The organism is Streptomyces chrestomyceticus JCM 4735 (assembly GCF_003865135.1).
Classification (GTDB): domain Bacteria; phylum Actinomycetota; class Actinomycetes; order Streptomycetales; family Streptomycetaceae; genus Streptomyces; species Streptomyces chrestomyceticus.
Genome location: NZ_BHZC01000001.1, coordinates 1,552,600 through 1,610,270, shown reverse-complemented (window position 1 = coordinate 1,610,270; position 57,671 = coordinate 1,552,600). Strand labels below are relative to the sequence as shown.

The following is a 57,671-nucleotide window of genomic DNA, read 5'->3' as shown; positions in this document are numbered from 1 at the left end:
GCGCGACTGGTCCGTCGGCGCGGGCGACGCGGTGCTGATGCACGCGCCGCACGCCTTCGACGCCTCGCTGTTCGAGGTGTGGGTGCCGCTGGTGTCCGGGGCGCGCGTGGTGGTGGACGGGCAGGGCGTGGTGGACGGGCCGCGGATCCGTGCGGCCGTGGCGGCGGGGGTCACGGCGGTCCATCTGACGGCGGGGTCGTTCCGGGTGGTGGCCGAGGAGTCGCCGGAGTGCTTCGCCGGGCTGCGCGAGGTGCTGACCGGCGGTGACGTGGTGCCGCCCGCCGCCGTGACGCGGGTGCGCGACGCCTGCCCCGAGGTGGCCGTACGGCATCTGTACGGGCCGACCGAGGCCGCCCTGTGCGCCACCTGGCACCGGCTGCGGCCCGGCGACCCGGTGCCGTCCGTACTGCCGGTGGGCCGCCCGCTGGACAACCGCCAGGTGTACGTGCTGGACGCGTTCCTCCAGCCCGTACCGCCGGGTGTGACGGGCGAACTGTGCATCGCCGGGACGGGCCTGGCGCGCGGCTACCTCTCCCGCCCCGGCCTGACGGCGGAACGCTTCACCGCCAGCCCCTTCGTCCCCGGCGAGCGGATGTACCGCACCGGCGACATGGTGCGCTGGACCGACGACGGGGAACTGGTCTTCGTCGGGCGGGCGGACGCGCAGGTCAAGGTGCGCGGCTTCCGTATCGAGCCCGGTGAGATCGAAGCGGCGCTGGCGGCCCACCCGGCCGTGGGCGAGGCGGTGGTGGTGGCCCGCGAGGACCGGCCGGGGGAACGCCGGCTGGTGGCGTACGTCGTGGCGCAGCCCGCGTCCGACGGCGGCCCGAGGGACGGGCAGCCGCCGCGCGACGAGCAGCCGTTCCGCGACGAGCCCGGCGGTGAGCGGGCCGCAGCGGGCGTGGGCAGCGCCCCGGAAGCCCTGCTCACCGGGGAGTCCGGCGGCAGCGCGGCGGCGGGCCGGGACACCGGCGCGCTGCTCGCGGCGCTGCGCGAGTTCGTGGGCGGGCGGCTGCCGGAGTACATGGTGCCGTCGGCGTTCGTCCCGCTGGACGGGCTCCCGCTGACGGTGAACGGCAAGGTCGACCACCAGGCGCTGCCCGCCCCCGACTTCACCGGCAGCGGCTCGGCGCGGGAGCCGCGCGGTGCCGCCGAGGAGACCCTGTGCGCGCTGTTCGCGCAGGTGCTCGGCCGGGACCGGGTGGGGCCCGAGGACAGCTTCTTCGAGCTGGGCGGCGACTCGATCATGGCGGTGCAGCTCGCCTCGCGGGCGCGCCGCGCCGGACTGGTGCTGACCACCCGTCAGGTCTTCGACGAGCGCACCCCGGAGCGGCTGGCGCAGGTGGCCCCCGCCCCGCCCGCCGGGCAGCCGGACACGGACACGGAGACCGGCGAGGTGCCCTGGCCGCCGCTGAGCCCCGCGCGCGGCGGGAACTTCGCGCGCTGGGCGGTACTGGCGGCCCCGGACGGCCTGCGGACGGACACCCTGCGGGCCGCTGTCGCCGCCCTTTTGGACACCCACGCCGTTCTGCGCGCACGGACCGCCGCCGGGGACGCCGGGCCGCGCCTGGTGGTGCCCGGCCGCGGCACGGTGGACGCGGCGCCCCTGGTCACCCGGGAGACCGTGGCCGCGGCGGACCTCGGTCCCGCCGCCGAACGGGCGGCCCGCGAAGCGGTGGCGCGCCTCGACCCGTCGGCCGGGGCGAACCTCCGGGCGGTGTGGCTGGACGCGGGCGCCGCGCAGCCCGGCCGCCTGGTCCTCGCGGTCCACCACACGGTGGCGGACGCGGCGTCCTGGCGCATCCTGGTCCCGGACTTCGTGGCCGCGTGCGAGGCCGCGGCCGCGGGCCGCACACCGGCGCTCGGCCCGGTAGGTACGTCCTTCAGGCACTGGGCGACCGTGTCGGCCGCGCAGGTGACGCGGGAACTCCGGGACGCGGAACCCGCCGGAACGGCGCGCCGCATGGTCTGGACCGTGCCGCCGCAGCAGACGGCGGCACTGGTGGACCGGGCACCCGCCGTGTTCCACTGTACCGCCGACGAGGTGCTGCTGACCGCGCTGGCCGCGGCCGTCGCCCACGGGCGCGAGGACGCCCGTACCGGTGTCCTGCTGGACATCGAGCGGGACGGCCGCCGCGACGGTCCGGACGGGCTCGACCTGTCCCGTACGGTGGGCCGGTTCACCCGCGTACACCCCGTAGAGCTCGACCTGTCCGCCACCGCCCTGAACGAGGTCCTGCTGGGCGGCCCGGCGGCCGGGACGCTGCTCAAGTCGGTGAAGGAACAGGTGCGTTCGGGGCCCGACAGCGACGACGGGTCCGGCCTGCCAGGTCACCGCACCTCAGAGGCGGCTGCCGCTCCCCGCATCGCCTTCGGCTGCTCGGGACGCCCGGAGCGAGGCGGCGCACAGGTCACGGCCGGGGCCGTCGCGACCGGCCGCGACGAGCCGTCCCCGTACGACCTGGAGGCGGACGCGGCGATCGGTACGTCCGTCGCCGGCCCCACCCTGACCCTCACGCTCACCTGGCGGCACCGGGACGGGCACGGCCGGACCGACGCGGCGGCGCAGCGGCTCGGCCGCCGCTGGGTGGAGATGCTGGGCGGCCTGGCCGCCCACGCCGCCCGGCCGGGAGCGGGCGGCCACACGCCCTCCGACTTCCCGCTGCTCGCCCTCACCCAGGAAGGCGTCGCGGAGCTGGAGGCCGCCGTGCCGCGCCCGGCGGACATCTGGCCGCTGTCGTCCCTCCAGGAAGGGCTGCTGTTCCAGTCCTCCTTCGAGGAGGAGGGCCCGGACGTCTACGAGACCCAGTGGATGCTGGAGCTGTCCGGACCGCTGGACGCCGCCCGCCTGCGTGCCTCCTGGGAGGCGCTGCTGGACCGGCACGCCGCGCTCCGCGCGAGCTTCCACCGGCGCGCGTCGGGCGAGGCCGTCCAGGTCGTGTCCCGTGAGGTGCGCCTGCCCTGGCGGGAGATCGACCTGTCCGGCCTGTCGGAGGCCGACGCGCTGTCCGGCATCGAGGAACTGGCCACACGGGAGCAGGAACGCCGCTTCGACACGGCGGTGGCGCCCCTGCTGCGGCTGCTGCTGATCCGCCTCGGCCCGGACCGGCACCGGCTGGTCGTCATCAGCCACCACATCCTGATGGACGGCTGGTCCATGCCGGTCCTGCTGGCCGAACTGGCCGAGGTCTACGCGGCGGGCGGCGACGCGTCGGCCCTGGCCCCGGCCGCGTCCTACGGCGACTACCTCGCCTGGCGCGCCCGCCAGGACCGGGACGCCGCACGGGCCGCCTGGGCCGCCGAGTTCACCGGCACCGACGAGCCGACGCTCGTCGCGCCGGGCGCGGCCGACCGGGGCCCGGTGGACGCCGGACACGTGATCACCGACATCCCCGAGCGGACCACCCGCGGCCTCGCCGCGCTGGCGCGCCGCCACGGCCTGACGGTGAACACGGTGATGCAGGGCGCCTGGGCCCTCGTGCTGGCCCGGCTGGCGGGCCGTACCGACGTGGTGTTCGGCGCCACCGTCGCGGGCCGGCCGCCGGAGCTGCCCGGCATGGAGTCCATGGTCGGCCTGCTGATCAACACCGTGCCGGTACGGGTACGCCTGGACGCCGCGCAGCCGGTGCTCGGGCTGCTGCGCGACCTCCAGGAGCGCCAGTCCGCGCTGGTGGCCCACCAGCACCTGGGCCTGCCGGAGATCCAGCGGCTGGCCGGCCCTGGCGCCGTCTTCGACACGCTCGTCGTGCACGAGAACTACCCCCGCGCGATCGCCGCGCCCGGCTCCCCGGACGCGCTCTCCTTCGCCGTCCTGGGCACCCGCGAGGCCACCCACTACCCGCTGACCCTGGGCGTCATCCCGGGCGAGCGGCTGCGCGTGCACGTGGCGCACCGCCGCGGCCAGGTGGCGGCGGACATCGCCGGGAAGCTGGTCGGGCGGCTGGTGCGGGTCTTCGAACAGCTCATGGCGGACTGCTCGGTGCCGGTGGGCCGGGTCGGTGTCCTGGACGCGGACGAGCACGCGCTGGTCGTGGCGGACTGGAACCGTACGGACGCGCCGGTGACGGTGGCGACGATGCCCGAGCTGTTCCGCGCCCAGGCCGCGCGCACACCCGGTGCCGTCGCGGTGCAGGACGGCCACGAGGCGCTCACCTACGCCGAACTGGAGCACCAGGCCGGACAACTGGCCCGGCACCTGACCGCGCACGGCGTGGGGCCCGAGTGCCGGGTGGCGGTCGTCGTCGAGCGGTCGGTGGCGATGGCGGTCGCCGTGCTGGCCGTGGCGATGGCGGGCGGGGTGTACGTACCGGTGGACCCCGAATACCCGGCCGAACGCATCGCGTTCGTGCTGCGGGACGCCGAACCGGCCGTCGTGGTGTGCACGACGCGCACCCGGGCCGCGGTCCCGGACGGTGCGTACGGCGGCACGGTCGTCCTGGACGACCCCACGGTGGCCGCGGCGGTGGCGCGCCGGGCGGGCGGCTCGCTGTCCGACGCCGAGCGGTCCGCGCCGCTGCACGCCGACCACGCGGCGTACGTGATCTACACCTCCGGATCGACCGGTGTGCCCAAGGGAGTCCTGGTCCCGCACCGGGGCCTGGCCAACCTCGTCGCCGACCGCGTCGGGCGCTACCGCATCGGCCCGGACAGCCGCGTCGTGCAGCGCGTCTCGCCCAGCTTCGACGTGTCCATGGGGGACATCTGGCCGGTGCTGTGCGTGGGCGGACGGCTCGTGCTGGCGCCGGCCGGGCAGGAGTCCTTCGGCGAGGATCTGGCCGACCTGCTGCGCGAACGCAAAGCCACCCATGTGGCGCTGCCCGCCGCGTTCCTGCCCCAGCTTCCGTCCGACGGCCTGTCCCGGCTGCGAGTCCTGATCGCCGGCGGCGAGCCGATGACCGACGAGGTGCGCCGCCGCTGGTCCGCCGGGCGGGAGCTGTTCAACGAGTACGGCGTCACCGAGGCGACCGTCACCTCCACCGTGACCGCGCCGCTGGACGCCGGCAGCGCGCCCGCGATCGGCCGCCCGATCACCAACACCCGTACGTACGTCCTGGACGCCTTCCTCCAGCCGGTGCCGCCGGGCGTGGTCGGCGAGCTGTACGTGGCCGGGGTGAACCTGGCGCGCGGCTACCTGGGGCGCGCGGGGCTGAGCGCCGCGCGGTTCGTGGCGGACCCGTTCGCGCCGGGCGGGAGGATGTACCGGACCGGGGACCTGGTCCGCTGGACCGGTGACGGCGAACTGGTCTTCGCCGGGCGGGCGGACGCCCAGGTCAAGGTGCGCGGCTTCCGTGTCGAACTCGGCGAGGTGGAGGCCGCGCTGGCCGCGCACCCCGCGGTGGCGGACGCGGTCGCGGTGGTCCGCGAGGACCGCCCCGGCGAGCGCCGGCTGGTCGGCTACGCGGTCCCCGCCGGTCCCGGCCTGGACGAACGGTCCGTCCGTACGCACGTCGCCGGGACACTCCCGGACTACATGGTGCCCTCGGCCGTGGTGGCCCTCGACGAGCTGCCGAGGACCCCGAACGGGAAGCTGGACCGCGCGGCGCTGCCCGCTCCCGACTTCGCCGGGCAGGTCACCGGCCGGGAACCGCGTACCCCCGCCGAGACGGTGCTGTGCGCCCTGTTCGCCGAACTCCTGGGCCTGGACCGGGCCGGCGCCGAGGACAGCTTCTTCGAGCTGGGCGGCGACTCGATCACCTCGCTCCAGCTCGTGGCGCGGGCCCGCCGGGCCGGACTGCTGCTGACGTCCCGCCAGGTCTTCGACGAGCAGACCCCGGAACGCCTGGCCGAGGTGGCGGAGCCGGTGACGTCCGGACCGCGCGCCGACACCGCGGGCGCGGGCACCGGCGAGGTGCCGTGGACCCCGGTGATGCGGCTGCTCGGGGAGCGGATCACCGGCGGCCGGTTCGCGCAGTGGACGACCGTGGGCGCCCCGGCCGGGCTGGGCCGGGACGTGCTGGCCGCCGGGCTGGCCGCCGTACTGGACACCCACGCCATGCTGCGGGCCCGGGTGGTGCCGCGGCCCGGCGGGCCCGTACTGGCCGTCGGCGGCCGGGGCTCGGTGGACGCCGACGCGCTGGTCACCCGGGTGGACGTGGCCGGGGCACCGGACTCCGGCCTCGACGGCCTCGCCGAACGGGCCGCCGGAGAAGCGGTCGGACGGCTCGACCCGGCCGCGGGCGTCCTGGTCCAGGCGGTCTGGCTGGACGCGGGACCGCACCGCACCGGCCGGCTGGTGCTGGCCGTGCACCACCTCGCGGTGGACGGTGTGTCCTGGCGCATCCTGCTCCCGGACCTGCAGGCCGCCTGCGAAGCGGTCGCGGCCGGGCGCGCGCCGGAACTCGACCGCGTCGGTACGGCGTTCCGGCAGTGGGCCGGACTGCTGGCCGCGCAGGCGACCCAGCCGTGGCGGGTGGCCGAACTGCCGCACTGGGCCGCCGTACTCGACGGACCCGACCCGGTGCTCGGCGCCCGCGCCCTCGACCCGGCCACGGACACCCAGGCGACCGTGCGCCACCGCACGTGGCAGGTGCCCCGGGAGCAGGCGGCGGTCCTCGCCACCCGGACGCCCGCGGTCTTCCACTGCGGCGTGCACGAGGTGCTGCTCGCGGCGCTGGCCGCGGCGGTCGCGTGCGCCCGGCCGGACACCGAAGAGGCGGCCGGAATCCTGGTGGACATCGAGGGGCACGGCCGGGAACCGGTCGCGGGGGCGGACCTGTCCCGGACGGTGGGCTGGTTCACCAGCGTGCACCCCGTACGGCTCGACCTGACCGGCGTGGACCCGCACCAGGTCATGGCGGGCGGGCCCGCGGCCGGAGCGCTGCTCAAGGCGGTCAAGGAACAGACCCGCGCGGTGCCCGGCGACGGCCTCGGCCACGGGCTGCTGCGACACCTGAACCCGGAGACCGCCCCCGTACTGGCCGCCCTCCCGGCCCCGCAGATCGGCTTCAACTACCTCGGCCGGTTCCCGGCGGGCGCCCCCGCGGGCACCGTCCGGCCGTGGGAAGCGGCGGGCAGCACCGCACTGGGCGGCTCCGACGACCCGGACATGCCGGCGCCGCACGCCCTGGAGGCGGGCGCGGTCATCCGCGACACGCCCGAAGGGCCCGCACTGACCCTCACCGTCGGCGGACCGGCCGGCGTCCTCGACGACGCGGCCGTCGCCCGCCTGGGCGGCCTCTGGAAGGACCTGCTCGGCGGCCTGGCCGCCCACACGGCCGCGCCCGAGGCGGGCGGCCACACACCCTCCGACTTCCCGCTCCTGGACCTCGGCCAGGACGAGGTCGAGGAGTTCGAAGCGATCGCGGCACGGCTCGAAGGGGGACTGTCGCTGTGAAGACCTCAACACCCGCCACGGGACCGGCATCCGGCAAGGGCTCGGCACTCGCCGAGGTGTGGCCGCTGTCCCCGTTGCAGGAAGGGATGCTCTTCCACGCCGGGTTCGGCGACCAGGGGCCGGACGTCTACGTCATCCAGCGCACCCTGACCATCGACGGCCCGCTGGACGCGGACCGCTGGCACGCGTCCTGGCAGGCACTGCTCGGCCGGCACGCGGCGCTCCGCGCCAGCTTCCACCGCCGCAAGTCGGGGGAGGCGGTCCAGCTCGTCAGCCGGGAAGCCGTACTGCCCTGGCGCGAGACCGACCTGTCCGGCCTGCCCGAGGCCGATGCGCTCGCCGAGGTCGAACGGCTGGCCGCCGGCGAGTGCGCGGAACGCTTCGACCTCGGGCGGGCACCGCTGCTGCGGGTGCTGCTCGTACGCCTCGGCGCCGAGCGGCACTGCATGGTCCTGACGGCCCATCACATCCTGCTCGACGGCTGGTCGATGCCCATCCTCTTCGACGAGGCGACCACGGCGTACGCGGCGGGCGGCGACGCCTCGGTGCTGCGGCGCACCGCCTCCTACCGCGACTACCTGGCGTGGCTGGGACGGCAGGACAAGGAGGCCGCGCGGGCCGCGTGGCGCGCCGAACTGGCCGGGGACGGCGAGCCGACGCTCGTCGCCCCCGCCGACCCGGCCCGCACCCCGAGCTGCCCGACCAGGCCAAGGCCGACCTGCCCGCGCCCCTCACCCGCGCCCTCACCGACATGGCCCGCCGCCACGGCCTGACCGTCAACACCGTCGTGCAGGGCGCCTGGGCGCTGCTCCTGGCCCGGCTGTCCGGGCGCGACGACGTGGTCTACGGCACGACCGTGGCGGGCCGCCCGCCAGAACTCCCCGGCGTCGAGTCGATGGTCGGCCTCTTCATCAACACGGTGCCGGTGCGGGTGCGCCTGGACGCGGGGCGGCCCGTGGTGGAGATGCTCAAGGACGTACAGTCCCGCCAGTCCGCGCTGCTCCCGCACCAGCACCTGGGCCTGGCCGACATCCAGAAGCACGCCGGTCCGGAAGCGGGCTTCGACACGCTGGTGGTGTACGAGAACTACCCGCGCCCGGCCGCCGAATCGGCCCCCGGCGCGCTCACCTTCACCACGCTCGGCCTGCGCCAGGCCACCCACTACCCGCTGACCCTCGGCATCCTCCCCGGCGACCGGCTGGAGGTGGAGGTCTCCTACCGGACCGACCTGGTCACCGCCGAACTGGCCCGCGCGCTGGCCGGGCGGCTGGTGCGGGTGCTGGAGCAGGTGGTGGCGGACCCGTCGGTCCCGGTGGGCCGGGTCGGCGTCCTGGACGCCGCTGAGCGGCGCCGGGTCGTGACGGAGTGGAACGCCACGGCGGCGGAGACGCCGGGCGCCACCGTGCCGGAGCTGTTCGCGGCGCGGGTGGCGGCCGCGCCGGATGCCGTGGCCGTGACGGACGGGCGTCAAAGTGTTCAATTCGGTGAGTTGGACACCGCGTCGGACCGCCTCGCCGCGTACCTGCGCGGCCTGGGGGGCGGCCGTGGCGACCGGGTCGCGGTGGTGCTGGAGCGGTCGGCCGGGCTGCTCACGACGCTGCTGGCGGTGTGGAAGGCGGGCGCCGCGTACGTGCCGGTGGACGCCGGATACCCGGCGGAGCGGGTCGCGTTCCTGCTGGCCGACTCGGGGCCCGCGCTCGTGCTGTGCGCCGAGGCCACCCGCGCGGCGGTCCCGGCGGACCTGGCCGGGCAGACGGTCGTGCTGGACGACCCGAAGGTGCGGACGGCGGTGGCGGAAGCACCCGCCGGGGATCCCCGGCCGACCCTGCACCCGCAGGACTTGGCGTACGTGATGTACACCTCCGGCTCCACCGGCGTGCCCAAGGGCGTCGGCGTGCCGCACGGCAGTGTGGCGGCGCTGGCCGGGGACCGCGGCTGGGCGCTGGGTCCTGGCGACGCGGTGCTGATGCACGCCCCGCACGCCTTCGACGCCTCCCTGTTCGAGATCTGGGTGCCGCTGGTCTCCGGCGCGCGGGTGGCCGTGGCGGCGGCCGGTGCGGTGGACGCGCAGCGGGTGCGGGAGGCGGTGGCGGCGGGCGTCACGGCGGTGCACCTGACCGCCGGGTCCTTCCGGGTGGCCGCGCAGGAGGACCCGGAGTGCTTCGCCGGGCTGCGTGAGGTGCTGACCGGCGGCGACGTGGTCCCGGCGGCGTCGGTCGCGCGGGTGCGCGCGGCCTGCCCCGAGGTGACCGTACGGCATCTGTACGGGCCCACCGAGACCACGCTGAGCGCCACCTGGCACCGGCTCCGGCCGGGCGGGCCCGACCCGGACGTGCTGCCGATCGGGCGCCCGCTGGCCAACCGGCAGGCGTACGTGCTCGACGCGTTCCTCCAGCCCGTACCGCCCGGCGTGGCCGGCGAGCTGTACCTGGCCGGTACGGGCCTGGCCCGGGGGTACCTCGACCGCCCCGGCGCGACCGCCGAACGCTTCCCGGCCGACCCCTTCGGGCGCGGCGGGAGGATGTACCGCACGGGCGACCTCGCGCGCTGGACGCCGGACGGCGAACTGCTCTTCGCCGGACGCGCCGACGCGCAGGTCAAGGTGCGCGGCTACCGGATCGAACCGGGCGAGATCGAGGCCGTGCTCGCGGCCGCGCCCGGGGTGGCGCAGGCCGCCGTCGTCGCCCGCGAGGACCGGCCGGGCGAACGCCGGCTGGTCGGTTACGTGGTGGCGGCCGGGGACGGCACGGACGGCCCCGCGCCGGACGGCCAGGTCCTGCGCGAGCACCTCGCCCGCGCCCTGCCGGAGTACATGGTGCCCGCCGCCGTCCTCGTCCTGGACGCCCTGCCGGTCACGGCCAACGGCAAGGTGGACCAGAAGGCCCTGCCCGCCCCCGGCTTCTCCGCGAAGGCGGCCGGACGCGCACCGCGCACGGCGGCGGAGGACATCCTGTGCGGGCTCTTCGCCGAACTGCTCGGCCTGGAGCGGGTCGGCGCGGAGGACAGCTTCTTCCAACTGGGCGGCGACTCGATCATGTCGATGCAGCTCGCCACCCGGGCCCGCCGCGAAGGAGTGGTCTTCAGCGCCCAGGACGTCTTCGAACAGGAGACGCCGGGGGCGCTGGCCGCCGTCGCCCGGCTCGCCGACGAGGTGCGCGCCGCCCCGGACGCGGGCGTGGGCGAGGTGGCCTGGACCCCGGCCATGGCAGCGCTCGGGGAGTACGCGCTGAGCAGCGACTTCGCGCAGTGGATGGTCGTCACCACCCCCGCTGGCCTGCGGCCGGACGTGCTCACCGGCGGGCTGGCCGCCGTGCTGGACACCCACGACATGCTGCGGGCCCGTGTGGTGCGCGCGGAGGGCGGACCACGCCTGGTGGTGCCGGGTCGCGGCACGGTCGACGCCGCCACCCTGCTCACCCGTGTCGACGCCACGGACGCGCCGGCCGGCTCCCTGGACGACAGGGCCGACCTCGCGGCCAGGGAGGCGACCGGGCGGCTGGACACCGAGGGCGGCGTGCTGGTGCAGGCCGTCTGGCTGGACGCCGGGCCCGCGGAGCCCGGACGGCTGGCGCTCGTGGTGCACCACTTGGTGATGGACGGCGTGTCCTGGCGCATCCTGCTCCCGGACCTGCGGGCCGCCTGCGAAGCGGTGGCGGACGGGCGCGCACCGGAACTCGACCCCGTCCCCGCCTCTTTCCGGCAGTGGGCGGGCGCCCTCGCCGCCCAGGCCACGGCCGACGGCCGAATATCGGAACTGCCGGAATGGGCAGCCCTGTTCAAGGACGTGGCGCCCCCGCTGGGCGGCCGGCCGCTCGACCCGGCCGAGGACACCTTGGCCGCCATGACCTGGCGCACCTGGACGCTGCCGGGACCGACGGCGGCCACCCTCGTCGGCACGGCACCCGGCGTGTTCCACTGCGGCGTCCACGAAGTGCTGCTCGCGACGCTGGCGGGCGCGGTCGCGCACGGCCGGCCGGAGGCCGCGCTCGTCGTGGACATCGAAGGACACGGACGCGAACCGGCCGACGGCGCGGACCTGTCCCGGACGGTGGGCTGGTTCACCGGCGTCCACCCGGTCCGCCTGGACGTGTCGGGCATCGACCTCGACGAGGCGCCGCGCGGCGGACCGGCCGCCGGTGACCTGCTCAAACGCGTCAAGGAGCAGGCGCGGGCGGTGCCCGGCGACGGCCTCGGCCACGCCCTGCTGCGCCACCTGAACCCGCTCACCGCACCGGAGTTGGACACCCTGCCGGACGCCCACATCGGGTTCAATTACCTGGGCAGGTTCGCGGGTGCGGGCCGGGCCGGAGCGCCGGGGGACGCCTGGCAGCCGGCCGGCATCTCGGTGGTCGGCAGCTCGGCCGATCCCCGCACACCCGCCCCGCACGCCCTGGAGGCGGGGGCGTACGTCCAGGACACCCCGGACGGACCGGAACTGACCCTCAGGCTCGGCGGTCCCGCCGGTCTGTGGCCGGAGGCGGAAGCCGAGCGGCTGGGCCGGCGCTGGCTGGACCTGCTGGACGGTCTGGCGGCGCACACCGCCGATCCGGCCGCGGGCGGGCACACCGCCTCCGACTTCCCCCTGCTGGACCTCGGCCAGGACGAGGTCGAGGAGTTCGAAGCCGGTTTCGCGGACGGCGCCCCGTAACCCGCCCCGCGAGCCGCCGGCCGCACCCGTTGCCCGATGAACGCACGTCGTTTTGAGGAGTAAGCGATGACCCGATCTCTTGTCGAGGACGTGTGGCCGCTCTCGCCGTTGCAGGAAGGGCTGCTGTTCCACGCCGCCTTCGACGAGGAGGGCCCGGACGTCTACCAGGGCCAGCGGACGCTGGCCCTGGACGGCCCGCTGGACGCGGACCGGCTGCGCGCCTCCTGGGAAGCGCTGGTCGCCCGGCACCCGGTGCTGCGGGCGGGCTTCCGGCGGCGCAGGTCGGGCGACGCGGTGCAGGTCGTCGCGCGCGAGGTGACGCTGCCGTGGCGGGAGGCCGACGTGTCGGGCCTGGACGGGGCGGCGGCCGCCGCCGAGGCCGGACGGCTGGCCGCCGAAGAGCGGACCGAGCGGTTCGACCCGGCGGTGCCGCCCCTGCTGCGCCTGCTGCTGATCCGCCTGGGCGCCGGCCGGCACCGGCTGGTCATCACCTCCCACCACGTCCTGATGGACGGCTGGTCGATGCCGGTCCTGCTCAACGAACTGACCACGGTGTACGCGGCGGACGGGGACGCGAGCGGGCTGCCCAGGGCGGCCCGCTACCGCGACTACCTGGCCTGGCTGAACCGTCAGGACAAGGACGCCGCCCGGCAGGCGTGGCGGGCCGAACTGGCCGGCAACGACGAGCCGACCCTGGTGGCTCCGGCCGACCCGGCCCGGCTGCCGGTGGTCCCGGAGAGCCTGATCAGCGAGATCCCCGAGGACCTGACGCGCGGCCTGGTGGGGCTGGCCCGCGCCCACGGGCTGACGGTCAACACCGTGGTGCAGGGCGCCTGGGCGCTGCTCCTGGCGCGGCTCGCCGGGCGTGACGACGTGGTGTTCGGCGCCACGGTGGCCGGCCGCCCCGACGCGCTGCCCGGCGTCGAGTCGATGGTGGGCCTGTTCATCAACACGCTGCCGGTCCGGGTCCGGCTGGACGGCGGAGAGCCGCTGCACCGGCTTCTGGCGGGCATCCAGGAGCGGCAGACCGCGCTCATGTCCCACCAGCACCTGGGGCTGGGGGAGATCCAGAAGCTGGCCGGTCCCGGCGCGGTCTTCGACACCCTGGTGGTGTTCGAGAACTATCCGGCGACGCCCGCCGGGGCGACCGGTCCGGACGCCTTCACCCTGCGCTTCCTCGAAGGGCGGGAGACCTCCCACTACCCCTTCACGCTGGTCGTCGTGCCGGGCGAACGGATGCTCTGCAAGCTCGACTTCCGCCCCGACCTGTTCGACCGCCGTACCGCCGAGGCCGTGTTCGCCCGGCTGGTGCGGGTGCTGGAGCAGGTGGTGGCGGACCCGTCCGCGCCGGTGGGCCGGATCGGCGTCCTGGGGGCGGACGAGCGGCACCTGGTCGTGGACGGCTGGAACGCGACGGCGGCGGAGGTGCCGGGCCCGTCGGTGCCGGAGCTGTTCGCCCGGCGCGTGGCGGCGGCGCCGGACGCCGTGGCCGTCCGGGACGAGCGGCGGTCGCTGACGTACGGCGGGCTGGACGCCGAAGCGGGGCGGCTGGCCGCGTACTTGAACGGTGCGGGCGTACGGCGCGGCGACCGGGTCGCGGTGGTGCTGGAACGGTCCGCCGACCTGGTGGTGGCGCTGCTGGCGGTCTGGAAGGCCGGAGCGGCGTACGTGCCGGTGGACGCCGGGTACCCGGCGGAACGCATCGCGTTCATGCTGGCCGACGCGCGGCCGGCGGCCGTGCTGTGCGCGGAGGCGACGCGCTCGGCGGTCCCGGTCGACGCGGACGGCCGTCTGGTGGTGCTGGACGCGCCGGAGACCGCCGGACACGACGGCCCCGACCCCCGCACCCCGCTCACCGCGCACGACACGGCGTACGTGATGTACACCTCAGGCTCGACCGGGGTGCCGAAAGGCGTCTCCGTGCCGCACGGTAGCGTGGCGGCCCTGACGGGCAGCCGCGGCTGGGCGCTCGGCCCGGACGACGCGGTGCTGATGCACGCCCCGCACGCCTTCGACGTTTCGCTTTTCGAGATCTGGGCGCCGTTGGTCGCCGGCGGCCGCGTCGAGGTGGCACGGCCGGGCGCGGTGGACGCGGAGCGCATCCGCGAGGCCGTCTCGGACGGCGTGACGGCGGTGCACGTCACGGCCGGGCTGTTCCGGGTGGTCGCGGAGGACGCCCCGGAGTGCTTCGCCGGGCTGCGTGAGGTGCTGACCGGCGGCGACGTGGTCCCGGCGGCGTCGGTCGCGCGGGTGCGCGCGGCCTGCCCCGAGGTGACCGTACGGCACCTGTACGGGCCCACCGAGGTCACGCTGTGCGCCACCTGGCACGTCCTGCGGCCCGGCGCCGACGCGGGTGCGGAACTGCCGGTGGGCCGCCCGCTGGACAACCGGCAGGTGTACGTACTGGACGCGTTCCTCCAGCCCGTACCGCCGGAGGTCGTCGGCGAGCTGTACGTCGCGGGCACCGGCCTGGCCCAGGGTTACTGGCAGCGCGCGGGGCTCAGCGCCGAACGCTTCGTGGCGTGCCCGTTCGCCACCGGCGGGAGGATGTACCGCACCGGCGACCTGGTGCGCTGGACGGCCGAGGGCGAGCTGGTCTTCGTCGGGCGGGCGGACGCGCAGGTCAAGGTGCGCGGGTTCCGCGTCGAACTGGGCGAGGTGGAGGCGGCGCTGGCCGCGCACCCGGCCGTCGGCCAGGCCGTGGTCGTGGCCCGTACGGACGGCCCCGGCGAGCGGCGCCTGGTGGGCTATGTGGTGCCCGACGGGCAGGAGACGGACGCGGACCAGATCCGCGAGCACGTCGCCAAGGTGCTGCCGGACTACATGGTCCCGGCGGCCGTGCTGGTGCTGCCGTCGCTGCCGGTGACGGTCAACGGCAAGGTGGACCGGGTGGCGCTGCCCGCCCCCGACTTCGCCGGGCGGGTGTCCGGGCGGGCCCCGAGCACCCCCGCCGAGGAGCTGCTGTGCGGGCTGTTCGCCGAGGTGCTCGGCCTGGAGCGGGTGGGGGCCGACGACGGCTTCTTCGCGCTGGGCGGTGACTCGATCGGCTCGATGCAACTGGTGTCGCGGGCCCGGCGCGCCGGACTGGTTCTGACGCCGCGTCAGGTCTTCGACCTCAAGACGCCCGGGCGGCTGGCGGCGGTGGCGGCCCCGGCCGACGCCGCGGCCCGCACCGGCTCCGACCCGGACGACGGCGAGATCCCGTGGACGCCCGTGATGCGGGCGCTGGGGGAGCGCGCCGCCCGTCCCGGCTTCGCCCAGTGGATGGTCATGGGCGCGCCCGCCGGACTGGGACTCGACGTGCTGACCGCCGGACTCGCCGCCGTACTGGACACCCACGCCGTACTACGGGCCCGTGCCGAGACCGGCGAGCGGCCCACGCTGCACGTGCCCGGCCGCGGCGCCGTGGATGCCGCCGCGCTGGTCACCCGTACCGACGCCACGGAAGTACCGGACGAGGCCCTGGACGGCATCGCCGAGGGCGCGGCCCGAGAGGCCGCCGCCCGGCTGGACCCGGCCGCGGGCGCGATGGTCCGGGCGGTGTGGGTGGACGCCGGTCCGCACCGGACCGGACGGCTGGCCCTGGTCGCCCACCACCTGGTCGTGGACGGGGTGTCCTGGCGCATCCTCGCCCCCGACCTGCAAGCGGCCTGCGAAGCGGCGGCCTCGGGAGAGGTGCCCGAACTGGACCCCGTCGTCACGTCCTTCCGCCGGTGGGCCGACCTCCTCGCCGCCCAGGCGACCGACGTGGCCCGCACCGCCGAACTCGCCGGCTGGACCGCCCTGCTCGACACCACGGCCCCCCAGCTCGGCACCCGTACGCCCGACCCGGACACCGACACCGCGGCCACCCTGCGCCGCCGCTCCTGGACGCTGACCGGCGCGACGGCCGCGGCCGTGCTGAACCGCGCCCCGGCGGCGTTCCACTGCGGCGCGCACGACGTCCTGCTGGCCTCGCTGGCCGGCGCGGTCGCCCACCGGCGGCCCGGGACCGGCGCCGCGCTCCTGGTGGACGTGGAAGGGCACGGCCGGGAACCGCTCGACGGCACCGATCTGACCCGTACGGTGGGCTGGTTCACCAGCGTCCATCCGGTCCGCCTGGACCTCTCCGGCCTCGACCTGGCCCAGGCCCTGGCGGGCGGGCCCGCGGCCGGGACGCTGCTCAAGACCGTCAAGGAACAGGCACGCGCGGTGCCAGGCGACGGGCTCGGGTACGAGCTGCTGCGCCACCTCAACCCGGAGACCGGCCCCGCCCTGGCCGCCCTCCCGGCCCCGCAGATCGGCTTCAACTACCTCGGCCGCTTCACCGCGGGCGCGGACGGCGGCGCCGTCGGCCCGTGGCAGACGGCCGGCGCCACCGCGATCGGCGGTACGGCCGCGCCGGACCTGCCCGTCCAGCACGCCCTGGAGGCCAGCGCCGTCGTCCGCGACACCCCGGACGGCCCGGCACTGGACCTCGCGCTGAGCTGGCCCGCCGCCCTCCTCGACGAGACCGCGGTGGACGGACTCGGCCAGGCATGGCTGGACCTCCTCGGCGGCCTGGCCGCCCACACCGGGAGCCCCGGCGCGGGCGGGCACACCCCCGGCGACTTCCCGCTCCTGGACCTCACCCAGGAGAGCGTGGCGGCGCTGGAGGCCGTCGTGCCGTCCCTGACGGACATCTGGCCGCTGTCGCCCCTCCAGGAAGGGCTGCTGTTCCACGCCGCCTTCGACGAGGAAGGCCCGGACGTCTACGAGACCCAGCGGCTGCTGGAACTGACCGGCCCCCTGGACGCCGTCCGGCTGCGCGCCTCCTGGCAGACGCTGCTGGACCGGCACGACGCGCTGCGCGCGAGCTTCCACCAGCGGGAGTCCGGCGACACCGTGCAGGTCGTCGCCGGGGACGTCGAACTGCCCTGGGGCGAGGCGGACGTGTCGGCGCTGCCGGAATCCGAGCGGCAGGCCGCACTGGACCGGCTCGCCGCCGACGAGCGGGCCCGGCGCTTCGACCTCGCGGTGGCCCCGCTGCTGCGGCTGCTCCTCGTCCGCCTGGCGGAGAACCGGCACTTCCTGGTCGTCACCAGCCACCACATCCTGCTGGACGGCTGGTCGATGCCGATCGTCCTCGACGAACTGGGCGCGGCCTACGCCGCGGGCGGCGACGGTACGGGCCTGAAGCGGACCGCCTCCTACCGCGACTACCTGGCCTGGCTGGACGCGCAGGACAAGGACGCCGCGCGGACCGCCTGGCAGGCCGAACTCGCCGGTGCCGAGGAATCCACCCTGGTGGCCCGCTCCGACCAGGGCCGGGCCCCGGCGGAGCCCGAGACCGGCGCCGCCGAACTCTCCGAGGACGGCACCCGCGCCCTGACTCGGTTGGCCCGGCAGCACGGCCTGACCGTCAACACCGTGGTGCAGGGCGCCTGGGCGATGGTGCTGGCGCGTCTGGCCGGGCGGACCGACGTGGTGTTCGGCGGCACCGTCTCCGGCCGCCCGCCGGAGCTGCCCGACGTCGAGTCGATGGTCGGCCTGTTCATCAACACCCAGCCCGTACGGGTACGGCTGGACGGCGCCGAACCGGTCCTGCGGATGCTCACCGGCCTCCAGGAGCGCCAGTCCGCGCTCATGGCCCACCAGCACCTCGGCCTGCCGGAGGTGCAGGGCCTGGCCGGTCCCGGCGCGGTCTTCGACACCATGCTGATGTTCGAGAACTACCCGCGGACCACCGCCACCCTCTCCGCCTCCATGCGCGCGGGCGGCGAGGTGACGATCTCCCAGGCGAACCTGGTGGCGGGCACCCACTACCCGCTGGCCGTGGGCGTCGTCCCCGGCGACCGGCTGCGGATCTACGTGACGTACCGCCCGGACCTCTTCGACCGGCGCGAGGCCCGGCAACTGGGCGAACGCGTCGTCCGCGTACTGGAACAGGTCGTGGCGGACCCGCAGGCGCCCGTCGGCCGGATCGGCGTCCTGGGCGCACCGGAGCACCACCGCGCCGTGACGGAGTGGAACCCGGCCGCTGCCGGGGAGCCGGCCGCCGCCACGGTGCCGGAACTGTTCGCCCGTCAGGTGACGCGCTCCCGCTCGGCGGTGGCCGTGTCGGACGGGGGACGAACTGTTCAATATGGCGAGTTGGACAGCGAGTCGGACCGTCTCGCCGCGTACCTGGGCGGCCTCGGCGTGGGCCGTGGCGACCGGGTCGCGGTGCTGATGGAACGCTCGGCCCACCTGGTGGCAGTGCTGCTGGGCATCTGGAAGGTCGGCGCGGCGTACGTGCCGGTCGACGCCGGGTACCCGGCGGAGCGGGTCGCGTTCATGCTGGCCGACTCGGGCCCGTCGGTCGTGCTGTGCACCGAGGCCACGCGGTCGGCGGTGCCGGGCGACGCGGCCGGACAGGTGGTCGTGCTGGACACGCCGGAGGTACGGGCGGCCGTGGCGGCGTGCCCGGCCGGGAGCCCGCAACCGCCCCTTTCTGCCGACGACTTGGCGTACGTGATGTACACCTCCGGCTCCACCGGCGTGCCGAAGGGCGTCGGCGTGCCGCACGGCAGTGTGGCGGGACTGGCGGCGGACCCCGGCTGGGCGCTCGGCCCGGACGACGCGGTGCTGCTGCACGCCCCGCACGTCTTCGACGCCTCGCTGTACGAGATCTGGGCGCCGCTGGCCACCGGCGGCCGGGTGGTGGTGGCCGCCCCCGGTACGGTCGACGCCCGGCGGGTCCGTGAGGCGGTGGCGGCGGGCGTGACGGCCGTGCACCTCACGGCGGGCCTGTTCCGCGTGGTCGCCGAGGAGTCCCCGGACTGCTTCGCGGGCCTGCGCGAGGTACTGACCGGCGGCGACGTGGTCCCGGCCGGGTCCGTCGCCCGCGTACGGGAAGCGTGCCCCGGCGTCGTGGTCCGGCACATGTACGGGCCGACCGAGACCACCCTGTGCGCCACCTGGCGTCCGCTGCGGCCGGGCGAGCCGGTGACGGACGACGTGCTGCCCATCGGCCGCCCGCTGGACGGCCGCCGGGCGTACGTGCTCGACGCTTTTCTGCGGCCCGTGCCGCCGGGTGTGGACGGCGAGCTGTACCTGGCCGGCGCGGGACTGGCGCGCGGCTACCTCGACCGCCCCGGCGCGACCGCCGAGCGGTTCGTCGCCTGCCCGTTCCCGCCCGCCACGGGGGTCCCCCGGCCGAAGGCCGGGGGCGGATGTACCGCACGGGCGACCTGGCGCACTGGACGCACGACGGTGAACTGGTCTTCGCCGGACGGACGGACACCCAGGTCAAGGTGCGCGGCTACCGGGTGGAACCGGGCGAGGTGGAAGCCGCGCTGGCCGGGCACCCGGCGGTCGCCCAGGCCGTGGTGGTGGCCCGCGAGGACCGGCCCGGCGAGCGGCGCCTGATCGGGTACGTCGTGCCGGACGGGACGGCCGTGGACGCCGAGGCGGTCCGCGAGCACGTGGCCGGGCTGCTGCCCGAATACCTCGTCCCGGCCGCCGTGGTGGTCCTCGCCACCCTCCCGGTGACCGCGAACGGCAAGGTCGACCGGGCCGCGCTGCCCGCACCCGACTTCGCGGCGCGCGCCTCGCGGCGGGCGCCGCGCACCGGCACCGAGGAGACCCTGTGCGCGCTGTTCGCCGAGGTGCTGGGCCTGGACCAGGTCGGCGTCGAGGACAGCTTCTTCGAGCTGGGCGGCGACTCGATCATGTCGCTGCAACTGGTGTCGCGGGCCCGGCGCGCCGGGGTGGTCGTCACGCCCTGGCAGGTGTTCGAGGAGAAGACCCCGGAACGGCTGGCCGAGGTGGCCGAGACGGCCGGGGACGACACCGCGGCCGCACCGGAACCGGCGGACAGCGGGGCGGGCGAGGTCGCCTGGACCCCGGTCGTACGGGCCCTCGGCGTACCGGCGGCGACGCGCGGCGAGTTCGCGCAGTGGGCCGTCGTGGGTGCCCCCGCCGGGCTCGGCCAGGACGTGCTGACTGCCGGACTGGCGGCCGTCCTGGACACCCACGCCATGCTGCGGGCCCGGGTGACCGACGGCCCCGAACCGGCGCTGCACCTCGCCCCGCGCGGCACGGTGGACGCCGCCGCGCTGGTCAGCCGGGTCGACGCCACGGACGTACCGGACGACGGCCTCGACGCGGCGGCGGACCGGGCCGCGCGGGAGGCGGTACGGCGCCTGGCGCCCGCCGAGGGCGTCCTGGTGCAGGCGGTGTGGCTGGACGCCGGTCCCGCGCGGACCGGCCGGCTGGTGCTCGCCGTCCACCACCTGGCCGTCGACGGCGTCTCCTGGCGCATCCTCGTCCCGGACCTGCAAGCCGCCTGCGAGGCCGTCGCGGCGGACCGCGAGCCGGACCTCGACCCGGTCGGCACGACCTTCGCCCAGTGGTCGGCCCTGCTCACCGAACAGGCCGCCGACCCCGCACGCACCGCCGAACTGGAGCACTGGACCGCCCTCCTGGACGGCCCCGACCCGCTGGTGGGCGAGCGCGCGCTCGACCCGGAGCGGGACACCGCGGCCACCGTCCGCCGCCTCACCTGGACCGTGCCCGCCACCGAGGCCGCCGTCCTCGCGGCCCGGACACCGGCCGCCTTCCACTGCGGCGTCCACGACGTGCTGCTGGCCACGCTCGCCGCCGCCGTGACCCGGCGGCAGCGGGAGCGCGGCCAGGACACCGGCGCCGGAGTCCTGGTGGACGTCGAAGGGCACGGGCGCGAGCCGGTCGCGGGCGCCGACCTCTCCCGTACGGTCGGCTGGTTCACCAGCACGCACCCGTTGCGGTTGCGCCTGGCCGACCTCGACCTGGCCCAGGCCCTGGCGGGCGGGCCCGCGGCCGGGGCGCTGCTCAAGACCGTCAAGGAACAGGCGCGTGCCGTGCCCGGCGACGGGCTCGGGTACGAGCTGCTGCGCCACCTCAACCCGGAGACCGGCCCCGCCCTGGCCGCCCTCCCGGCCCCGCAGATCGCGTTCAACTACCTCGGCCGGTTCACCGCCGGGGCCGCGCCGGAGACGGCCGCGCCCTGGCAGATGGCCGGGGAGGCGGCGCTCGGCGGCTCGGTGGACGCGACCATGCCCGCCCGGCACGCCCTGGAGGCGGGCGCGGTGGTCCAGGACGGCCCTGACGGGCCCGCCCTGACCCTGACCCTGAGCTGGCCCGGCGGACTCCTGGACGATGACGCCGTACGGCGGCTCGGCCAGGACTGGCTCACGGCGCTCGGCGGTCTGGCCGCGCACACCGACGGGCCCGGCGCGGGCGGGCACACCCCCTCCGACTTCTCCCTCCTGGAGCTGACCCAGGAGACCGTGGAGGAGCTGGAGGCCGCCGTGCCGTCCCTGGCCGACATCTGGCCGCTGTCGCCCCTCCAGGAAGGACTGCTGTTCCACGCCGCGTTCGACGAGGACGGCCCCGACATCTACGAGGGCCAGCGGATGATGGAGCTGGCCGGCCCGCTCGACGTCGCCCGGCTGCGGGCCACGTGGGAGACGCTGCTGGTCCGCCACCCGTCCCTGCGGGCCAGCTTCCACCCGCGCGCGTCGGGCGAGACCGTGCAGGTCATCGCCCGGGACGTGCCGCTGCCGTGGCGCGAGGCCGACCTGTCGGACGTGCCCGCCGACGCCGTACCGGCCGCCCTCCAGGAACTGGCCGACGGCGACCGCGAGCACCGGCTGGACCTGACGGTCGCGCCGCTGCTGCGGCTGCTGCTGGTCCGGCTCGGCGAGCGGCGGCACATGCTGGTGCTGACCAGCCACCACATCGTCAAGGACGGCTGGTCGCTGCCGGTGCTCATCAACGAGATGGCCGCGGTGTACGCGGCGGGCGGCCACGACCGCACGCTGCCGCCGGCCACCTCCTACCGCGAGTACCTGACCTGGCTGGACCGCCAGGACAAGGCGGCCGCGCGCGCCGCGTGGCGGGCGGAACTGGCCGGGGTGGACGAGCCGACCAGCGTGGTCCCGGCCGAACTGGTCCGGGCGCCCGCCGTACCGGAACGCATCCGCTTCGAGCTGAGCGACGACCTCACCCGGCGGCTGACGGAGCTGACCCGCGGCCTCGGCCTGACCACGAACACCGTGCTGCAGGGCATGTGGGCCCTGCTGCTGGCCCGGCTGACCGGCCGCGACGACGTGGTCTTCGGAACCACCGTGGCCGGCCGCCCGCCGGAGCTGCCGGGCGTCGAGTCGATGATCGGCCTGTTCATCAACACGCTGCCGGTCCGCGTGCATCTGGACGGCGGCCAGCCGGTCGTCGACATGCTCACCGACCTCCAGCGCCGCCGTACCGCGCTGATGGCCCACCAGCACGTCGGGCTGCCCGAGATCCAGCACCTCGCCGGGCCCGGCGCGACCTTCGACACGCTCGTGGTCTACGAGAACTACCCACAGCCGCCCGAGCAGCCCGCCGACCCGGACTCCCTCGCGGTACGCCCGGCCGGCATCCCCGAGGACCGGGGCCACTACCCCCTCACCTGGATCGTGGCCCCGGGGGAGCGCGCACAGGGCGACTTCATCTACCGCCCGGACGTCTTCCCGCGCGCCCGCGCCGAGCGGATGCAGGCCGCGCTGGTCCGTGCCCTGGAACAGGTGGTCGCGGACCCGACGACGCCCGTGGGCCGCGTGCGGCTGCTGGGCGAGGACGAACGCGAGCTGGTCGAGACGCGGTGGAACCGGACCGCGGCGCCGGTCCCGGCCACCACCCTGCCGGACCTGTTCGCCCGGCAGGCCGCCGAGTCCCCGGACGCGACGGCCCTGGTGACGGACGACCGCACACTGACCTACGGCGAACTGGCGCAGGAGGCAGGCCGCCTGGCCCGCTACCTGACCGGGCTCGGCGTCGGGCCGGAGCAGCGGGTCGCGGTGGCCGTGCAGCGGTCGGCGGCCATGGTGACCGCCGTACTGGCCGTGACGGCGGCGGGCGGCGCGTTCGTACCGGTGGACCCGGCGCACCCGGCGGAGCGCGTGGCGTACGTCCTCGCCGACGCCGGACCGCCGGTGGTGCTGTGCACCACGCGGACCCGGCACGTCGTACCGGACGCGTACACCGGACACGTCGTGGTCCTGGACGACCCGGCGGTGGCGGCCGAGGTCGCCGCGCTGCCCGGCGGCCCCCTGACCGACGCCGAGCGGACCGCGCCGCTGCGCCCGGCCCACGCGGCGTACGTCACCTACACGTCCGGCTCCACCGGACGGCCCAAGGGCGTCGTCGTCCCGCACACGGGCGTGGGAAACCTCGCCCGCGCCCAGATCGAACGGTTCGCGGTGACACCGGAGTCCCGGGTCCTGCAGATGGCGTCGCTGAGCTTCGACGCCGCGGTCTCCGAACTGTGCATGGCCCTGCTGTCCGGCGCGGCCTCGGTCGTCCCCGGCGCGGAGGGGCTGCCGCCCCACGTGGCGCTGGGCGCCGCGCTGCGCCGCTGGGACATCACCCACGCCACGGTCCCGCCGAGCGTGCTGGCGGTGGCCGAGGAGCTGCCCTCGACGCTGGAGACGCTGACCGTGGCGGGCGAGGCGTGCCCGCCGGGCCTGCCCGCCCGCTGGGCCGGGACGCGGCGCATGGTCAACGCGTACGGGCCGACCGAGACGACGGTGTGCGCGGCGATGAGCGCCCCGCTGACACCGGACGCCGACGTGGTGCCGATCGGCCGGCCGATCACCAACTCCGGTACGTACGTGCTGGACGCCTTCCTCCAGCCGGTCCCGCCGGACGTCGCCGGTGAGCTGTACGTCACCGGCGTCAACCTCGCCCGCGGCTACCTCGACCGGCCCGGCCTGACCGGCGAGCGCTTCGTGGCCTGCCCGTTCGCGCCCGGCGAGCAGATGTACCGCACCGGCGACGTCGCGCGCTGGACGCCGGACGGCGACCTGGTCTTCGTCGGCCGCGCCGACGCCCAGGTCAAGGTGCGCGGCCACCGCGTCGAGCCGGGGGAGATCGAGGCCGCGCTGGCCACCCACCCGGCCGTGGCCCAGGCCGTCGTGGTGGCCCGCGAGGACCGGCCCGGCGAACGCCGCCTGGTCGGCTACGTCGTCGCGGACACGGCCACCGGCGACCGCGACGCACGGCTCGAACAGGAACACGTCGGCGAGTGGCAGGACCTGTACGACACGCTGCACGCCAACCCGGAGTCCGACGTCCTCGGCGAGAACTTCGCCGGGTGGAACAGCAGTTACGACGGGCAGCCCATCCCGCTGGAGCAGATGCGCGAATGGCGGGCCCGCACCGTCGAACGCATCCGGGCCCTGCGCCCCCGCCGGGTGCTGGAGCTCGGCGTCGGCACCGGCCTGCTCCTGTCGCAGCTCGCGCCCGACTGCGAGGCGTACTGGGGCACCGACTTCTCCGCCTCGGCGATCGAGGAGCTGCGCCGGCACGTGACCGCCGACAAGGAGCTGGCCGGACGGGTCGAACTGCGCACCCAGGCCGCGCACGAGGACGACGGCCTGCCCGCCGGGTACTTCGACACGATCGTGCTCAACTCGGTCGCCCAGTACTTCCCCAACGCCGGATACCTCCAGGAGGTCGTCGAGCGGGCCCTGCGGCTGCTGGCACCGGGCGGCGCGCTGTTCGTCGGCGACGTACGCAACGTCCGTCTCCTGCGGGCACTGGCCACCGCCGTGCACGCGGGCCGCGCGGAGCACGACGGCGACCCGGCAGCGCTGCGGCGGGCCGTGGAGCGCAGCGTCGTCCTGGAGAAGGAACTCCTGGTCGACCCGGAGTTCTTCACCGCGCTGCGGGACCGGCTGCCGGACGCCGTCGGGGTGGACATCCGCCTCAAGCGCGGCCACCACCACAACGAACTGACCCGCTACCGCTACGACGTGACGCTGCACAAGCGGGGAGCCGCCGTGCTCTCCCTCGACGGCGCGCCCGAACGGGACTGGGCCGGGCACAACGGCGGCCTCACCGCGCTGCGGCGCCACCTGGACGCCGAACGCCCGGACCGGCTGCGCGTCACCGGTGTGCCCAACACCCGGGTCGCGCACGAGGCCGCGCTCGCCCGTACCGTCCAGGAGGGCGGGGACCCCGCACAGCCGGGAGCCGGTGTCGCTACGGGGCACCAGCGCCCGAGCGCCGACACCCCCGACGTCGAGGCGTTCCACGAGCTGGGGGAGAGCCTGGGCTACTGGGTGGGCGCCACCTGGTCCACCGGCACGCCGGAGACCCTGGATCTCGCGTTCGTCCGCTCCGAACTGGTCGACGGCAGCGCGCCGGTGGACACCTACGTCCCCGCCGCGGGCCCGGCGGACCCGGCGGCCCCGCTGACGGCGTGGACCAACGCGCCCGCCGCGGGCCGCGACACCGGAGCGCTGCTGGCCGCCCTGCGCGAACACGTCGCCGAGCGGCTGCCCGAGTACATGGTCCCCGCGGCCCTGGTGCCGCTGGACCGGCTGCCGCTCACCCCGAACGGCAAGACCGACCGCGCGGCGCTGCCCGCGCCGGACTTCGCCGGGCAGGTCTCCGGGCGCGCGCCGCGCACCCCGGTGGAGGAGACCCTGTGCACCCTGTTCGCCGAGGTCCTCGGGCTCGAACGGGTGGGCATCGACGACAACTTCTTCCACGTGGGCGGCGACTCCGTCATGTCGATGCAGCTTGCCTCCCGGGCCCGCCGCGCCGGACTGACCCTGACGCCACGTCAGGTATTCGAGCAGCCGACCCCCGAACGCCTCGCCGAGACCGTGGAGTCGGAACGGGCGGCGGACCGCGCACGGGCGGCCGGCAACGTCGGCACCGGTGAGATCGCCCCGACCCCCGCCGTACGGGAACTCGGCGCGCACGCCTTTGCCAGGGGCCTCGCCGAGTGGATCGTCGTCACCGCACCGGCCGGCCTGCGGACGCACACCCTGACCGCCGGCCTCGCCGCCGTACTGGACACGCACGACATGCTGCGGGCCCGGGTACGGCCGGACGACGACGAGCAGCCGGTGCTGGTGGCCGGTGAACGCGGCACGGTGGACGCCGACTCGGCCGTCATCCGTATCGACGGCACCCGCATCCCCGACGACGAGCTGGACGCCGTCGCCGACCGGGCGGGCCGCGAGGCGGCGGAACAACTGGACCCCGCCACCGGCCCCGCGCTCCGCGCCGTATGGCTCGACGCCGGAACCGGGCGGACCGGCCGGCTGGCCCTCGCGGCCCACCACCTCGTCGTGGACGAGCCGTCCTGGCGCGTCCTGCTCACCGACCTCGCGGCGGCCTGCGCCGCCGTGGCGGCCGACGCCGTACCGGAACTCGCGCCCGTCGGCACGTCCTTCCGGCGGTGGGCCGCGGAGCTGGACGCGCCACCGGCCGAGGAGAGCGGGACCCGCACCGGGGAACGGCTCGCCGCCGCCCCCGTACAGCACCGGACGTGGACCGTACCGCGCGACACCGCGGCCACCCTGCTGCACCGGACCCTGCCCCTCTACCACTGCGAGCCCGAAGAGGTGCTGCTCGCGGCCCTGGCGGGCGCGATCGCCCGCCAGGGGGACGGCGAACCCGTCCTGGTGGCCGTCGAGGCGGACGGCAGGCGCTCGGCTCCGGACGCGGACGACGGGGAACTGGCGCGTACGGTCGGCAGGTTCACCCGCACCCGTCCCGTCCTGCTGGACCTGTCCGGCGCGGATTTGGACGGGGCTTGGGCAGGCGGACCGGCGGCCGGTACGTTGTTGAAGGCCGTCAAGGAACACCTGCGTGCCGACCCCGGGGCCGGCGCGGTCCCGGCCGCCCTGCCGGAACCCCGCCTCTCCTTCACCCACCGGGACCGGACCCGCACCGGGCCCGCCGACACGCCCTGGCAGCCGGCCGGCCCCGCGGCCGCCGGCGGCACCACCCGGCCGGGCCCGGCCGCCCCGTACGACCTGGAGGCGAGCACCGTCCTCCGGGGCACCCCGGACGCACCGGAACTGACCCTCACGCTCGGCCGGACCGCGCACACCGCGGACGCGACGGCCGAGCGCGTCGGCCGGGCCTGGCTGGACCTGCTGGCCGCCCTGGCCGCGCACACCACCGATCCCGCGGCGGGCGGTCACACCCCCTCCGACTTCGGCCTCCTCGATCTCGCCCAGCGGCAGATCGACGAGCTGGAAGCCGGATTCACCGACGACAAGCGCTAGCGACCGACAACGAGGCGTTGTGAGGAGAAAGCGATGACCCGATCCATGGTCGAGGACGTGTGGCCGCTGTCACCACTGCAGGAGGGGCTGCTCTTCCACGCCACCTTTGACGAGGAGGGGCCGGACGTCTACACGGTGCAGTCCGCACACGCCGTCGACGGACCCTTGGAAGCGGGCCGGCTGCGCGCGGCATGGGAGACCCTGGTCGCCCGGCACGCGGCCCTGCGCGCCTGCTTCCGCCGGGTCAGCGGGGCCCGCATGGTGCAGGTCATCGCCCGCGAGGTGGAACTGCCCTGGCAGGAGGCCGACCTGTCCGGCCTCGCCCCGGACGACGCCGAGGCCGAGGCCGGGCGGCTGGCCGACGCCGAACGCGCCCGCCGCTTCGACCTGGCCACCGCGCCCCTGCTGCGGATCCTGCTGATCCGCCTCGGCCCGGACCGGCACCGCATGGTCGTCACCAGCCACCACATCCTGATGGACGGCTGGTCGATGCCGATCGTCCTGACGGAGCTGTCCGCGGCGTACGCGGCGGGCGGCGACGGCACCGCCCTCCCGCCGACCGCCTCCTACCGCGACTACCTGGCCTGGCTCAACCGGCAGGACAAGGACGCCGCCCGCGAGGCGTGGCGCGCCGAACTGGCCGGTGCCGACGAGCCCACCCTGGTGGTCCCGGCGGACCGGACCCGCGCCAGTGTGGTGCCCGAGGACGTCCTGATCGACATCCCCGAGGGCCCCTCCAGGGAGCTGACCGACCTGGCCCGCCGCTACGGACTGACCCTCAACACCCTGTTCCAGGGCGCCTGGGCCCTGGTGCTGGCCCGGCTGGCGGGCCGTACCGACGTGGTCTTCGGCGCCACCGTCGCGGGCCGCCCGCACGACCTGCCGCACGTCGAGTCGATGGTCGGCCTGTTCATCAACACCCTGCCCGTACGGGTACGGCTCGACGGCGGACAGCCCGCGATCGACATGCTCAGCGCGCTCCAGGAACGCCAGTCGGCGCTCCTCCCGCACCAGCACCTGGGCCTGTCCGAGGTGCAGCAGCTCGCCGGGCCCGGAGCGTCCTTCGACACCCTCGTGGTCTACGAGAGTTTCCCGCGCCCGCCCGCCGGACCGGACGACCCGCAGGCCCTGACCCTGGAACCGGCCGGGCTGTCCCGCAACGCGGCGCACTACCCGATCACCCTCGGCGTGTTCCCCGGCGACCGCATCAGCCTGCGGCTGTCCTCCCGCCCCGACCTGTTCGGCGAGGAGGCGACCCGGCTGATCGGACAGCGGGTGGTGCGGGTGCTCACCCAACTGGCCGCCGACCCCACGATGCCGGTGGGCCGCGTCGGCGTCCTGGAGGACCAGGAGCGCGACCTGGTGCTGGCGGGCTGGAACGCCACCGCCGCCAGGGCCCCCGGCACCTCGGTGCCGGAACTGATCGCCGGGCAGGCCGCGCAGGTGCCGGGCGCCGTCGCGGTGAGCGACCCGCGCCGCTCCCTGTCCTACGCCGAACTGGCCCGGGAGTCGGACCGGCTCGCGGCGTACCTCGCGGACCGCGGCGTGGCGCGCGGCGACCGGGTCGCGGTGCTGATGGAACGCTCCGCCGACCTGCTCGTGACGCTGCTCGCGGTGTGGAAGACGGGCGCCGGGTACGTCCCGGTGGACCCCGGGTACCCGGCGGAACGCGTCGCGTTCCTGCTGGCCGACTCCGGCCCGTCGGCGGTCGTGTGCACGCGCGCCACCCGCGACGCGGTGCCCGTCGACGCCGCCGCCGAACTGGTGGTGCTGGACGACGACCCGACCCGGGCCGCCATCGCGGTGAGCCCGGCCGACGCCTTGGTGCCGGTACGCGTGGGAGCGGAGGACCTCGCGTACGTCATGTACACCTCGGGCTCGACCGGTGTGCCCAAGGGCGTGGCCGTACCGCACGGCAGCGTGGCCGGCCTGGTCGGCGACCTCGGCTGGTCGGTGGGACCGCGGGACGCGGTGCTCATGCACGCGCCGCACGCCTTCGACGCCTCGCTGTTCGAGATCTGGGTGCCGCTGGCCTCCGGCGGCCGCGTGGTCGTCGCCGCGCCGGGCGCGGTGGACGCCCAGGACATCCGCGCCGCGATCGCCGCCGGAGTGAGCGCGGTGCACCTGACGGCCGGCACGTTCCGTGTCGTGGCGGAGGAGTCACCGGAGTGCCTGCACGGCCTGCGCGAGGTGCTGACCGGCGGTGACGTGGTGCCCGCCGCGGCCGTCGACCGGGTACGCGCGGCCTGCCCCGGCACCGCCGTACGCCATCTGTACGGGCCGACCGAGACCACCCTGTGCGCCACCTGGCACCTGACCCGGCCGGACGACGAACCGGCCGCCGTGCTGCCGATCGGCCGCCCGCTGGGCAACCGGCAGGTCTACGTCCTGGACGCGTTCCTGCAACCGGTGCCCGCGGGCACGGCGGGCGAACTGTACGTGGCCGGCACCGGCCTGGCGCACGGCTACCTCGGCCGCGCGGGACTGACCGCGGAACGCTTCGTGGCCTGCCCGTTCGCCTCTGGCGAGAGGATGTACCGGACCGGGGACCTGGTGCGCTGGACGGAGGCGGGCGAGCTGCTGTTCGTCGGCCGCGCCGACGAACAGGTCAAGATCCGCGGCTTCCGGGTGGAGCTCGGCGAGGTCGAGGCGGCCCTGACCGCGCACCCGGCGGTCGGCCAGGCCGTGGTCGCGGCCCGCGAGGACCGGCCCGGCGAGCGGCTGCTGGTCGGTTACGTCGTCCCGGACGGCCAGGAGGTCGACTCCGACGATGTCCGCGACCACGCCGCCAAGGTCCTGCCCGGCTACATGGTCCCGGCCGCGGTGATCGTGATGGGCTCACTGCCCGTCACCGCCAACGGCAAGGTCGACCACAAGGCCCTGCCCGCCCCCGACTTCGCCGAACGGGTCTCCCAAAGGGCGCCGCAGAACGAGACCGAGGAGATCCTCTGCGGCCTCTTCGCCGACGTCCTCAAACTCGAACAGGTCGGCGCCGACGACGACTTCTTCGAGCTGGGCGGCGAGTCCGGCCTGGCGATGCGCCTGATCGGACGGATCCGCGAGGAGTTCGACGCCGCGCTGAACCTGCGGCAGTTCTTCAGCGCGCCCACCGCGGCGGGCGTGGCCCGCACCCTGGCCACGAAGGCCCGCCCGGTCCTGAACCCGGCCGGCCACGACGGCGAGGCGCCCGCCACCGTCGCCCAGCTCCGTACCTGGCTGCTGACCCGGCTGCACGACAGCGGCCCGGCCCACCAGTTCTCGGCCGCGCTGCGCCTGTCGGGCGAGCTGGACCGCGCGGCACTGGAAGCCGCGCTCGGCGACGTGGCGGCCCGGCACGAGATCCTGCGGACCACCTTCTCCGGCGCCCGCAACGAGCTGCGCCAGCACATCGTGCCCGCCACCGACGAGGCCGCCCGCCCGCGGCTGACGGTGACCGAGGCGACCGAGGAGGAACTGCCGGAGCTGCTGGCCGCCCGCGCCGCCCGCACCTTCGACCTGACCCGGGAAGCACCCTGGGCGCCGCAGCTCTTCACGCTGTCGGACACCGACCACGTCCTGCTGGTCACCGTCCACCGGATCGCCGCGGACGACCAGTCCCTCGACCCGCTCTTCCGCGACCTGTCGGCCGCGTACGGCGCACGCTGCGAAGGCCGGGCACCCGAACGGGCCCCGCTGCCCCTCCAGTTCGCCGACTACGCCGTGTGGGAGCAGGAGCTGCTGCGCGGCGCCGACGAGCCGGAGAGCCTGGTCAGCGACCAGCTCGCGTACTGGCAGGACGCCCTGGCGGGACTGGCCGGCGAACTGGAACTGCCCACCGACCGGCCGCGCCCCGCGCTGCCGTCGCGGCGCGTCGAGCGCGTACCGCTGCGCCTGGACGCGGCGGCCCACGCCCGGCTGATGGCGGCGGCCGAACCCCGCGAGGCCACCGGCTTCATGGTCGTCCAGGCCGCGCTGGCCCTGCTGCTCACCCGGCTCGGCGCGGGCACCGACATCGTCCTCGGCACCACCCGGGCACGCCGGGACGAGGACGGCCTGGAGGGGCTGGTGGGCCCGTTCGACGGCCCGCTGGCCCTGCGGACGGACACCTCCGGCGACCCCGGCTTCCTCGAACTGCTGCGCAGGGTCCAGCAGACCCACCGCGAGGCCGTCAACCACCAGGACGTGCCCTTCGAGCGGGTGGTGGACGCGCTGCCGCTGCCGCCCTCCGTGGACCGGCACCCCGTCTTCCAGGTCGGCCTGGACGTCCACGAGGGCAGGACCGAGGTGTGGGACCCGTGGGAGCTGCCCGGCCTGCGCACCGGCCGCCTCGACGTGGGCGGCGCGACCGGCGAGCTGGACCTGTCGGTCGGCCTGACCGAGCGGCAGCGCGCCGACGGTTCCCCGGACGGCATGGACGGCCACCTCACGTACGCCACCGACCTGTTCGACCACGACACCGCGCAGGCGTTCGCCGACCGGCTGGTGCGCGTACTGGAACAGCTCGCGGCCGATCCCGAACTGTCCCTGAGCCGGGTGGACGTCCTGCTGGACGAGGAGGAGTTCCGCCGCCTGGTGGCGGACTTCCACGGCACCGCCGCCGAGATCCCGGACCGTACCGTCGTCGAGCAACTGGCCGCGCAGGCGGCCCGCACCCCGGACGCGGTGGCCGCCACCGACCCGGACGGCGTGCTCACCTACGGCGCGCTGGACACCGCGAGCGGTGCGCTGGCCCGCCGGCTGAGGAAGCGGGGCATCGGCGCCGGGGACGTCGTGGCGGTGGCGGAACCGGTCACCACCGCCTTCCTGGTCGCGCTCACCGGCGTCCTGAAGTCCGGCGCCGTCTGCCGCCCGGTGGACTCCCACCGGCCGGTCGGGGACATCGAGACCGTCCTGAGCACGAGCCGGCCCGCCGCCCTGGTCTGCACTGCGGCCACGGCCGCGCGGCTGTCGGCGGACGGCCCGGTGCCGACCGTCGTCCTGGACGACCCGCTGACCGCCGCATCCGGCACGGCGGAACCGGAATTCCGGCCGCCGCTGCCCGCCCAGCCCGCGCTGGTCCTCGACGGCACGGCACCGGACGGCCCCGCGGCCGTCGTCGACCACCGCACACTGGCCGGCCAGACGGCGTACCGCACCCAGGCCACCCCGGCGGCCGGCGGCACGGCCCTGCTCGACACCCGGGCCCCCGTCGCGGCGCTCGTCATCCCGCTGCTCGCGGCCCTGTGCGGCGGCGGCAGCGTCCGGCTCGGCGCGCCGGAGGACGTCCGCACACCCGACGGGACCGGCACCGCACGGCTGCTGGTGACCACCCGGGACTTGCTGCCGACGCTCACCGAACTGCCGGACGGGCAGCGGCCCACGGAAGTCCTCGTGGTGTCGGCGGGCACGCCGGAGGCCGACGACGGCCTGCTGAAGTGGCGGGCGATGCACCCGGACGTCACCGTGGTCACCGGCCACGCCGCCGCCGGGACGGCTGGCCCCTGGCTCGAACACCGGGCGGCCCCGCACGAGTCCGTGCCGTCGTCGCTGCCCACGGGCCGACCGGTGCCCAACACCCGCGCCTACGTCCTCGACGACCTGCTGCGGCCGGTCCCGCCCGGCGTCACCGGCGACCTGTACGTCGCGGGCGCGGCGACGGCACGCGGATACGCGGGCGGCTCCGCGTTGACCGGTGAACGGTTCGTCGCGGACCCCTTCGGACCGCCCGGCGAGCGGATGCTGCACACCGGCGACCGGGCGCGGCGCAGCACGGCCGGCCTGCTCACCGTGGCGGACGCGAGCAGCGCGCGCCCGGCTCGTACCGGCGCGGCCCGCGGCACCAGCCGCGGCGACCTCGGCGTCCTGCTGCCGCTGCGGACCCAGGGCAGCCAACCGCCGCTGTTCTGCCTCCACCCCAGCCTCGGGCTGAGCTGGGGCTACCGGGGCCTGCTGCCGCACCTGCCCGCCGACCGGCCGGTCTACGGGCTCCAGGCCCGCGGCCTGGCCGGGCCCGAGCCGCTGCCGCTGACCATGGAGGAGATGGCCGCCGACTACGTCGACCAGATCCGCACCGTCCAGCCCAGCGGCCCGTACCACCTCCTCGGCTGGTCCTTCGGCGGTACCGTGGCCTACGCGGTCGCCACCGCCCTGGAGGCCCAGGGCGAGAAGGTGGCCCTGCTCGCCCTGCTCGACACCTATCTCGGCGGGGACACCGGCGAGTTCTTCGGCGAGACGCCCGCCGCCCGCGAGGGCGAGGACGTCACGATGCGCCGCGAACTGGGCGCGCAGGGGCCGCCGGACGGCGGCGGGGAGGCCGGCGGCGACGGTGCCGGCGTCGCCGGACTGGGCCTGGACGAACAGCTCCTGACCGCCATCAGGGAAGTGACCGTCAACTCGGGCCGGCTGTCGTACGGCTACACCCCGAAGCGGTTCGGCGGCGACCTCGTGGTCTTCGTCGCCACCGTCAACCGGCCCGAGAACTCCCAGGCGTGGGACGCCGTCGCCAGTTGGCGGACCTTCGTCGCGGGCGACATCGACACCCATGACATCGCCGTCGACCACAACGACATGCTCCAGCCCGCGCCCTTGGCACAGATCGGGCGCGTCGTAGCGGAAAAACTCCAGGCCGTGCGGCCGACAGGGGAAAGGAACCCGTCATGACCAATCCGTTCGACAACGAGAACGGCACCTTCCTGGTGCTCGTCAACGACGAGGGCCAGCACTCGCTCTGGCCCGCTTTCGCGGAAATTCCGGAAGGCTGGACCTCGGTGCACGGAGAAGCCGGCCGGCAGGAATGCCTCGACTACATCGACGAGAACTGGACGGACATGCGTCCGAAGAGTCTCATCGCGGAAATGAGCCGGAGCGGCAACGCGTAACCGCGCACACGGCACGGCCATGGAGGGGGCGGTCCGGACACGGGCCGCCCCCGCGGGGACGTTCCCGCGTACGGACGGGAACCGGGGCGGCCGCGTCCGGCACCGCACCGCCGGGCCCGGTCGCGGTGGGGCGTGGGCGCGGTCCGGCGGGTACGTGATCGCCGCCGGGTCCGCGGACGTGGCGGCGCCGCCCGCCCCGGCCGGCGCGCACCGCAACCCGGTGTCAAATCGCCTTCCTTGACGACTTCTCAGAGAAAATTAACAATCGAATAGCAGGCGGACAGGATTCTGCGCGCAAACGCACAGAAACATTCCGCCCGAGAATGGGGGAGAGGGCCGTGGCGAATTCAGCGAACGCAGGGAACTCCGCTCGCTCGGAGACGTTCGACGTGGTGGTCGTCGGCGGCGGGCCGGCCGGTTCGACGCTGGCCGCGCTGGTGGCGCGGCAGGGACACCGGGTACTGGTGCTGGAGAAGGAGTTCTTCCCCCGCTACCAGATCGGCGAGTCGCTGCTGCCGTCGACGGTGCACGGGGTGTGCCGGCTGACCGGGGTCGCGGACGACCTGGCGGCGGCGGGCTTCACCCGCAAGCGGGGCGGCACCTTCCGCTGGGGGGCGACGCCCGAGCCGTGGACGTTCTCCTTCTCCGTCTCGGAGCGCATGGCCGGGCCGACCTCGTACGCGTACCAGGTGGAGCGCTCGAAGTTCGACGAGATCCTGCTGCGGCACGCCGGGCGGTCCGGCGCGGTGGTCCGCGAGGGCTGCGCCGTCGCGGACGTGATCGAGGACGCCGAGCGGGTCCGGGGCGTGCGCTACACCGACGCCGACGGGGCGCGGCGCGAGGCGTACGGGACGTACGTGGTGGACGCCTCGGGCAACAAGAGCCGGCTCTTCCAGCGGGTGGGCGGCGAACGGAAGTACTCGGAGTTCTTCCGCAGCCTCGCCCTGTTCGGCTACTTCGAGGGCGGCAAGCGGCTGCCCGAGCCGAACTCCGGCAACATCCTCTCGGTCGCCTTCGACAGCGGCTGGTTCTGGTACATCCCGCTCAGCCCCACCCTGACCAGCGTGGGCGCGGTGGTACGGCGCGACATGGCGGACAAGATCCAGGGCGACCGCGAGCGCGCGCTCACGGCCCTGATAGCCGAGTGCCCCCTGATATCGGAGTACCTGTCCGGCGCCACCCGGGTCACCGACGGCCAGTACGGCCAACTGCGCGTCCGCAAGGACTACTCGTACCACCAGACGACGTTCGCCCGCCCCGGCATGCTCCTGGTGGGCGACGCGGCGTGCTTCGTCGACCCGGTGTTCTCCTCCGGTGTCCACCTGGCGACCTACAGCGGCCTGCTGGCCGCCCGCAGCATCAACAGCGCGTTGGCCGGGCTGGTCGACGATACGGTGGCGGTCCGCGAGTTCGAGGCGCGCTACCGGCGCGAGTACAGCGTCTTCTACGAGTTCCTGCTCTCGTTCTACGAGATGCACCACAGCGAGCAGTCCTACTTCTGGCAGGCGAAGAAGGTCACCCACCACGACCGCACCGAGATGGAGGCGTTCGTCGACCTGGTCGGCGGCGTCTCGTCCGGGGAGGCGGCACTGTCCGAGGCCGACGCGATGGTGGAACGGCTGCGGGCCGACTCGGCGGAGTTCGCGGGCGCCGTGGACCAGTTGGCGCACAGCGAGGACGGCAGCATGCTGCCGCTGTTCAAGTCCTCCGTGGTCAGCCAGGTCACCCGCGAGGGCTCGCAGGTGCAGATGCGGGCCCTGCTGGGCGCCGACGCCGAACCGGAGGCCCCCCTCGTCCCCGGCGGACTCGTCTCGTCCCCGACGGCATGTTCTGGCTCCCCGCCAGCAGCGGCTGACCCCGACGCAGGAAAGGATCCGCGGATGCCCGAGACACCCGAGATTCCCGCCCACTACCGGCGGGACCGCTTCGACCCGGTGCCCGAACTCGTCGCGATGGCCAGGGAGACACCCCTGGTCGAGACCGACGTGACCATCGGCCCGTCCCGCCAGCTCGGCTGGGTGGCCACCGGGCACGCCGAGGTACGGGCGGTGCTCTCCGACACCGAACGGTTCAGCACCCGGCCGCCCGCCGACAGCGAGGAGGACGCGCAGAACCTGGTGCAGGCGGGCAACCTCCTCCAGTACGACCCGCCCGACCACACCCGGCTGCGCAAACTCCTCACGGCGGAGTACACGGTGCGGCGGATGCGCCGGCTGGAGCCGCGCGTCGAGGAGGTGGTCGAGGACTGCCTCGACACCATGGAGCGCATCGGGCGCCCCGCGGACCTCGTACGGTACTTCGCCTGGCCGATCCCGGGGCTCGTGAGCTGCGAGCTGCTCGGCGTGCCCCGGGACGACCAGACGGAACTGGCCCGCTACCTCGACATCACCCGCGACGTCGGCCGTACCCAGGAACAGCAGTTGGCGGCCGGCAAGGCGTACTGGGCGTACATGGGACAGCTCGCCGAGCGGCGGCGCCGCAACCCCGGCGAGGACATGATCGGGAACCTGGTCCGCGAACAGGGCTCGGCGATCTCCGACGCGGAGCTGGCCGGCATCGGCGCGACGGTGATGGCGGCCGGCTTCGAACAGGTCGCCAGCATCATCGGCCTGGGCACCCTGCTGCTGCTGGAGCACCCGGACCAGCTCGCGCTCTGGCGCGACAACCCCGAGCTGACCGACCGCGCCGTGGAGGAGATGGTCCGCTACCTCACGGTCATCCACACCGCCTCGCCCCGCACCGCGCTGGAAGACGTCACCATCGGCGGCCAGCAGATCAAGGCCGGGGAGAGCGTGGCCTGTTCCCTGCTGGCCGCCAACCGCGTACCGGCCGCGGGCGAACCCGAGGACCGCTTCGACATCACCCGCGAGCCGACCCCGCACATGGCCTTCGGGCACGGCATCCATCACTGCCTCGGTGCCCCGCTGGCCAGGATGGAACTGCGCATCGCCTTCCCGGCACTGCTGCGCCGCTTCCCCGGCCTGCGGCTTGCGGTACCGCCGGAGAAGGTCCGCTTCCGGCCCGCCCGGTCACGTCAGTACGCCCTGGAATCCTTGCCCGTCGAATGGTAGGAGGCGCAATGCCGGAGGAGACCCAGCACCAGTTCGACCATGCCCGCAGGGCCGGTTTCGGCCCGTCCGACGACATCCGCCAGCAGCGCGCCCAGGGCGCCCTCGTCAAGGAGGAGGTGGCCCCGGCGCCCGGGGCCGCGCCCGAGCCCATCTGGATGGCCCTGGGCTACGAAGCGGTCCGCCAGGTGATGGGCGACCACGTCCGCTTCAGCAACCAGCGCCGGTTCCGCGCCCAGGCCGTACGCGGCGGCAGCAAGCACCGCCCGCAGGAGATGTCCGGCCACCTCATGGACTACGACCAGCCCGAGCACACCCGGCTCCGCAAGATGCTCACACCGGAGTTCACGGTGCGCCGCATCCAGCGGCTCAAGCCGGTGACGGAACAGATCGCGGAACGCTGCCTGGACGCCATGGAGCGCAACGGGCAGCCCGCCGACCTCGTGGACCTCTACGCGAGCCCGATCTCCGGCGCCGTCCTGTGCGAACTGCTCGGCGTGCCCCGCGACGACCGGCGCGAGTTCCTGGTCAAGCACCAGTGGCAGCTCGAGCAGGACCGCAGCCGCAAGGACCGGGCCGCCGCCCAGGCGTACACCTCCGGCTACCTGCGCGCGCTGGTCAAACGGCAGCGCAAGGACCCCGACGAGGGGTTCATCGGCCAGCTCATCCGCGACCACGGCGACAACTTCGACGACGAGGAACTGCTCGGCATCTGCGGCCTGATGGTGCTCGCCGGGCTCGACAACGTCACCGGCATGATCAGCCTCGGCGTGCTGGCCCTCCTGGAACACCCGGACCAGCTCGCCATCCTGCTGGCGGACCCCGAGAAGAACGTGGACCGCGTGGTCGACGAACTGCTGCGCTTCCTGTCCGTCGCCCACGCGCCGACCCCGCGTACCGCGGTCGAGGACGTGGTCGTGGCCGGACAACTGGTCAAGGCGGGGGAGGAGATCGTCTGCTCGATCCCGATGGCCAACCGCGACCCGGCGCTCGGTCCCGATGTCGACCGGTTCGACGTCGAGCGCGACCCGCTGCCGCACATCGCCTTCGGGCACGGCATCCACCACTGCATCGGCGCCGCACTCGGCAGGATGGAACTGCGCACCGCCTACCTGGCGCTGTGGCGGCGCTTCCCCGACCTGCGGCTGGCCGTGCCCGCCGCCGACGTGCCGCACAAGACGAACTCTATCGCCTACGGCCTGGAGCGCCTCCCGGTCGCCTGGTGACGGCCGGGAACCACCAGGGCGCGCGGCGCCCGGACACCCCGCAGATGAGGAGAGCACGATGGTCGAGGTACGGGTGGACCCGGAGATCTGCGCCGCTTCCGGCATGTGCAAGCTGCTGGTGCCCGCGGTCTTCGACCAGTCGGAGGAGGACGGCACGGTGCGGCTCACCGACCCGGCGCCGCCCGCTGAACTGGAGGCGAAGGTACGGACGGCGGCCCTGCGCTGCCCGGCCGGCGCCATCGCGGTGCACGAGATGGAGACCGACGCCTCGTAGCGCCGGCGGGCCCGGCGGCGCGCCGGGCCACCGGGAACACCACGACGAAGCTCCTGGTGGCCGGGGAACGGCCACCAGGAGCTTCGTCTTGCCTTGTCGTGCGGGACACCGGCACGCCGGGGTTACGGCCCGCCGGTCTCCGGTCGGCTTAAGGCCCGCCGGTTTCCGACCGACCGGCGTCGGCCCGCGCTCCGGAACCGTCCGGCCGGCCCGGCACGGCTGCTCCGGCGGACCCGGCCGGCCCGGCGGCCCGAGCCGGCGCCCCGAGCCGCACCGTCCGCAGCCGCCGCGCGTCCGCGACCGTGGCGCAGCCCGCCAGCCCCAGCGCGTCGGACAGTTCGGCGGCCAGCAGGTCCAGCACCCGGCGCACGCCCGCCTCCCCGGCCGCGGCCAGGCCCCACACCGGCGGGCGCCCGACCAGCACCCCGGACGCGCCCAGCGCCAGCGCCCTGAGCACGTCCGTACCCGAGCGGACGCCGCTGTCCAGCAGCACCTGGCAGCTCCCGCCGACCGCCTCCGCGATCTCCGGCAGCGCCTCGACGCTCGGCAGGGCGCCGTCCAACTGTCGACCTCCATGGTTGGACACCACGACGGCATCCACCCCGAACTCCGCGGCACGTACCGCGTCCTCGGCCGCCAGCACCCCCTTGAGCAGCAGCGGAAGCCGGGTCATCGCCCGCAGCTCCGCCACCTGCGACCAGGTCAGCGCCGACGAGAACTCCTGGCCGGTGTGCACGGCCACCGCCGAGGCGCCGGCGGCGCGCCGGTGCGCGGCCGAGGGGCCGCCACCGTCCAGATGGGCCGCCCGCACCCGCTCCGGCAGCGCGAACTCGTTGCGTACGTCGCGCAGCCGCCGCCCCATCCAGGGCACGTCCACGGTCAGCATCAGCGCCTCGCAGCCGGCGTCCTCCGCACGCCGCGCCAGCTCCAGGGCCCGGCCCGGCTCGCGCAGCCAGTACAACTGGAACCAGACCCGGCCGCCGAGCGCGGTGATCTCCTCCACCGGCACGGTGCTCAGCGTGCTCACCGTGAACGGCACCCCCGCGGCCCGCGCCGCCCGCGCCGCCGCCAGTTCGCCGTCCGGATGCACCAGCGCCTGGTACGCGACCGGGGCCACCGCCACCGGCATCCGCGCCGGACGGCCCAGCAGATCGGCGCCGGCCGCGCACCGCGACACGTCCCGCAGCACCCGTGGCCGGACGAAGACCCGGTCGAACGCCTCCCGGTTGGCGGCGAGCGTCCGCTCGCCTCCGCTGCCGCCCGCGACGAAGTCCCGTACCCCGGCGGGCAGCACCGCGGCGGCGGCACGCTCGACGTCCGCAAGGGTCATGAGCGTGTCCGCCGCCGCGCCGCCGGGCGCCGGGTCCTCACAGGACACGCTGGCCCTTCTTCTCCAGCTCCACGGCCTCGTACAGCGCCTTGATGTTGGAGCTGCCGAACGTCTCCGCACCCTGCCGCTCGATGATCTCGTAGAAGATCGTCCGGCGCGGGTGGGTGGAGGCGGTGAAGATCTGGAACAACTGCCCGCCGTGGTCCTGGTCCGCCAGCAGACCGGTCGACCGCAGGTCGTCCAGGCTGTGGTCGCTGAGCGCGATCCGCCGGCCCAGCAGGTCGTAGTAGGCGGCGGGGGAGCTGAGGAACTCCACGCCGCGGCCGCCGAGGGTGCGCACCGCGTGCACGGCGTCGTCACAGGAGAACGCGAGATGCTGGACGCCCGCCCCGTGGTGGCTCTTCAGGAAGTCGTCGATCTGCCCCGGGTCGGCGGTGGTGTCCGGCTCGATGAGGGTCAGGGTGACCCGGCCGGTGGGGCTCTGGACGACCTTGGAGTCCATCGCCTGCGCGCCCACCACGATGTGCTCCTCGAAGATCTCCCGGAAGCCGAGCGCCCGCTGGTAGTAGTCGACGGTCGCGTCGAGGTCGCCGTGGTTCAGGCACACCGCGACGTGGTCCAGTTCGAGCAGCCCCACCTCGCTGGGCACCGGCTGCCGGGACTTGAGCGTCGGCACGAAGCCGACCGGCAGCCCGGGACCCTCCTCCGGGGCGCGCTGCACCAGCGTGTGCACCACGTCGCCGAAGCCGCTGACGGTGGCCGTGACGCTGCCGTCGGGCCCGTGCCGGGCGGGCTCGCGCAGCGGCTGGGCGCCGTTGGCCACCGCGTGGGCGTACGCGCCTTCGACGTCGGCGGTGCGCAGCGCGATGTCCGCGACGCCCTCGCCGTGCGCCAGGACGTACACCGACGCCGGGTGCCGGTCGGAGGTCGCCATGGTGAGCACCAGGGTGATCGTGCCGTGCCGCAGGGCGATGCTGCGGTGCTCACTGGAGCCGCCGGTACCGACGACGGTGAACGCGTACCGGTCGACCCAGGCGAACGCCGCCGCGTCCAGGTCTTCCACGTACATCTCGACGTAGTCGATCGCGAGATCGCTGACCGGGCCGGCAGCAGCCGTGGCCGCTGTGGTTTTCGAAACTGTCATGAGAGTCCCCGTTTGAAGGAATGATCTGGACGCGGCTCGTCGAGCCGGCTCGCCTACCGGAGCGGACGGATTACCTGCCGCACGACCGCGCCGACGACTGCCCGCCCGGCCGAATCCATGGACCTCTTCGCGGGTTCGCCACTGCCGCCGGACAGCGGAAGGCGAACCAATTCGGTGCTGCCCGACATTACACCGGCCCCACCCCTGTCGCACCTGTCAAGAAATACGGCAGGACCGGCCGGCGGCGCGGTATCACCTTGACCTCGTACGCGCGCCGGAGAACCATTGCCGTCGATCCGGCCCTGGGGGATGCTGAGGGCCCGGCACGGGCCGCGGACGCGCGCGCCGTACCCCTTCCTGACTGACAGAAGGCAGCCATGGAAATCACGCAACCGGAAATTGTCGCCGAGTTGAATGCCGCGACGCTGCACGCTTCGCTGGCCGACGCCTCGATGGAGTCCATGAATCTTCTGAATCAGATCGCCGACGAGTATCCGGAAGCGATCTCTTTCGCGGCGGGGCGGCCGTACGAAGGCTTTTACGACGCAGCTCAGGTGCATGAATACCTGCAGACCTTCTGCGATCATCTGCGGTCCGAGCGCCGGATGACGGAAACGGAAATCGCCCGGACCCTGTACCAGTACGGCGAGACGAAAGGGATCATCGCCGGGCTGATCGCGCGGGGCCTGGCCGTGGACGAGGGCATCGAGGCCGTGGACGGGTCCGTGGTCGTCACGGTCGGCTGCCAGGAGGCGATGTTCCTCGTCCTGCGCGCGCTGCGGGCCGGCAGCCGGGACGCCGTGCTCGCGCCCCGGCCCGCCTACGTCGGCCTCACCGGCGCCGCGCTCCTCGCCGACCTGCCCGTGCTGCCGGTGCACACCGGGGAGCACGGCATCGATCTGGACGACCTGCTCACCCAACTGCGCCGCGCGCGGGCCGCGGGCCGGCGGGTGCGCGCCTGCTACGTGACGCCCGACTTCTCCAACCCGGTGGGCGCCAGCATGGACGTGGCCGACCGGCACCGGTTGCTGGAGATCGCCGAGAGCGAGAACCTCCTCCTGCTGGAGGACAACGCGTACGGCGTCTTCCACACGTCCGCCGAACGTCCGCCGACGCTGAAGTCCCTGGACCGCGGCCGCCGGGTCGTCTACCTGGGGTCGTTCGCCAAGACCGGGGTCCCGGGGGCGCGGGTCGGGTTCGTGGTCGCCGACCAGCGGGTGACCGGCGACGGCGGCGACCGGCTCCTGGCCGACGAACTGTCGAAGATCAAGAGCATGCTCACCGTCAACACCTCGCCGATCGCCCAGGCGGTCATCGGCGGCAAACTGCTCCGGCACGGCTGCAGCATGGTCGAGGCCAACCGCCGGGAGACGGACGTCTACCGGCGCAACCTCAGCCAGGTGCTGGCCGGACTGGCCCGGCGCTTCGCCGACTGCCCCGGCGTCACCTGGAACGAGCCGACCGGCGGCTTCTTCGTCGTCGTCAGCGTGCCGTTCGTCGTCACCGACGCCTTCCTGCAGCACGCGGCCCGCCGCTTCGGGGTGCTGTTCACCCCGATGCACCACTTCTACGGCGCGTCCGCGCAGTGCCGCCAGCTCCGCCTGTCCATCAGCACCCTCACCCCCGAACGCATCGAGCAGGGCCTCGACCGGCTCGCCGCGCTCATCACCGAACGGCTCCGCGCCAACGGTGGTGCCGCGGCCCAGGAGGCCGGCGCGGCGAACGGGGCCGCCACCCCGCCCGCCGCGCCGGCCGGCCCGCCCCCGGACGGTGCCCGGTGATCCGCACCCTCGCCGTCGTCGGCACCGGACTGATCGGCACCTCGCTCGGCCTCGCGGCGGCCCGCCAGGGTGTCCGGGTGCACCTCCTGGACAGCGACCCGTCCGCCGTACGGACCGCCGCCGCGCTGGGCGCCGGGCTGCCGGGGCCGCCGCCCGAACCGGTGGACCTCGCCGTGATCGCCGTCCCGCCCAGCCTCGTCGCCACCGTCCTCGCCCAGCAGCAGGCACGCGGACTCGCCCGTACGTACACCGACGTGGCCAGCGTGAAGTACGAGCCGGAACGGGCGGTCCTGGCCCGGGCCCCCGACCCGACCCGCTACATCGGCGGTCACCCGCTGGCCGGCCGCGAACGCTCCGGCCCCCTCGCGGCCCGCGTCGACCTCTTCCAGGACCGCGTCTGGGTGCTCACCCCGTCCCGGCTCACCTCCCGTACCGCCCTCGACCGCGCGCTCTCCCTGATCGGGCTCTGCGGGGCCGTACCGCTGGTGATGCAGAGCAAGGCGCACGACGACGCGGTGGCGCTCACCTCCCACGTGCCGCACGTGGTGTCCAGCCTGATGGCGGCCCGGCTCGGCGCCGGACCCCCGCAGGCCGCGCGGCTCGCGGGCCAGGGGCTCCGGGACGTGACCCGGATCGCCGGCGGCGACTCCCGGCTCTGGAGCGACATCCTCCAGGCCAACGCCGGTGCCGTCGCGGGTGTCCTCACCGACCTCCAGGCCGACCTCGCCGATCTCCTCACCGCCCTGCGCGACCTGGCCGGACCGCCCGACCGGCGCAGCGCGCACAGCCTGGCGGCGGTCGTGGACCTCCTCGACCGGGGCATCGCCGGGCTCGGCGAACTCTCCACGGGGCTCCCCGGCCGTCCGGCGCGGCTCGCCACCGTACGCGTCCGGATCGCCGACCGCCCCGGCGAACTCTCCCGGCTGCTGGCCGCCACCGCCGAACTGGGCGTCGGTCCCGAGGACGCGCGGGTACGCCCGGCCGACGGCGTGCGCGGGGACCTGACGGTCCGGCTCGCCGTCCCCGCCGCCGTGTCCGGACCCCTGCTGGCCCGCGTCACGGCCGAGGGCTGGGATGCCGACACGGAGGCCGACGGCCGGCCGGCGTGCGTCGCGTGACCGCGCACGGGCTCACAGGGCGACGGGCAGGCCCAGGACGGCGAAGAGACCGGGCCCGAACACCGTGATCTCCACGATCCGTCCGTCCTCGACGCGCAGCACGTCGAGGGCGTGGGCGCGGTGGGCGGTCTCGCCCGGCCGCCGGGCGTAGAGCGCGACAGCGGGCTGCCGGTTCATCCGGGTGGGTACGGCGCGAAGGTCCGGGGGCAAGGCGAGCCGGACAGGGGCTGCCCCCTCCGCCAGTACGGCGGCGAGCGCCTGGTCGTCGCGGCTCTCCAACGCCGCCATGTAACGCCGGAGCGCAGCGCTTCCGCCGGAGCCCGCCGATCCCGCAGGTACCCGGTCCCGTACCCGCGGACGGGCCCGTTGCAGCGCACTGTTCACCGCCGCCACGCTGACTCCCAGCGTCGCCGCGGTCTCCCGTGCCGGCCAGCCCAGCACGTCCCGCAGGACGAGCACGGCCCGCTGCCGCGGCGGCAGCGACTGGAGCGCCGCCACGAAGGCCAGCCCGATCGTGGGCCCGGCCACCACCTCACCCGACGCCGGTTCCTGGGCGAGCACCTGGTCCAGGAGCGTGTCGGGGCACGGCTGTACGGCCGGAGGGGTGCGCGGGCGGGCGGCCAGGTGGTCCAGGCAGGTGTGGGTGGCGACGCGGTACAGCCAGGTACGGAACGTCGCGTGCCCGGCGAACGTCGCCCGCTCGCGCCAGGCCCGCAGCAGCGTTTCGGTCAGCAGCTCGCCGGACGCCTCGAACGATCCGAGCATCCGGTAGCAGTGCACCTGTAACTCCGCCCGGTACCTGGCCCCCAACCGGGAGAACGCCGCCGCGTCCTCGCCCCCCGCCTCCCCGTCGCCCATCGCAGCCTCCTGTGCCCCATGCGTACCGCGCAACATCACCTTTCTCGGGTGAGGGTACTGACGTTGCGTGAACGAAGGTGCTGCGTACGGCGGTTCGAGGCGCTGGTGTGCCGGTCTCGTACGGTTTTCGGGGGCGGGGGCGCGACTTCGGCGCTCCGCTCAGCCCAGTTCCAGGCTCGTCACCGCGTAAACCCGCTCCGCCTGCACCGGCGGCACCGGGCCCGTGTACATGCGCATCGTGTGCGAGTCCGGCGCCAGGCCCCGGGAGAGGGCCAGGGTGCGGGCGCTGTGGTGCGGGTCGGGGATGTCGACGTGGACCACGTCGTCCGGGGCCAGGTGCGCGGTGAGCGCGTCGAACAGGGCCTCGGCGCCGCGCGACGTGTCGGCGAAGAGGGGGCCCAGGCGGTATCCGTCGCGGGCCGGGCGGATCGCGCCGTATCCCGCGATCCTGCCGTCCCGTAGCTGCGCGTACGCGTGGTGGCCGTCGGCGGTGAGCCAGCGGGAGAGGAACGCGCGCCGGTCGGCCGGGAAGCACTGCCGGTCGTACGCGGCGATCTCGTCGAGGTGTCCGGGTGCGACGGGGACGACCGGCGCTGCGGGTGTGCCGGGGCGTACGGGACGGCCGCGGTAGCGCGTGGTGCGGTAGGCGGTGGTGAAGCCGGAGCGCCGGTACGTGGCTTCCTGGGCCGGGACCGCGTCCAGGCCGATGGTCCGGTTCCCGGCGTGCGGCACCGCGGCCTGCCAGGTGGCCATGCCCAGTCCGCGGCCGCGGTGCTCCGGGTGCACCAGGTAGTAGCCGAGGAACGCGTACTCCGAGGAGTAGGTGACGACGGACACCGACGAGACGAGCTGCCCGTCGAGCAGACCTATGAAGAAGCCGTCCGGGTCGGTGGCGTGGAAGCAGTCGGTGTCGCGGTGGCCCGGGTTCCAGCCTTCGTCGGCGGCCCACTGTGCCACGTCGCGCCATTCCTCAAGGGTGGCGGGGCGGACGGTGAACTCACCGGCCGGGGCGCCGGGGGCCGTGGGGAGCGTGGCGGTCGCGGTCCCGGGGGCGGTGCCGGCCGTGGTGGCTGCCGGGGTGCCGGTGGTGGCGTTCTGGTGCGGGATCTCGCCGGGGGAGGTCATACCTGGTGGGTGTCCTTGGCTGTCGGGCCCCGCTGCCGTGCGGAGCAGCGGGGCGGTGGCGGTAGGTCAGATGAGGTCCATGGCGGCGACTTCGTCGGGGCGGCCGTAGCTGACCGGGCCCTGGAAGCGCCGCCGGGCGGTGGCGAACCACCACACGGTGGCGATGACGAGGACCACGCCGAGCGCGATCGGCGCATAGTTGAACGATTCCGCGGTGATCGGCGAGGCCTGCGGCAGCATGAACAGCACACTGCTGATCACGATCCAGGTCACCGCGACGGCCGCGACGAGCTTGCCGTACCGCCCCAAGTTCCACGGGCCGGGCTGGAAGGTGTCCAGCCGCAGCCGCAGGAAGATCGGCACCGCGTAGGCGAGGAAGAGCCCGACGACGTTGACGCTGACGACGGCGGTGAACGCGGTGTGCGACCACCAGCCCGGGACGACGAGGACCAGGGAGCAGGCCGCGGCCAGCCAGACCGCCTTGACGGGGGTACGGGTGCGCGCGGAGACCGAGTGCCACCAGCGGGAACCGGGCATCGCGCCGTCCCGCGAGAAGGCGAAGATCTGCCGGGTGTTGCTGGTCATGTTGGCCAGGCCGCAGAAGAGCATCGCGCCGATCACGATCAGCAGCAGGAACTTGGCGGTGCCGGTGCCGAGCGCGTCGATGAGGATCTGCACCGGCGGTGCCTCGGCGTTCGCCGCGCCCGCGTAGTCACGGATCGCGAAGACCAGGGCGAGCATCAGGACCAGGCCGGCGACCGCGGAGTAGCCGATGGCCCGCATGATGCCCTTGGGGGCGTTGACGGTGGCCCGGACCGTCTCCTCGGACATGTGGAAGCTGCCGTCGAACCCGGTGAACGTCCAGCTCGTCACGAGCAGGCCGAGCATCGCGCCGTACAGGCCGTTGGTGAACCCGGTGTTGTTGACGAAGTGCGTCACGAACGACGGGGACTGGTGGTGCGAGGGCAGCACGATCAGCGCGGTGACGATGACGACCAGGCCGATCAGCAGCCACCACACGGAGATCCGGTTGAGCACCGCGACGAGCTGCACCGTGAAGGTGTTGGCGAGCGCCTGGACGAAGAGGATCGCCGCCGTGATCAGCACCGCCCGCTGCGGGGTGGCCTCGTACGACGGCCACTGCATGGCGATGAACGCCTGGATGAAGGTGGCCGCCGCGTAGCCGGTGGCGGCCGTACCGCCGACCTGGCCGACGAAGTTCAGCCAGCCCGTGTACCAGGACCAGGCGCCCCGGTGCCGCTTGGCGAGTTTCCCGGCCGAGAAGTACAGCGCGCCGCTGGTCGGGTACGCGGAGGCGATCTCGGCCATCGAGGCGCCGACGAACAGCACCATGGCGGCGACGGCTATCCAGCCGAAGACCAGGATCACGGGTCCGCCGGCGTTCATACCGAAGCCGAAGGAGGAGAAGATCCCGGAAAGGATGTTGATGATGGTGAAAGAGATGGCGAAATTGTCGAACGCGCGGAACCGCCGGGTCAGTTTCCGCGGATAGCCCATGGCGTGCAGCGTCGCGTCGTCGTCGAGCGTGACGGGATCCGCGGCGCGGTGGCTTCTCGTGCGGGCGGGGGACACGGAATCGGACACAACCGCAACCTTTCTGGTGGGGGACAGGAAGACATCGGCGTGAAGCGCCGATATGCGGTGTCAGCACCTGTCTTCGGGGCGTGCCGGGGGCGGGGGGCCGTGTCGTCCGGCAGGCCGAGCGGGATACGGGGACCGGGGGGCGCGGTGGCGATTTGTGGTGGGCCCGGCCCGGTGGTCAGGGGACATGGGACGGCGGTTCCGGAGGCGGGCGCGCGGCGCCGCCCCCGGAACCGCCGGCCGGGACGTCAGGGAGCATCGGGCACCGGGAGACCACACGCGCGTCTCGCCTTGTTGAGCTGCTCCTCGGGGTCGCCGAAGGCGCTCCACGGCATACGGGAGGCGTACGGGCCCATGGCCGTGAACACCGCCCGCGCCTCGAAGGCGCACCGCGCCATGTGCAGCGCGTGCGCCAGATAGGCCAGGTCCAGCACGGGAGTGAAGCGGTAACCGGCGACGTGCGGCAGCCAGTTGCGGTAGACGCTCAGGGCCGTGGCCTTCCACTGCGGTTGCTCCCAGGTGCGTTCCGCGAGGAGCGAATCGGCGTTGTAGCCGTCCACCAGGGCCACCAGCGGCAGCAGTCGCAGCGGTGAGGAGGCCGGGGCCCGCTGGCTGAGGAACGCGGCGACGTCCCAGGACGCGTTCGCCTCGCCCCCGTGGCGCGGGAAGAAGAACGACAGGAAACGGTGGTGGCCCTCGCGGTTCCAGGGGTCGAGCCGCAGGATGTGGGAGAAGAGCCGCCAGGGGCCGGGCGGCGCGGTGAGCAGTCCTTGCGGAGCCGGGTCGCGGGGCTGTTGCAGGCGGGCCAGGGTCAGTTTGGCCGACCACGGGGTGGGGTCGTCGGGCGCCGCCTCGGCGGCGCGGTCACAGGCGGCCACCGCGATCCGGCCGAGGGCCTCGGCCCGGCTGTCGCCGCCGTCGGCCGCGCGGACCGCGCGCAGGACCGCGACGCGCGCCCACAGCAGGGCCGCTTCCCGGCCGCCGGGTTCCTCGGCCAGCCAGCGTTCCGCCAGGTCGGAATCGGCCGCTTCGGAGGCCAGGACCAAGGAGCGGTGTGCGCGTACGCCGTGGTCCCCGCGCGCCTCCTGGAGGATTTCGCGCGCGCCGAAGTAGCGGCCCGCCCGGATGTCCACGCAGGCCCGCGCGAGCGGGAGATCATCGGCTGCCGGATGCCACACGTACTGCCCCTCGAATAACCCAGCGGTCATGTCCCCTGCCGCTCCTGCCGTTCTGCCGGTGAGGTCGGGCACCAGCACATTTTCAGCCATGCCGAAATCCACCGGTACGCACTGTTCCCCCAGTTCCACCGGCAGTGCCACACCCTACTCAGCAGCAACTCGGTTCGAAACTGGTGATCGGAATTACCTGATTCCGCATCGGCGGCGGGCGCGACATTGGCGGCGAAATCGGTCGATCACGCGGCGGCGAAAAATGCGCGGTATGCAATTGGCATATGCCAAGGCGGCGGAAGGGGGCTGTCGGCGCGGGTTCGGCCCGACTCGTCGCCACCTGTCCGTCCCGGGCCGGGCGGACCGGTATGGGCGGCGGGTCACCGTATGCCCCGTGCGGAGGCGGCGCAGGACGGTCCGTCGCCTGTTCACGCCTCGTCCGGCGACTCTTCACCCGGGTGTCACGGTGTCTTCCCACGGCCTCGTTCCTCTTGGAACACTCCAGTCGCGCCCGTACCCTCCCAGCCCAAGGGGGCATTTCAGCCATGCCAGAACTCGACCGGCGGCGGTTCCTGCAACTCACCGGCGGGGCCGCCGCGTTCTCCGCGCTGTCGCAGAGCATCGCCCGTGCCGCCGCCATTCCCGCCGACCGCCGCACCGGCTCCATCGAGGACGTCGAGCACATCGTCGTGCTGATGCAGGAAAATCGCTCTTTCGACCATTACTTCGGCACCCTGCGCGGCGTACGGGGCTTCGGCGATCCCCGGCCGGTGACGCTGCCCAGCGGCAAGCCGGTGTGGCACCAGTCCGACGGCAAGGGCAAGGACGTGCTGCCGTTCCGGCCGCAGGTCGAGGACGACAACCTGGGGCTGACCTTCATCGAGGACCTCAACCACGACTGGAAGGGCAGCCACCGGGCGTTCAACGACGGCCGCTACGACCAGTGGGTCCCGGCCAAGACGGCCACCACGATGGCGCACCTCGCGCGGAAGGACATCCCGTTCCACTTCGCGCTGGCCGACACCTTCACCGTCTGCGACGCCTACCACTGCTCGTTCATCGGCTCCACCGACCCGAACCGCTACTACATGTGGACCGGGTACACGGGCAACGACGGCAAGGGAGCCGGTGACCCCAGCGGCCCCGTCCTGGACAACGCCGAGAAGGGTTACACCTGGACCACGTACCCCGAGCGGCTGGAGGCGAAGGGGGTCTCCTGGAAGATCTACCAGGACATCGGCGACGGCCTGGACGCCGCGGGGAGCTGGGGCTGGATCAAGGACCCGTACCGCGGCAACTACGGTGACAACTCCCTGCTGTACTTCAACAGCTTCCGCAACGCCAAGCCCGGCGACCCGCTCTACGAGAAGGCGCGGCGCGGCTCGAACGTGAAGGGCGGCGGGAAGCTCCTCGACGACCTGCGGGCGGACGTCCGCGGCGGCCGGCTGCCGAAGGTCTCCTGGATCGCCTGTCCCGAGGCGTACACCGAGCACCCGAGCTGGCCCGCCAACTACGGGGCCTGGTACATCTCCCAGGTGCTGGACGTGCTGACCTCCGACCCGAAGGTCTGGGCCAAGACGGCGCTGTTCCTCACGTACGACGAGAACGACGGCTTCTTCGACCACGTCGTCCCGCCGTACCCGCCGGCCGGCGCCGCCCAGGGCCGGTCCACCGTCTCCACCGAACTGGAGCTCTACCCCGGCGGCGGGGGCCTCCCGGCCGGCCCGTACGGCCTCGGCCAGCGCGTGCCGATGCTCGTCGTCTCCCCTTGGAGCACCGGCGGCTACGTCTGCTCCGAGACCTTCGACCACACCTCGATCATCCGCTTCATGGAGCGCCGCTTCGGGGTCGCCGAGCCGCACATCTCGAAGTGGCGGCGCGCCATATGCGGCGACCTGACCTCCGCCTTCGACTTCAGCCGTACGGGAAGGCCGGGCGCGCTGCCGGACACCGGCGGCTACACGCCGATCCACCCGAAGCCCGCCGACTTCCACCCCGCGCCGCCCGCCGCCGGCAGCCTGCCCAAGCAGGAGCGCGGCACCCGCCCCACCCGGCCGCTGCCCTACGCCCCGTACGTGGACGGTGCCGCCGACACCGCCGCCGGGAAGTACCGCCTGACCTTCAGCGGCGGGGACGCCGCCGGGGCGCACTTCTACGTGACGGCGCCGAACCGCGGCGACGGCCCGTGGACGTACACCACCGAGCGCGGCAAGGCCGACTCCGACAGTTGGAACACGGCCTACTCCAACGGCACGTACGACCTCTCGGTGTTCGGCCCGAACGGCTTCCTGCGGACGTTCCGGGGGCCGGGCAGGACGGCGGGCCCGGAGGTGACCGCGCGGCACAACGGAGCCACCGGCAACCTCGACCTGGTCCTGACCAACACGGGCGACGGCGCCCGCACCCTGAAGGTCACCGACGCGTACGGCGGCACCTCCAGCAGCGTCACCGTGCGCCCGGGGCAGCGGGTGACCCACACCGTGGACCTGCGGGCGGGCAAGCGCTGGTACGACGTGAGCGTGGTCTGCGACGCGGACCGCACGTATCTGCGCCGGCTCGCGGGACATGTGGAGAACGGCGCGGCCGGGGTGAGCGACCCCGGCATCCATACGGTCTGAGCCGTACGGCCGCCCCCGCGCGCCGGGGGCGGCCCTGCGCGCTGGCCGGATCATGGCGGCTCCCGCTCGGCATGTACCGATATCGTGCCGACGCCTGATCACCCGTTCGAGGGAGAGAGCCCATGGCCAGGAACTCGGCAGTCCGCATGATGTGCGTGTGCGCGGGAGCGCTGTCCGTGGTCGCGCTGCTGGCGGCGGTGCCCGGCAGCAGCGCGGTCTCCGCCGGCCAGTCGGAAGCGGCCGAGCCCGTCGCGGCGCGCGCGGCACAGGCCGCCGAGGGCAAGCCGCGGCCGGACGCCCGCCACGTCGTCATCGCGGTGCACGGCGGCGCGGGCACCGCCCTGAAGCGCGAGGACACCACCCCCGCCCAGGAGAAGGCGTACCGCGACGGCCTGGCCGAGGCGTTGCGCGCCGGACAGAAGGTGCTGCGCGAGGGCGGCGGCAGTGTGGCGGCGGTCGAGGCCGCGGTACGCAGGCTGGAGGACAACCCCTTGTTCAACGCGGGCAAGGGCGCGGTGTTCAACGAGGACGCGGGCCACGAGCTGGACGCGTCGGTCATGCGCGGCTCCGACCTGGCGGCGGGCGCCGTGGCCGGGGTCCGCAACGTACGCAATCCCGTCTCCGCGGCCCGGCTGGTGATGGAGAAGACCAAGCACGTACTGCTGGCGGGCGAGGGCGCCGACGACTTCGCGGCCCGCAACGGCCTGCCGGTCGTCACCCAGGACTACTACTGGACCGAGAAGCGCTGGCAGGAGCTGATGAAGGCCAAGGGGCACGCCAAGAGCCCCGGAGAGACGCTGACCCAGGGCACGGTCGGCGCGGTGGCCGTGGACGGGAAACGGGACCTGGCGGCGGCGACCTCCACCGGCGGCATGACGAACAAGATGACCGGCCGGGTCGGTGACTCGCCCGTCGTCGGCGCGGGCACGTACGCCAAGAACGGCACGGTCGCGGCCAGCGCCACGGGCGCGGGCGAGGTGTTCCTCCGGGGCGCCGCCACCGCCACGATCTCCGACCTGATCGAGTTCGGCGGGCGGGACCTGGCCGGTGCCGCGTACGAGGTGCTGGTCGAGCGGCTGCCCCGGCTGGGCGGCACGGGCGGGGTGATCGCGCTGAACGCCCAGGGCGTCTTCGACGCCCCGCACAGCAGCGAGGGGATGCTGCACGGCTACCTGACCGAGGACGGCCGCCTGGTCACCAAGGTCTTCGCGGACGAGACCCCCGCGAACCGGTGAGCCCGGCCGTACCGGCCCGACGGCGCCCGGTGGCGTGATCCGCTCGCTCCGGCCGCCGTCCTGACGATGGCTCAATAGGCCCTCTCCCTCCGGAACCGGAGCGGCACTACCGTCCCCCGACGCGGGGGGATCACTCTGGGGAGGGGATCAGTTACATGTTCTATCACTTGTTCAAATCCATCGTCCTGGTACCGCTGCTGCGGTGCCTGTTCCGCCCCCGAGTCGAGGGACTGGAGAACCTGCCCGCCTCGGGCGCCGCCATCATCGCCGGGAACCACCTCTCCTTCTGCGACAGCTTCCTGATGCCGGCGACGGTCAAGCGCCGGATCACCTTCCTGTGCAAGCAGGAGTACTTCACCGGACGCGGCGTCAAAGGACGGCTGACAGCGGCCTTCTTCCGCGCCTGCGGGCAGATCCCGGTGGACCGCTCCGGCCGCAGCGCGGGCCAGGCCGCCGTCGAGGCGGGCGTACGGGTGCTCGACAGCGGCGAACTGCTCGGCATCTACCCGGAGGGCACCCGCTCGCACGACGGCCGGATGTACAAGGGCAAGACCGGCGTCGCGGAGATGGCGCTGCGCACCGGCGCGCCGGTGGTGCCGTGCGCGATGATCGGGACGTTCGAGGCCCAGCCGGCCGGGCGCCGGCTGCCGAGGGTCGTCCCGATCACCATCCGCTTCGGGGAGCCGCTGGACTTCTCCCGGTACGCCGGGATGGCCGACCAGCGGCTGGTGCTGCGGGCCGTCACGGACGAGATCATGTACGCCCTGCTGAAGCTGTCCGAGCAGGAGTACGTCGACACGTACGCGGCGGAGGCCAGGGCCCGGACCCCGCGGCCCGCCGTACCGGCCGGCCGCGCGAGCTGACGGTGCGTCACCGGCCGGCCTCCGTGCCGCTCACCCGGGGTGAGCGGCACGGCCCGTACGCCGGGTCAGCGGGCCGGCGTGCAGGTGGCCTGGACGGACTTGCGCGGGTCGCTCTCGGAGCGGGCCTTCAGCACGACCCGGCCGTGCCGGGCGGCGCCCGGCTGCGCGGTGACGGCGACCGGGACGCTCACCGTGCTGCCGGCCTTCGCGGTGGCGATCCGGTTCGGCAGCCAGGCGGACCAGCCGCGTCCGGTGGCGGCGGCCGAGAGCCGGTACACGTCGGAGTCCAGATGCGCGCCCCCGTTGCCCGGGCGGCCGGTGTTGGTCAGCGGGAAGGTGCACACCGCCCGGCCCTTGGCGGCGTTGCCGTACGCCGTGCCGTGCCGCAGGTGCGCGCCGCGGCGCTGCGGCCCCGCGCCGTCCAGGGACCGGACGGCGACGGTGTAGCTGAGCACGCCCTTCTTGTCCCGCTGGATGTCCAGGACGTAGAAGTGCAGCCGGTTGGCCCGGTCGACGTACTCGTAGGCGCTGCCGGAGTCCGCGCCCGCGTGGAACAGCGCGTCGCTGAGCTGCCGGTAGTCACCCATGGTGATCATCTGCGGGGTGCCGTCGGGGCGCCGGAAGTCGACCATGCCGATGTCCTCCGGGTGGGCGTCGATCACCCACGCGAACGGGGCCCGGTCCTCGTTCTTGGTCTTGGACAGCAGCACCCCGTTGTCCGGGGTGAAGGAGTCCATGCCCATCCGGTCGACGACCTCGACGGTGTAGTTGTCGTAGCCGCCGCCGTCGCACAGCGGGTCGGTCGTGGTGGAGCAGGCCGGCTCCAGGTCCCGGCCCAGTGTGATGTTGACGCCGGACAGGCCCTTGGCACCGGGCGGCGCGGAGCGCGCGGTGACCTTGGCGACCGCGACGCCGGACGTCTTCAGCGCGTCCCGGTCCAGCCGCAGCACGTTCTTCTCGTCGACGATGCCGAGCTTGAGCTTGTCGCGCAGCACGTGCTGGGAGCCCATCGAGGCGCCGTTCTGGGCCGGTATCTGCCAGCGGGTGTGCGGGCCGCCGGGGCCGTTGAAGGAGCCGCGCGAGAGCATGCTCCAGATGCCGGTGTAGGCCCGGCGCAGCGGCGTGCCGTACGGGTTGTTGTAGTTGTCCGCGATGCCCAGGATGTGGCTGAACTCGTGGGCGTACACGGCCATGCCGGAGCTCTCGGCCTGGGTGGAGGAGCCCGTCTCGGCGTTGGGCCAGATGCGGGCGGCGGCCTTCCAGGAGGTCCACGGCACGTACCGGGTGCGGGCTGCGTTGCCGCCGCCCTGGACGGGGGACGGTGGGCCCCACGCGGCCGGGACGTCCTCGGGCTTGGCGAACTTCATCTGCCCGAACTCCTGCCAGGCGGCCGACTCGTCCTGGCCCGCGGTCAGGTAGAAGATGAAGTCGTACTTCTTGGTCTCCGCGTCGCCCACGTCGGCGACCCAGGCGGCCTTGCCGTCGGTGCGGATGTTCTTGCCGCAGTTGTCGCCGACGGGGCAGGCGCCCGGGTTCATGCCGGGCTCGATGCCGTACTGGTACGACTTGAACGGCATCCGGTAGACGCCGAAGGACGTCAGTTCGACACCGAGCCGGCCGCCGGAGTCCTCCATCCAGTACTCGTTGATGGTGTGGCCGCGGTTGAGCTTGCCCGGCTTGTTCAGGAAGTCCCGGTAGAACGCGGGGACTTCCGCGCGGGGTATGTCGTGGGCGCTGGGCTGCGGGTTGCCGAAGACGGACGAGCCGGCGGGCCTGGTGACGCTGAACTCCTCGTCGGGGTAGTCCAGCAGCACGAGCGCGCCCTTGAACATCCGCTTGGTGGGCTTGAGGGCGGGGTCGGCCCAGTTCGTGCCGGGGACCGCGCGGTATTCGGCCCACGTCATGTCGTCGGGATTGCGCCAGTTCTGCGGGTCGACGGGCTGGACGAGCGGGGCCCGGACCGCGGGCGCGGCCTCGGGGGCCGCCCGGGCGGGTCCGGCGGCGACGGTGGCCAGGACACCGAGGAGCAGAGCCGGGATGCCCAGTCTGACGGCCCTGCCGCGGTATGGGCGGGCCGGTCTGTGGGGAAGGAACAAGGCGCACCTCTTGTCTGTGATCTCAAGCCCGGGACATGACAGGTGATCGAACAGAATTCCTACCCCCGACAAGGTAAGGCGGGGGACCCAGTGACGCCAGAGTGCCGTGAGGAGCCGATGATGCCGCGAACGGTCCGTGACCGGCACGGTCACGTGATGTCGGAGACCAGCGCGGAAGCCCTGTCCCATTACGAGGACGCGCTGCGCGAACTGCTCTTCTTCCGCGGTGCGGTCGCCACCGCGTCCCAGGCGGTCCTCCAGGCCGCCCCGAAATCCGTCATGGGCAATGTCCTCGCGGCCTACCTCGGCCTGCTGGGCACGGAGGAGAAGGAGGCCACCGCGGCCAAGGCGGCGTTCACCCGCTTCACCGACTGCGTACGCGCCGGGCGGCCGACGGACCGCGAACGGATGCACCTCGCCGCCGCCTCCTCCTGGCTCGACGGCGACATCCACCGCGCCGGACATGTGCTCGGCGAGCTGACCGTCGCCTTCCCGCGCGACGCGCTCGCGCTCGCCGTCGGCCACCAGATCGACTTCCTCACCGGTGACGCCGCCCGTCTGCGCGACCGCGTCGGCGGCGCGCTCACCGCCTGGCCCGAGGACGACCCGCACTACGGCCACCTCCTCGGCATGTACGCCTTCGGACTGGAGGAATCCGGCCACTACACCCGGTCGGAGGAGACCGGCCTCGCAGCCGTCGAGCGCAACCCCCGCGACGTGTGGGGCATCCACGCGGTCGTGCACAGCTACGAGATGCGGGGCCAGTTCGCGGAGGGCATCCGCTTCCTGGACGCCCGCATGGAGGACTGGGCCTCCGGCAACTACCTGAACGTGCACAACTGGTGGCACTACTGCCTCTACGCCCTCGAATCCGGCGACACGGACCGGGCGCTGGAGATCTACGACGCCGTGCTGCACCACGAGGAGTCGCCGGGCCTGGCCATGGAACTCCTGGACGCCTCGGCCCTCCTGTGGCGGCTCCTGCTGGCCGACCGCGGCGCCGGTCCCCGCTGGGACCGCCTCGCCGACGCCTGGGCGGCCCGCCAGGACCCGCCGTACTACGCCTTCAACGACGTGCACGCCGTCATGGCGTACGTCGGCGCCGACCGCATCGCCGACGCCGAACGCCTCGTCGAGGAGCGGGCCGCGTGGCTCGTCCGTGCCCGGCCCCAACTGTCCAACGTCGCCATGACCGCCGAGGTCGGCCTGCCGGTCTGCCGCGCCCTGATCGCCTACGGACAGGGCAGGTACGGGCAGGCCGTCGACCTCCTCACCCCCGTCCGCCACCGCCTGAACACCTTCGGCGGCAGCCACGCCCAGCGGGACGCCGTACAGAAGACGCTGCTGGAGGCCGCGCTCCGCGCCGGACGCGACGACACCGCCCGCACCCTGCTCAGCGAGCGCATCAGCCTGCGCCCGGTCTGCCCGTACAACTGGCTGGCCCAGGCGCGCCTCGCCGACCGGCTCGGGGAAGCGGCCAAGGCGGCCGCGGCCCGGGCGCGGGCCGCCGAACAGGCGGCGGCGGGGGCCGCGGCGCTGGCGCGCTGAGGGGCGGAGCCGGCCCCCGGACGTTCTTGATCGATTTCACGCTGGCCCGATGCGCCCCGTACCGGTCATCCTTGTCCCGTACGGGTGCGGTCCCGCCGAACCGGCCGGACCGCACCCGTACGAGCAGCCCGACCATCGGCCCACCAGCACAGGAGCACGGACACATGACGGGGAAGAACGCCTGGATACGGGACGTCCGCCGGGGGCCGCGGCCCGCCGCCCACCTCATCTTCTTCCCGCACGCCGGGGGATCGGCCTCGTACTACCGCCCGTTCGCCGCCCACCTCGGCGAACATTTCGACGTGTCGGCGATCCAGTACCCGGGACGCCAGGACCGGTGGAACGACCCGTTCGTCACCTCCGTGGAGGGCCTCGCCGATGAGATCGTCGGCTGCCTGAGCCCGCACGACACCACCCCGCTGGTGCTGTTCGGACACAGCATGGGCGCGTCCGTCGCCTTCGAGACCGCCCGGCGGCTCGCGGACCTCGGGCGGCCCGCGCCGCGCCGGCTCGTCGTCTCCGGCCGCCGCGCGCCCTCGATGTTCCGGGAGGAGAAGTACTTCCACCTGGGCACCGACGCGGAACTCCTCGCCGAGGTGGGCCGCCTGGACGGCACCCACAGCCAGCTCCTCGACGACCCGGACATGGTGAACCTGATCCTCCCGGCGATCCGCAACGACTACCGCGTCATCGAGACGTACCGGCCCGCCGCCGACGCCGTGCTCGACATTCCGCTGCTGTGCCTCACG

The 57,671-nt window shown here is 74.3% G+C and carries 22 protein-coding genes and 2 pseudogenes (2 of these 24 only partly in view); 17 read left to right on the top strand and 7 right to left on the bottom strand.

Going from position 1 to position 57,671, the window contains the following annotated elements; translation table 11 throughout:
* The 10 genes and pseudogenes from EJG53_RS43275 to EJG53_RS06485 all read left to right on the top strand — a co-directional run.
* A pseudogene (locus EJG53_RS43275) lies at positions 1–7,333 on the top strand (amino acid adenylation domain-containing protein) (its annotated part extends 89 nt beyond the left edge of the window); the annotation flags it as partial.
* Positions 7,330–8,106: a condensation domain-containing protein gene (locus EJG53_RS43270; protein WP_125044046.1), complete on the top strand. Its 777-nt coding sequence runs from the start codon at positions 7,330–7,332 to the stop codon at positions 8,104–8,106. The pseudogene EJG53_RS43275 and the gene EJG53_RS43270, both read left to right, overlap by 4 nt.
* A complete protein-coding gene (locus tag EJG53_RS43265) occupies positions 8,085–11,981 on the top strand; it encodes an amino acid adenylation domain-containing protein (RefSeq protein ID WP_280526810.1) in 3,897 nt (1,298 codons plus the stop codon). Before EJG53_RS43270 ends, EJG53_RS43265 begins: the two co-directional genes overlap by 22 nt.
* A gap of 66 nt (positions 11,982–12,047) precedes the next feature.
* Positions 12,048–19,067: pseudogene (locus tag EJG53_RS42225) on the top strand (amino acid adenylation domain-containing protein); the annotation flags it as partial.
* 86 nt (positions 19,068–19,153) lie between these two features.
* Entirely contained in the window at positions 19,154–27,031 is a 7,878-nt protein-coding gene (locus EJG53_RS06515; protein WP_125044043.1) for a non-ribosomal peptide synthetase, read from the top strand.
* Positions 27,032–27,064: 33 nt separating this feature from the next.
* Entirely contained in the window at positions 27,065–33,649 is a 6,585-nt protein-coding gene (locus tag EJG53_RS06510) for an amino acid adenylation domain-containing protein (RefSeq protein ID WP_125044042.1), read from the top strand.
* A complete protein-coding gene (locus EJG53_RS06505; protein ID WP_125044041.1) occupies positions 33,646–33,867 on the top strand; it encodes an MbtH family protein in 222 nt (73 codons plus the stop codon). Before EJG53_RS06510 ends, EJG53_RS06505 begins: the two co-directional genes overlap by 4 nt.
* A gap of 338 nt (positions 33,868–34,205) precedes the next feature.
* Positions 34,206–36,938, top strand: coding sequence for a cytochrome P450 (locus EJG53_RS43585; RefSeq protein WP_307721668.1), 2,733 nt, complete (start codon positions 34,206–34,208; stop codon positions 36,936–36,938).
* An 8-nt stretch (positions 36,939–36,946) separates the two neighbouring features.
* Positions 36,947–38,161: a cytochrome P450 gene (locus EJG53_RS06490; protein WP_125044040.1), complete on the top strand. Its 1,215-nt coding sequence runs from the start codon at positions 36,947–36,949 to the stop codon at positions 38,159–38,161.
* Positions 38,162–38,219: 58 nt separating this feature from the next.
* Positions 38,220–38,435 (top strand): ferredoxin, encoded by a 216-nt coding sequence (locus EJG53_RS06485; protein ID WP_031002376.1) that lies wholly within the window; start codon positions 38,220–38,222, stop codon positions 38,433–38,435.
* A 148-nt stretch (positions 38,436–38,583) separates the two neighbouring features.
* Here EJG53_RS06485 and EJG53_RS06480 read toward each other — a convergent pair whose 3' ends face one another.
* Complete coding sequence (locus EJG53_RS06480; protein ID WP_125049199.1) at positions 38,584–39,765, bottom strand: alpha-hydroxy acid oxidase; 1,182 nt, start codon at positions 39,763–39,765, stop codon at positions 38,584–38,586.
* Positions 39,766–39,802: 37 nt separating this feature from the next.
* Positions 39,803–40,909 (bottom strand): 4-hydroxyphenylpyruvate dioxygenase, encoded by a 1,107-nt coding sequence (gene hppD, locus EJG53_RS06475; RefSeq protein WP_125044039.1) that lies wholly within the window; start codon positions 40,907–40,909, stop codon positions 39,803–39,805.
* Between the two features lie 377 nt (positions 40,910–41,286).
* Between hppD and EJG53_RS06470 the strand changes: the two genes are divergently transcribed.
* Positions 41,287–42,690 (top strand): aminotransferase-like domain-containing protein, encoded by a 1,404-nt coding sequence (locus EJG53_RS06470; RefSeq protein ID WP_125044038.1) that lies wholly within the window; start codon positions 41,287–41,289, stop codon positions 42,688–42,690.
* Positions 42,690–43,808, top strand: coding sequence for a prephenate dehydrogenase (locus EJG53_RS06465; RefSeq protein WP_371858790.1), 1,119 nt, complete (start codon positions 42,690–42,692; stop codon positions 43,806–43,808). Before EJG53_RS06470 ends, EJG53_RS06465 begins: the two co-directional genes overlap by 1 nt.
* Before the next feature lie 12 nt (positions 43,809–43,820).
* On the opposite strand, the gene EJG53_RS06460 is transcribed toward EJG53_RS06465, so the two are convergent.
* The 4 genes from EJG53_RS06460 to EJG53_RS06445 all read right to left on the bottom strand — a co-directional run bounded on the left by EJG53_RS06460 (position 43,821) and on the right by EJG53_RS06445 (position 48,601).
* Positions 43,821–44,666 (bottom strand): sigma-70 family RNA polymerase sigma factor, encoded by an 846-nt coding sequence (locus tag EJG53_RS06460; protein WP_125044036.1) that lies wholly within the window; start codon positions 44,664–44,666, stop codon positions 43,821–43,823.
* Positions 44,667–44,825: 159 nt separating this feature from the next.
* On the bottom strand, positions 44,826–45,791 hold the full coding sequence (locus EJG53_RS06455; protein ID WP_125044035.1) for a GNAT family N-acetyltransferase: 966 nt from the start codon (positions 45,789–45,791) through the stop codon (positions 44,826–44,828).
* A 66-nt stretch (positions 45,792–45,857) separates the two neighbouring features.
* On the bottom strand, positions 45,858–47,309 hold the full coding sequence (locus EJG53_RS06450; protein WP_125049198.1) for an amino acid permease: 1,452 nt from the start codon (positions 47,307–47,309) through the stop codon (positions 45,858–45,860).
* A gap of 332 nt (positions 47,310–47,641) precedes the next feature.
* On the bottom strand, positions 47,642–48,601 hold the full coding sequence (locus EJG53_RS06445; RefSeq protein ID WP_174856373.1) for a hypothetical protein: 960 nt from the start codon (positions 48,599–48,601) through the stop codon (positions 47,642–47,644).
* A gap of 506 nt (positions 48,602–49,107) precedes the next feature.
* On the opposite strand from EJG53_RS06445, the gene EJG53_RS06440 reads away from it, so the two are divergent.
* From EJG53_RS06440 to EJG53_RS06430, 3 genes are all read left to right on the top strand, one after another.
* On the top strand, positions 49,108–51,180 hold the full coding sequence (locus tag EJG53_RS06440; protein WP_125044034.1) for a phosphocholine-specific phospholipase C: 2,073 nt from the start codon (positions 49,108–49,110) through the stop codon (positions 51,178–51,180).
* A gap of 122 nt (positions 51,181–51,302) precedes the next feature.
* The gene (locus EJG53_RS06435; RefSeq protein ID WP_244955012.1) at positions 51,303–52,415 is read left to right on the top strand and encodes an isoaspartyl peptidase/L-asparaginase family protein; all 1,113 of its coding nucleotides are present in this window, start codon (positions 51,303–51,305) and stop codon (positions 52,413–52,415) included.
* A 155-nt stretch (positions 52,416–52,570) separates the two neighbouring features.
* Positions 52,571–53,278: a lysophospholipid acyltransferase family protein gene (locus EJG53_RS06430; protein WP_125044033.1), complete on the top strand. Its 708-nt coding sequence runs from the start codon at positions 52,571–52,573 to the stop codon at positions 53,276–53,278.
* A gap of 65 nt (positions 53,279–53,343) precedes the next feature.
* Here EJG53_RS06430 and EJG53_RS06425 read toward each other — a convergent pair whose 3' ends face one another.
* The gene (locus EJG53_RS06425) at positions 53,344–55,374 is read right to left on the bottom strand and encodes a M6 family metalloprotease domain-containing protein (RefSeq protein WP_125044032.1); all 2,031 of its coding nucleotides are present in this window, start codon (positions 55,372–55,374) and stop codon (positions 53,344–53,346) included.
* Between the two features lie 156 nt (positions 55,375–55,530).
* Here EJG53_RS06425 and EJG53_RS06420 point away from each other — a divergent pair, with 156 nt between their 5' ends.
* Entirely contained in the window at positions 55,531–56,922 is a 1,392-nt protein-coding gene (locus EJG53_RS06420; RefSeq protein ID WP_244955011.1) for a tetratricopeptide repeat protein, read from the top strand.
* A gap of 164 nt (positions 56,923–57,086) precedes the next feature.
* Positions 57,087–57,671: the 5' portion of a thioesterase II family protein gene (locus EJG53_RS06415; RefSeq protein WP_125044030.1), read on the top strand. The gene runs 162 nt beyond the window's last position; 585 of the gene's 747 nt are visible here — the first part of the coding sequence; its start codon is at positions 57,087–57,089; its stop codon lies off the right edge, out of view.

What these genes read in the sequence shown, in the direction of transcription:
- EJG53_RS06515 (WP_125044043.1), top strand. Translation starts at nt 19,154, where the DNA reads ATGTACCGCACGGGCGACCTGGCGCACTGGACGCACGACGGTGAACTG.
- EJG53_RS06490 (WP_125044040.1), top strand. Translation starts at nt 36,947, where the DNA reads ATGCCGGAGGAGACCCAGCACCAGTTCGACCATGCCCGCAGGGCCGGT.
- EJG53_RS06485 (WP_031002376.1), top strand. Translation starts at nt 38,220, where the DNA reads ATGGTCGAGGTACGGGTGGACCCGGAGATCTGCGCCGCTTCCGGCATG.
- EJG53_RS06445 (WP_174856373.1), bottom strand. Translation starts at nt 48,601, where the DNA reads ATGACCGCTGGGTTATTCGAGGGGCAGTACGTGTGGCATCCGGCAGCC.
- EJG53_RS06460 (WP_125044036.1), bottom strand. Translation starts at nt 44,666, where the DNA reads ATGGGCGACGGGGAGGCGGGGGGCGAGGACGCGGCGGCGTTCTCCCGG.
- EJG53_RS06505 (WP_125044041.1), top strand. Translation starts at nt 33,646, where the DNA reads ATGACCAATCCGTTCGACAACGAGAACGGCACCTTCCTGGTGCTCGTC.
- EJG53_RS06470 (WP_125044038.1), top strand. Translation starts at nt 41,287, where the DNA reads ATGGAAATCACGCAACCGGAAATTGTCGCCGAGTTGAATGCCGCGACG.
- EJG53_RS06435 (WP_244955012.1), top strand. Translation starts at nt 51,303, where the DNA reads ATGGCCAGGAACTCGGCAGTCCGCATGATGTGCGTGTGCGCGGGAGCG.
- EJG53_RS06480 (WP_125049199.1), bottom strand. Translation starts at nt 39,765, where the DNA reads ATGACCCTTGCGGACGTCGAGCGTGCCGCCGCCGCGGTGCTGCCCGCC.
- EJG53_RS43265 (WP_280526810.1), top strand. Translation starts at nt 8,085, where the DNA reads ATGGCCCGCCGCCACGGCCTGACCGTCAACACCGTCGTGCAGGGCGCC.
- EJG53_RS06420 (WP_244955011.1), top strand. Translation starts at nt 55,531, where the DNA reads ATGTCGGAGACCAGCGCGGAAGCCCTGTCCCATTACGAGGACGCGCTG.
- EJG53_RS06430 (WP_125044033.1), top strand. Translation starts at nt 52,571, where the DNA reads ATGTTCTATCACTTGTTCAAATCCATCGTCCTGGTACCGCTGCTGCGG.
- EJG53_RS06440 (WP_125044034.1), top strand. Translation starts at nt 49,108, where the DNA reads ATGCCAGAACTCGACCGGCGGCGGTTCCTGCAACTCACCGGCGGGGCC.
- EJG53_RS06455 (WP_125044035.1), bottom strand. Translation starts at nt 45,791, where the DNA reads ATGACCTCCCCCGGCGAGATCCCGCACCAGAACGCCACCACCGGCACC.
- EJG53_RS06510 (WP_125044042.1), top strand. Translation starts at nt 27,065, where the DNA reads ATGACCCGATCCATGGTCGAGGACGTGTGGCCGCTGTCACCACTGCAG.
- EJG53_RS06450 (WP_125049198.1), bottom strand. Translation starts at nt 47,309, where the DNA reads ATGGGCTATCCGCGGAAACTGACCCGGCGGTTCCGCGCGTTCGACAAT.
- hppD (WP_125044039.1), bottom strand. Translation starts at nt 40,909, where the DNA reads ATGACAGTTTCGAAAACCACAGCGGCCACGGCTGCTGCCGGCCCGGTC.